At 71.5% G+C, this 54,945-nt stretch carries 55 protein-coding genes and 2 pseudogenes (2 of these 57 only partly in view); 32 read left to right on the top strand and 25 right to left on the bottom strand.

Annotated elements, in window-relative coordinates; genetic code table 11:
- On the top strand, positions 1–1,049 hold the 3' portion of the coding sequence (locus ACFYV1_RS30335) for an aminotransferase class I/II-fold pyridoxal phosphate-dependent enzyme (protein ID WP_389398811.1). Its footprint begins 283 nt before the window's first position; 1,049 of the gene's 1,332 nt are visible here — the last part of the coding sequence; its start codon lies off the left edge, out of view; it ends in the stop codon at positions 1,047–1,049.
- Between the two features lie 13 nt (positions 1,050–1,062).
- On the opposite strand, the gene ACFYV1_RS30330 is transcribed toward ACFYV1_RS30335, so the two are convergent.
- Positions 1,063–2,091, bottom strand: coding sequence for a DMT family transporter (locus ACFYV1_RS30330; protein ID WP_389398810.1), 1,029 nt, complete (start codon positions 2,089–2,091; stop codon positions 1,063–1,065).
- A 74-nt stretch (positions 2,092–2,165) separates the two neighbouring features.
- Between ACFYV1_RS30330 and ACFYV1_RS30325 the strand changes: the two genes are divergently transcribed.
- Complete coding sequence (locus ACFYV1_RS30325) at positions 2,166–3,068, top strand: LysR family transcriptional regulator (protein WP_389398809.1); 903 nt, start codon at positions 2,166–2,168, stop codon at positions 3,066–3,068.
- Here the strand turns inward: ACFYV1_RS30325 and ACFYV1_RS30320 are convergent.
- Positions 3,057–3,524 (bottom strand): pyridoxamine 5'-phosphate oxidase family protein, encoded by a 468-nt coding sequence (locus ACFYV1_RS30320; RefSeq protein WP_389398808.1) that lies wholly within the window; start codon positions 3,522–3,524, stop codon positions 3,057–3,059. The genes ACFYV1_RS30325 and ACFYV1_RS30320 overlap by 12 nt on opposite strands.
- Before the next feature lie 176 nt (positions 3,525–3,700).
- On the opposite strand from ACFYV1_RS30320, the gene ACFYV1_RS30315 reads away from it, so the two are divergent.
- The gene (locus ACFYV1_RS30315) at positions 3,701–4,351 is read left to right on the top strand and encodes a cysteine hydrolase (protein WP_389398807.1); all 651 of its coding nucleotides are present in this window, start codon (positions 3,701–3,703) and stop codon (positions 4,349–4,351) included.
- Here ACFYV1_RS30315 and ACFYV1_RS30310 read toward each other — a convergent pair.
- The 5 genes and pseudogenes from ACFYV1_RS30310 to ACFYV1_RS30290 all read right to left on the bottom strand — a co-directional run.
- A complete protein-coding gene (locus ACFYV1_RS30310) occupies positions 4,338–4,823 on the bottom strand; it encodes a Rieske (2Fe-2S) protein (protein WP_389398806.1) in 486 nt (161 codons plus the stop codon). The two genes, ACFYV1_RS30315 and ACFYV1_RS30310, sit on opposite strands and share 14 nt — an antisense overlap.
- A 93-nt stretch (positions 4,824–4,916) precedes the next feature.
- The gene (locus ACFYV1_RS30305; protein WP_389398805.1) at positions 4,917–5,915 is read right to left on the bottom strand and encodes a hypothetical protein; all 999 of its coding nucleotides are present in this window, start codon (positions 5,913–5,915) and stop codon (positions 4,917–4,919) included.
- Positions 5,912–7,186: an MFS transporter gene (locus ACFYV1_RS30300; RefSeq protein ID WP_389398804.1), complete on the bottom strand. Its 1,275-nt coding sequence runs from the start codon at positions 7,184–7,186 to the stop codon at positions 5,912–5,914. The genes ACFYV1_RS30305 and ACFYV1_RS30300 overlap by 4 nt, the downstream gene beginning before the upstream one ends.
- Before the next feature lie 147 nt (positions 7,187–7,333).
- A complete protein-coding gene (locus ACFYV1_RS30295) occupies positions 7,334–8,569 on the bottom strand; it encodes a discoidin domain-containing protein (protein ID WP_389398835.1) in 1,236 nt (411 codons plus the stop codon).
- Positions 8,570–8,626: 57 nt separating this feature from the next.
- Positions 8,627–9,457: pseudogene (locus tag ACFYV1_RS30290) on the bottom strand (chitosanase); the annotation flags it as partial.
- Positions 9,458–9,746: 289 nt separating this feature from the next.
- On the opposite strand from ACFYV1_RS30290, the gene ACFYV1_RS30285 reads away from it, so the two are divergent.
- From ACFYV1_RS30285 to ACFYV1_RS30255, 7 genes are all read left to right on the top strand, one after another.
- The gene (locus tag ACFYV1_RS30285; RefSeq protein WP_389398803.1) at positions 9,747–10,601 is read left to right on the top strand and encodes a HipA family kinase; all 855 of its coding nucleotides are present in this window, start codon (positions 9,747–9,749) and stop codon (positions 10,599–10,601) included.
- Entirely contained in the window at positions 10,598–10,981 is a 384-nt protein-coding gene (locus tag ACFYV1_RS30280) for a DUF3037 domain-containing protein (RefSeq protein ID WP_389398802.1), read from the top strand. Before ACFYV1_RS30285 ends, ACFYV1_RS30280 begins: the two co-directional genes overlap by 4 nt.
- A 175-nt stretch (positions 10,982–11,156) precedes the next feature.
- On the top strand, positions 11,157–11,918 hold the full coding sequence (gene fabG, locus ACFYV1_RS30275; RefSeq protein WP_389398801.1) for a 3-oxoacyl-ACP reductase FabG: 762 nt from the start codon (positions 11,157–11,159) through the stop codon (positions 11,916–11,918).
- A gap of 17 nt (positions 11,919–11,935) precedes the next feature.
- Positions 11,936–12,718: an SDR family oxidoreductase gene (locus tag ACFYV1_RS30270; protein ID WP_389398800.1), complete on the top strand. Its 783-nt coding sequence runs from the start codon at positions 11,936–11,938 to the stop codon at positions 12,716–12,718.
- A gap of 127 nt (positions 12,719–12,845) precedes the next feature.
- The gene (locus tag ACFYV1_RS30265) at positions 12,846–14,420 is read left to right on the top strand and encodes an ABC transporter substrate-binding protein (RefSeq protein ID WP_389398799.1); all 1,575 of its coding nucleotides are present in this window, start codon (positions 12,846–12,848) and stop codon (positions 14,418–14,420) included.
- A 225-nt stretch (positions 14,421–14,645) separates the two neighbouring features.
- Positions 14,646–15,329, top strand: a complete 684-nt coding sequence (locus ACFYV1_RS30260; protein WP_389398798.1) for a uracil-DNA glycosylase — start codon at positions 14,646–14,648, stop codon at positions 15,327–15,329.
- 134 nt (positions 15,330–15,463) lie between these two features.
- Complete coding sequence (locus ACFYV1_RS30255; protein WP_389398797.1) at positions 15,464–15,934, top strand: hypothetical protein; 471 nt, start codon at positions 15,464–15,466, stop codon at positions 15,932–15,934.
- A 19-nt stretch (positions 15,935–15,953) separates the two neighbouring features.
- Here the strand turns inward: ACFYV1_RS30255 and ACFYV1_RS30250 are convergent, their stop codons facing one another.
- Positions 15,954–16,466 (bottom strand): DinB family protein, encoded by a 513-nt coding sequence (locus tag ACFYV1_RS30250; protein ID WP_389398796.1) that lies wholly within the window; start codon positions 16,464–16,466, stop codon positions 15,954–15,956.
- Between the two features lie 293 nt (positions 16,467–16,759).
- Here ACFYV1_RS30250 and ACFYV1_RS30245 point away from each other — a divergent pair, with 293 nt between their 5' ends.
- On the top strand, positions 16,760–17,665 hold the full coding sequence (locus ACFYV1_RS30245; RefSeq protein WP_389398795.1) for a Gfo/Idh/MocA family protein: 906 nt from the start codon (positions 16,760–16,762) through the stop codon (positions 17,663–17,665).
- Here the strand turns inward: ACFYV1_RS30245 and lnt are convergent.
- The 6 genes from lnt to ACFYV1_RS30215 all read right to left on the bottom strand — a co-directional run bounded on the left by lnt (position 17,589) and on the right by ACFYV1_RS30215 (position 23,035).
- Positions 17,589–19,211, bottom strand: a complete 1,623-nt coding sequence (gene lnt / locus ACFYV1_RS30240) for an apolipoprotein N-acyltransferase (protein WP_389398794.1) — start codon at positions 19,209–19,211, stop codon at positions 17,589–17,591. The two genes, ACFYV1_RS30245 and lnt, sit on opposite strands and share 77 nt — an antisense overlap.
- A gap of 94 nt (positions 19,212–19,305) precedes the next feature.
- Positions 19,306–19,770 carry a nuclear transport factor 2 family protein gene (locus ACFYV1_RS30235; protein ID WP_389398793.1) on the bottom strand — a complete coding sequence of 155 codons (465 nt, stop codon included), beginning with the start codon at positions 19,768–19,770 and terminating at the stop codon, positions 19,306–19,308.
- Positions 19,771–19,845: 75 nt separating this feature from the next.
- Positions 19,846–21,009, bottom strand: a complete 1,164-nt coding sequence (locus ACFYV1_RS30230; protein ID WP_389398792.1) for a methyltransferase — start codon at positions 21,007–21,009, stop codon at positions 19,846–19,848.
- Between the two features lie 22 nt (positions 21,010–21,031).
- Complete coding sequence (locus ACFYV1_RS30225; protein ID WP_389398791.1) at positions 21,032–21,211, bottom strand: hypothetical protein; 180 nt, start codon at positions 21,209–21,211, stop codon at positions 21,032–21,034.
- Positions 21,212–21,265: 54 nt separating this feature from the next.
- Positions 21,266–22,138: an undecaprenyl-diphosphate phosphatase gene (locus tag ACFYV1_RS30220; protein WP_389398790.1), complete on the bottom strand. Its 873-nt coding sequence runs from the start codon at positions 22,136–22,138 to the stop codon at positions 21,266–21,268.
- A gap of 189 nt (positions 22,139–22,327) precedes the next feature.
- Positions 22,328–23,035: a TVP38/TMEM64 family protein gene (locus ACFYV1_RS30215; RefSeq protein WP_389398789.1), complete on the bottom strand. Its 708-nt coding sequence runs from the start codon at positions 23,033–23,035 to the stop codon at positions 22,328–22,330.
- Positions 23,036–23,084: 49 nt separating this feature from the next.
- Between ACFYV1_RS30215 and ACFYV1_RS30210 the strand changes: the two genes are divergently transcribed.
- The 4 genes from ACFYV1_RS30210 (at position 23,085) to ACFYV1_RS30195 (ending at position 26,261) form a co-directional block, all read left to right on the top strand.
- Positions 23,085–23,783, top strand: coding sequence for a DNA alkylation repair protein (locus ACFYV1_RS30210; protein ID WP_389398788.1), 699 nt, complete (start codon positions 23,085–23,087; stop codon positions 23,781–23,783).
- A gap of 77 nt (positions 23,784–23,860) precedes the next feature.
- Positions 23,861–24,064 carry a hypothetical protein gene (locus ACFYV1_RS30205; protein WP_389398787.1) on the top strand — a complete coding sequence of 68 codons (204 nt, stop codon included), beginning with the start codon at positions 23,861–23,863 and terminating at the stop codon, positions 24,062–24,064.
- Between the two features lie 95 nt (positions 24,065–24,159).
- Positions 24,160–25,329 (top strand): elongation factor Tu, encoded by a 1,170-nt coding sequence (gene tuf, locus ACFYV1_RS30200; RefSeq protein WP_389398786.1) that lies wholly within the window; start codon positions 24,160–24,162, stop codon positions 25,327–25,329.
- Between the two features lie 86 nt (positions 25,330–25,415).
- On the top strand, positions 25,416–26,261 hold the full coding sequence (locus ACFYV1_RS30195; protein WP_389398785.1) for a spermidine synthase: 846 nt from the start codon (positions 25,416–25,418) through the stop codon (positions 26,259–26,261).
- A gap of 601 nt (positions 26,262–26,862) precedes the next feature.
- On the opposite strand, the gene ACFYV1_RS30190 is transcribed toward ACFYV1_RS30195, so the two are convergent.
- The gene (locus ACFYV1_RS30190) at positions 26,863–27,903 is read right to left on the bottom strand and encodes a hypothetical protein (RefSeq protein ID WP_389398784.1); all 1,041 of its coding nucleotides are present in this window, start codon (positions 27,901–27,903) and stop codon (positions 26,863–26,865) included.
- Between the two features lie 93 nt (positions 27,904–27,996).
- Here ACFYV1_RS30190 and ACFYV1_RS30185 point away from each other — a divergent pair, with 93 nt between their 5' ends.
- Both ACFYV1_RS30185 and ACFYV1_RS30180 read left to right on the top strand, forming a co-directional pair.
- A complete protein-coding gene (locus tag ACFYV1_RS30185) occupies positions 27,997–28,449 on the top strand; it encodes a DUF4442 domain-containing protein (RefSeq protein WP_389398783.1) in 453 nt (150 codons plus the stop codon).
- Positions 28,450–28,604: 155 nt separating this feature from the next.
- Complete coding sequence (locus ACFYV1_RS30180; protein ID WP_389398782.1) at positions 28,605–29,258, top strand: DedA family protein; 654 nt, start codon at positions 28,605–28,607, stop codon at positions 29,256–29,258.
- 50 nt (positions 29,259–29,308) lie between these two features.
- On the opposite strand, the gene ACFYV1_RS30175 is transcribed toward ACFYV1_RS30180, so the two are convergent.
- Positions 29,309–29,839 carry a gamma carbonic anhydrase family protein gene (locus ACFYV1_RS30175; RefSeq protein WP_389398781.1) on the bottom strand — a complete coding sequence of 177 codons (531 nt, stop codon included), beginning with the start codon at positions 29,837–29,839 and terminating at the stop codon, positions 29,309–29,311.
- A 187-nt stretch (positions 29,840–30,026) separates the two neighbouring features.
- Between ACFYV1_RS30175 and ACFYV1_RS30170 the strand changes: the two genes are divergently transcribed.
- Positions 30,027–31,271, top strand: coding sequence for a cytochrome P450 (locus ACFYV1_RS30170; protein ID WP_389398780.1), 1,245 nt, complete (start codon positions 30,027–30,029; stop codon positions 31,269–31,271).
- Positions 31,272–31,386: 115 nt separating this feature from the next.
- Positions 31,387–32,196 carry an acyltransferase gene (locus ACFYV1_RS30165; RefSeq protein ID WP_389398779.1) on the top strand — a complete coding sequence of 270 codons (810 nt, stop codon included), beginning with the start codon at positions 31,387–31,389 and terminating at the stop codon, positions 32,194–32,196.
- On the opposite strand, the pseudogene ACFYV1_RS30160 reads toward ACFYV1_RS30165, so the two are convergent.
- Positions 32,197–33,063, bottom strand: a pseudogene (locus tag ACFYV1_RS30160) (EamA family transporter). It lies immediately after the preceding gene.
- A 109-nt stretch (positions 33,064–33,172) separates the two neighbouring features.
- Between ACFYV1_RS30160 and ACFYV1_RS30155 the strand changes: the two are divergent.
- Positions 33,173–33,745: a helix-turn-helix domain-containing protein gene (locus tag ACFYV1_RS30155; RefSeq protein WP_389398778.1), complete on the top strand. Its 573-nt coding sequence runs from the start codon at positions 33,173–33,175 to the stop codon at positions 33,743–33,745.
- 44 nt (positions 33,746–33,789) lie between these two features.
- A complete protein-coding gene (locus ACFYV1_RS30150; protein WP_389398777.1) occupies positions 33,790–34,344 on the top strand; it encodes a YbaK/EbsC family protein in 555 nt (184 codons plus the stop codon).
- A gap of 57 nt (positions 34,345–34,401) precedes the next feature.
- Here the strand turns inward: ACFYV1_RS30150 and ACFYV1_RS30145 are convergent, their stop codons facing one another.
- Complete coding sequence (locus ACFYV1_RS30145) at positions 34,402–34,809, bottom strand: CoA-binding protein (protein WP_389398776.1); 408 nt, start codon at positions 34,807–34,809, stop codon at positions 34,402–34,404.
- Positions 34,810–34,885: 76 nt separating this feature from the next.
- Between ACFYV1_RS30145 and ACFYV1_RS30140 the strand changes: the two genes are divergently transcribed.
- From ACFYV1_RS30140 to ACFYV1_RS30130, 3 genes are read left to right on the top strand one after another with little or no spacing between them, the layout of a single operon-like run.
- Complete coding sequence (locus ACFYV1_RS30140) at positions 34,886–35,512, top strand: YigZ family protein (protein ID WP_389398775.1); 627 nt, start codon at positions 34,886–34,888, stop codon at positions 35,510–35,512.
- Positions 35,513–35,554: 42 nt separating this feature from the next.
- Positions 35,555–36,721: an exonuclease SbcCD subunit D gene (locus ACFYV1_RS30135; protein WP_389398774.1), complete on the top strand. Its 1,167-nt coding sequence runs from the start codon at positions 35,555–35,557 to the stop codon at positions 36,719–36,721.
- Complete coding sequence (locus ACFYV1_RS30130) at positions 36,718–39,969, top strand: AAA family ATPase (RefSeq protein ID WP_389398773.1); 3,252 nt, start codon at positions 36,718–36,720, stop codon at positions 39,967–39,969. The genes ACFYV1_RS30135 and ACFYV1_RS30130 overlap by 4 nt, the downstream gene beginning before the upstream one ends.
- Here the strand turns inward: ACFYV1_RS30130 and ACFYV1_RS30125 are convergent.
- Positions 39,959–40,405 carry an Lrp/AsnC family transcriptional regulator gene (locus ACFYV1_RS30125; RefSeq protein ID WP_389398772.1) on the bottom strand — a complete coding sequence of 149 codons (447 nt, stop codon included), beginning with the start codon at positions 40,403–40,405 and terminating at the stop codon, positions 39,959–39,961. The genes ACFYV1_RS30130 and ACFYV1_RS30125 overlap by 11 nt on opposite strands.
- A 100-nt stretch (positions 40,406–40,505) precedes the next feature.
- Here ACFYV1_RS30125 and ACFYV1_RS30120 point away from each other — a divergent pair, with 100 nt between their 5' ends.
- Together ACFYV1_RS30120 and ACFYV1_RS30115 are read left to right on the top strand one after the other, a co-directional pair.
- Positions 40,506–41,000, top strand: coding sequence for a rhodanese-like domain-containing protein (locus ACFYV1_RS30120; RefSeq protein WP_389398834.1), 495 nt, complete (start codon positions 40,506–40,508; stop codon positions 40,998–41,000).
- Positions 41,001–41,173: 173 nt separating this feature from the next.
- On the top strand, positions 41,174–42,085 hold the full coding sequence (locus ACFYV1_RS30115) for a MerR family transcriptional regulator (RefSeq protein WP_389398771.1): 912 nt from the start codon (positions 41,174–41,176) through the stop codon (positions 42,083–42,085).
- A gap of 182 nt (positions 42,086–42,267) precedes the next feature.
- On the opposite strand, the gene ACFYV1_RS30110 is transcribed toward ACFYV1_RS30115, so the two are convergent.
- Positions 42,268–43,953, bottom strand: a complete 1,686-nt coding sequence (locus ACFYV1_RS30110; protein WP_389398770.1) for a DUF885 domain-containing protein — start codon at positions 43,951–43,953, stop codon at positions 42,268–42,270.
- 79 nt (positions 43,954–44,032) lie between these two features.
- Positions 44,033–44,521 carry an Lrp/AsnC family transcriptional regulator gene (locus ACFYV1_RS30105; RefSeq protein WP_389398769.1) on the bottom strand — a complete coding sequence of 163 codons (489 nt, stop codon included), beginning with the start codon at positions 44,519–44,521 and terminating at the stop codon, positions 44,033–44,035.
- A 59-nt stretch (positions 44,522–44,580) separates the two neighbouring features.
- Here ACFYV1_RS30105 and ACFYV1_RS30100 point away from each other — a divergent pair, with 59 nt between their 5' ends.
- The gene (locus ACFYV1_RS30100; protein ID WP_389398768.1) at positions 44,581–45,807 is read left to right on the top strand and encodes a trans-sulfuration enzyme family protein; all 1,227 of its coding nucleotides are present in this window, start codon (positions 44,581–44,583) and stop codon (positions 45,805–45,807) included.
- Here the strand turns inward: ACFYV1_RS30100 and ACFYV1_RS30095 are convergent.
- The 3 genes from ACFYV1_RS30095 to ACFYV1_RS30085 all read right to left on the bottom strand — a co-directional run bounded on the left by ACFYV1_RS30095 (position 45,716) and on the right by ACFYV1_RS30085 (position 49,970).
- Positions 45,716–47,149 carry a GNAT family N-acetyltransferase gene (locus tag ACFYV1_RS30095; protein WP_389398767.1) on the bottom strand — a complete coding sequence of 478 codons (1,434 nt, stop codon included), beginning with the start codon at positions 47,147–47,149 and terminating at the stop codon, positions 45,716–45,718. The genes ACFYV1_RS30100 and ACFYV1_RS30095 overlap by 92 nt on opposite strands.
- Positions 47,150–47,341: 192 nt before the next feature.
- Complete coding sequence (locus ACFYV1_RS30090; RefSeq protein WP_389398766.1) at positions 47,342–48,928, bottom strand: alkaline phosphatase D family protein; 1,587 nt, start codon at positions 48,926–48,928, stop codon at positions 47,342–47,344.
- A 211-nt stretch (positions 48,929–49,139) separates the two neighbouring features.
- Positions 49,140–49,970 carry an alpha/beta fold hydrolase gene (locus tag ACFYV1_RS30085; RefSeq protein ID WP_389398765.1) on the bottom strand — a complete coding sequence of 277 codons (831 nt, stop codon included), beginning with the start codon at positions 49,968–49,970 and terminating at the stop codon, positions 49,140–49,142.
- Positions 49,971–50,143: 173 nt separating this feature from the next.
- On the opposite strand from ACFYV1_RS30085, the gene ACFYV1_RS30080 reads away from it, so the two are divergent.
- Together ACFYV1_RS30080 and ACFYV1_RS30075 are read left to right on the top strand one after the other, a co-directional pair.
- Positions 50,144–51,034: an RNA polymerase sigma-70 factor gene (locus tag ACFYV1_RS30080; RefSeq protein ID WP_389398764.1), complete on the top strand. Its 891-nt coding sequence runs from the start codon at positions 50,144–50,146 to the stop codon at positions 51,032–51,034.
- Positions 51,035–51,286: 252 nt separating this feature from the next.
- Entirely contained in the window at positions 51,287–52,045 is a 759-nt protein-coding gene (locus ACFYV1_RS30075) for a GntR family transcriptional regulator (RefSeq protein ID WP_389398763.1), read from the top strand.
- Positions 52,046–52,160: 115 nt separating this feature from the next.
- Here the strand turns inward: ACFYV1_RS30075 and ACFYV1_RS30070 are convergent, their stop codons facing one another.
- Positions 52,161–53,318, bottom strand: a complete 1,158-nt coding sequence (locus ACFYV1_RS30070) for an ROK family transcriptional regulator (RefSeq protein WP_389398762.1) — start codon at positions 53,316–53,318, stop codon at positions 52,161–52,163.
- Positions 53,319–53,457: 139 nt separating this feature from the next.
- Here ACFYV1_RS30070 and ACFYV1_RS30065 point away from each other — a divergent pair, with 139 nt between their 5' ends.
- The 3 genes from ACFYV1_RS30065 to ACFYV1_RS30055 form a co-directional block, all read left to right on the top strand.
- Positions 53,458–53,907, top strand: a complete 450-nt coding sequence (locus ACFYV1_RS30065) for a hypothetical protein (RefSeq protein WP_389398761.1) — start codon at positions 53,458–53,460, stop codon at positions 53,905–53,907.
- 72 nt (positions 53,908–53,979) lie between these two features.
- Complete coding sequence (locus ACFYV1_RS30060; RefSeq protein WP_389398760.1) at positions 53,980–54,891, top strand: RNA polymerase sigma-70 factor; 912 nt, start codon at positions 53,980–53,982, stop codon at positions 54,889–54,891.
- A gap of 27 nt (positions 54,892–54,918) precedes the next feature.
- A protein-coding gene (locus tag ACFYV1_RS30055) for an SDR family oxidoreductase (protein ID WP_389398759.1) crosses the window boundary here: on the top strand, positions 54,919–54,945 show its start. It continues 762 nt past the right edge of the window; 27 of the gene's 789 nt are visible here — the first part of the coding sequence; the start codon lies at positions 54,919–54,921; its stop codon lies off the right edge, out of view.

The raw sequence follows: 54,945 nt of genomic DNA, 5'->3' as shown, positions 1-54,945 counted from the left end.
GGGATCTCGGCGAAGGCAACCCCGACACCGCACTGCTTCCATCGCTGGGCGACGCGCTCGCCGCCGCCGCCGCGCGGCACGCGCGGGAGCCCGGTCTGTACGGCAGGGCGCCGCTCGACCCCGAGTTCGTGCGCCTCGCGCGTGCCGCGATGGACGCGGACGGGGTTCCCGCAGGGCCGCTCGCCGCCACATCGGGAGCCCTTGACGCCATCGAACGGGTCCTGGTCGCGCACCTGCGGCCGGGGGACGCGGTCGCCGTCGAGGACCCGGGATGGGGGAGTCTGCTCGACCTGGTCTCGGCGCTGGGCCTCAAACCCCTCCCCGTCGCGCTCGACGACGACGGGCCGCTGCACGGCGAGGTGGAGCGTGCGCTGATCGCGGGGGCGCGCGCCGTCGTCGTCACCGACCGGGCGCAGAACCCGACCGGCGCGGCCGTGAGCCGCCGCCGCGCGGATCAACTACGGGCCGTGCTGGGGCGGTTCCCGGGCACTCTGCTCATCGAGGACGACCACGGTCACGCCATCGTCGACCAGCCGCTCCACCCCCTCGCCGGCGTGACCGACAACTGGGCCTTCGTGCGCTCCGTGGCCAAGGCGTACGGGCCGGACCTGCGGGTGGCCGTCCTCACGGGCGACACCGTCACCGTCGACCGCGTCCAGGGGAGGTTCGGGCTGGGGCCGGGCTGGGTCAGCCGGCTGCTGCAGCACACCGTCGCCCATCTGTGGGCGGCCGACGCCGTCGATCCGGGCGCCGTCGCCCGCTCCTACGGCGAGCGGCGTGACGCACTCATCGACGCGCTGGCGCGCAGGGGGGTCGAGGCCCGTGGCCGCAGTGGCATGAACGTGTGGGTGCCGGTGCAGGACGAGACGGGCGCCGTGACACGGCTGCTGCACGCCGGCTGGGCGGTGGCGCCGGGTGCGCGTTTCCGGATGTCCTCGCCACCGGGTGTCAGGCTGACCGTGTCGAACCTGACACCGGACGACATCGGGCCGCTCGCCGAAGCGGTCGCCTCGGCGAGCGGCCCGATGCCGGCCCGCAGTTACGGCTGAGCCCGGGCAGCTCTCACGACCGGGCGTCCACCGCGGGCGCCCGCTTCGGCCGGCTCTGTGTCAGTGCCGCGCCCACCAGGACGATCAGCGCGCCCACCGGTGTGTTCCAGCTGAGGTGCTCGCCGAGGATCGCCACTCCGGCCGCCGTCGCGATGACGGGGACGAAGTACGTGACCATCTGTCCGGTCGTCGGTCCGACCTCGGCGACCAGCCCGTACTGGATGAGGAGCGCCAGCCCGGTGCCGATGACGCCGAGGGTGACCACCGCGAGCAGCGGGACCAGCGGGAACGAGGCGGGCAGCGTGGTGAACATCGGTGTCACGATGGCGAGCTGGACCGTTGCCAGCCCCAACTGGGATCCGATGAGCGAGAGATGCGAGTCGCCGGAACCCGCCAGCGTGCGGCGTACGTAGATCCAGCCGATCGGGTAGCTGAGCGAGGCGAGCAACGCCATGGCCGTGCCGCCGAAGTCCAGTCCGGAGAAGCCCTGCCAGGCGCCGAGGACGGTGAGCACTCCGAGGAATCCGATGCCCAGTCCCGCGACGCGGCGGCGGGTGGGCCGGTCCTCCGACAGGGCGACGAGCGACAGCAGCATCCCCCACAGGGGAGAGGTGGCGTTGCAGATGCCGGCCAGGGTCGACGGGATCGTGAGCTCCGCGTAGGCGAAGAGCGAGAACGGCAGCGCGTTGAGCAGGAAGGCCGCGACCGTGAGATGGCCCCAGGTCCGCAGGCCCCGCGGCAGTCGGTCGCGGCGGACGGCCATGGCGACGGCCAGCACCGCCGTTCCGAAGAAGAGACGTCCGAACGTCACCTGGAACGGTGCGTACGCGCCGGTTCCGACCTTGATGAGAAGGAAGCTGAAGCCCCAGACCCCCGAGAGCACCGCGAAGCGGATGCGCCAGTCGACGGCGCGTCGGCGCGGAGGGGTGACGGGGGCGGCGGCGGGAGTCGTAAGGGCGTCGGTGGTGTTCGGCGGGAGGTCCGAAACGGCGGGGGCGACGGCGGTGGAGGCGTTGTCCGGCCCGGTGGTTGCGGTGCTCATGGGGTCAACGATGACCTGCCCCACCTATTAGGACAAGCGAGAATTTCTCGACTCAATCGCTTAGCATCGCTTACATGTTGAACTTGGAGCGGCTGCGCACGCTGGACGCGCTGGCCAGGCACGGCTCGGTCGGCGCGGCCGCCGACGGCCTGCATGTCACCACGTCGGCCGTCTCCCAGCAGATGGCGAAGCTGGAGCGCGAGGTCGGGCAGCAACTGGTGGCGAAGAACGGAAGGGGCGTACGCCTCACCGACGCCGGCCGGCTCCTCGCCGACCATGCCGCGCGTATCCTCTCCCAGGTCGAGCTCGCGCAGTCCGACATAGAGGCCCGGCGCGGGCAGGCGGTGGGCGAGGTCAGTATCGGGGCGTTCCCGACCGCGGCCCGCGGACTGTATCCGGTCGCACTCTCCTCCCTGCGTCGCGACCATCCTGAACTGCGGGTCCTGTCGAGGGAACTGGAACCGGAGGCTTCCGTCAGAGCGGTCATCCGCGGTGATCTCGACCTCGCCGTGGTGCTCAACTGGAGCAACAGGCGGTTGCCCGTGCCGAGCGGACTCACGCAGGCGCATCTGCTCGACGACATCCCCGATGTCGCCGTACCCGCCGGCCATCACCTCGCGGGCCGCACGGACATCGACCTCGAGGAGCTCGCCGACGACGAGTGGGTGTCCTGGCCGGAGGGTGAGGGATGCCGCGAGTGGCTGGTCTTCACCCTCCGTTCCAAAGGTGTCGAGCCGCGGATCGCGCACCTGGCGGGTGAGTTGCACACGCAGCTCGCCCTGATCGCCGCGGGGCTAGGCGTCTGCATCGCACCGAGGCTCGGGCGGGGGGCGGTGCCGGACGGTGTCGCGATGGTGGCCGTACGGCAGAAGATGCGCCGCCACGTCCACGCGGTGTGGCGCACGGACGCCGACCGCAGGCCGTCCATCAGGGCGGCGGTCGAGGCGCTGCGCGGGGCGGCCGGGTCAGACGCCTGACATCTTGCGGAAGTCCCAGGACGCGACCGCTTCGGGGGTGAGCCGCAGCCAGGCGTGCCGGCCGTCGTGCGGCATCGCGTCCAGGTCGAAGTTCTTGGCGGCGAACAGCGCCTCCGGCACGACGAGTTCGGGACATTCCTCGCCGGTGCGCGGCGCCTCCCCGACGAACACGGCGGTGCCGGAGAGCTCGACGCCCCGCAGCTCCCCGTACTCCTCGCCGTCGTCGACCACCACGGCGATGTGCGGGTCGCGGCGCAGATCCGCCCAGCGCCGGCTGCGGGTGAGGGAGTAGAGCCACAGCGACGTACCGTCCCAGGCGAACCACAGCGCGCTGACGTGCGGGCGACCGTCCGCGGAGACGGTGGCGACCCGGCAGGTCCGCTGCTCGGTCAGGAACGCGTCCAGCTCGCCAGGGGTCATCATGATGCGCCGGCCCCGGCGCTGGGTGGCGGTCATCCGTGTTCCTCCGCAGGTCGGCTGACTGGCCGTCAGTAGAACTCGTCCGGCCAGCATGGAGGCTCTTCCTTCGCCGCGCAATGGGGACTACCGTCGCGCCCCCGCGCCGCGCGTGCCAGGACCTCCCGCCGAGGGGCGGGACACCGAGGCGGGGCGGGACACCGAGGAGGAGCCCCATGCCGTCGTTCCCCCAGCTGATGGAGCAACTCGAGGCGCCCACCACCGCGCTCCTCACCGTCGAATGCCAGCAGGGCGTCGTCGGGAAGGACAGTGCCCTGCCGGAACTCGCCGCGCAGGCCAGCTCCTCCGGCGCGCTCCGCAACGTCGCACGGCTGGTCGCCGCCGCCCACGACGCCGGTGTGCAGGTGCTGCACGCGGTGGCCGAGCGGCGTCCCGACGGCAGAGGGGCCAACCGCAACGCGCGGCTGTTCAGGGCCGCGGAACGGTTGCCCGTGCAGCAGTACACCGGAACGGCCGCGGTACGCGTGGCCCCGCCCATCGAGGTGGCTCCCGAGGACATCGTCGTACGCAGACTGCACGGACTCTCACCGCTGGCCGGCACCGACGTCGATCCGATCCTGCGCAACCTCGGCTGCCGCACCCTGGTCGTCACCGGCGTCTCGGCCAACGTGGCCGTCCCGGGTGCGGTGTTCGACGCGGTGAACCGCGGCTACACCGCGGTCGTCGTGTCCGACGCCATCGCGGGAGTGCCCGCCGAGTACACCCCCGCGATGATCCGCAACACCCTCTCGCTGGTGGCGACGATCGCCACCACCGACGAGGTGGTGTCCTGCTGGAAGGGGCCGCGCCGCGTCACGCGAGCTTGATCGAGTCCCCGTCCACGGTGATCGACGCGGGCGGCAGCGGAGCGGTCGCCGGGCCACCCTTGACACTGCCGTCGGACGCGTCGAACCGGCTGTTGTGGCACGGGCAGTTGATGATGCCGTTCGAGACGTCCTTGACCGCGCAGCCCTGGTGGGTGCACTTGGAGGAGAAGGCCTTGAACTCGCCCGCCACCGGCTGAGTGATCACCACGTCGCCGACGACCTTGCCGCCGCCCGCCGGGATGTCGGTGGTCTTGGCGAGCACCGTACCGCCCGCGCCGCCCGCGCCGCCCGCGCCGCCCGTACCGCCTCCCGACGTGGCGGCGCCCTCGCCGGCCGGTTCGCCGGACCCGGTCTGCGCCGTCTCCTCCGAGCCGCCGCACGCGGTCAGCGCGACGGTGAGACCGGCTCCGCCCACCGCCGCGACGACGGTACGGCGCGCCACGGTCCGCGTGGTCCCCTGCGATGCGGTCATGCTGGCTCCCTCATGTCGTCCGGCCCGGGTACCGGCCGGTTCGTGATGTTGTACGAGACCATGGGCCGTGCCGTTCACGAGTTGAGGAAATTTTCACGCTGCCGGCCGTCCCGCGGCCCGAACCCTGCTGGGCGATGAGCCTCCGCGGACCACGAGTTCCGCCGCGCCCGTGCCGTCGGCCCGTACGGACCAGATGTCGGAGGAGCCCCCGGCGGCTGCCGGGAGGGCGTAGGCGACCGTCGAGTCGTCCAGCCATGCGGCCTGGTCGTCGACGCTGCGCGCCTCGGCCAGCGGGGTGTCGCGCATTGTCGTCAGGTCGAGGACATGCAGCCGCCAGGGGTTCTCGGTCCCTTCACGGACACGCTTCTTGTAGGCGATGCGCGTGCCGTCCGGGGAGAGTGAGGGGCACTCGACGTTCTCGCGGACGGTGCGGGCCGTCCACCTGCTCAGGTCGCCTTCGACCAGATGGGTCCGGCCGCGGGTGGACACGGTCGCGTAGAAACGGTTGTCGTCCCGGCCGAAGGTGATGCCCCAGTAGTTGACGTCGGGCGCGCTGTAGCGCTTGCCGTCGACGGAGAGCTGGACGGTCTCCACGTTCTTGATCAGGTAGCCGGTCCGGGTGTCGAGGATGCCGCTGCGTGTGGAGAACGACGAGCCGGCGTACGAGTCGCCGCTGACGAAGACGGTCCACGAGACCATCCGTCCGGACGGGGAGACCCGCGCCCGGTCCGGGGTTCCGCCGAAGGTGACGGTGCGTTTCGGGCGCAGTGAGCGGTCGAGGACCACGGCCCGGGCCCTCGGCGGGATGCCCGGCTCCGTGGTCAGACAGACCGCGCTGCCACCACTCGCGTAGAAGCGTCTGCACGTCAGACCCGTCGCCCTGCGCCCGCTTCCCGCCTGAGCGGTGATCGTGCCGTCGGCGGTACGGAAGTACAGGCCGGGAGTGTTGTCGAGGGTGACGCCGGAGGACCTGGGCGCGGCGCTCCCGTTCCGGTCGGCGGCACGGACGGTGTACACGACGGCGATCGTCGCCAGCACCGCGGTGGTGACGGTCACGGCTGTGACGCGGGCACGCAGGGACATCGAGGTCATCGGGACTCCGGAAGAGCGGCTGGAACGAGAAGGCGGGCGGCGAACAGGGCGGCGGCCAGAGCGGCGGACGCCGTCACCAGAGCCGCGTGCATGCTCCAGAGCGTCCACACGGCACCGAACGCCACGGAGGCGAGCAGTCGGCCGACCGCCTGCCCGGACTGGAGCAGCGCCAGTCCGCCCGCCCGCTGCTCCTCGGGGATCACCGGACCGCCGAGCGCCATCAGCACACCGTCCGTGGCCGCGTAGAAGGAACCGTGCAGGATCAGCACGGAGACGGTCAGGGGCCAGCCGGTGGCGGGGGAGAAGAGCACGACGTACGCGCCGAGCAGGGCAACGTGCCCCATCAGATAAGGAGTGCGGCGGCCGATCCTGTCGGCGGCCCTGCCGACGGGTACGGCGAGCAGCAGATAGACGCCCGCGCTGCCCAGCGGCAGCAGGGGGAACCAGGCCGCGTCCAGGTCGAGACGCTTCTGCAGGACCAGGTAGAGGAAGCCGTCGCCGACGGACACCGCTCCCAGGAGGGTCGCCGCCCCCAGAACCCGGCGGAAGACCGGAGCCGTCACCAGAGCCAGGGTCGAGCGCAGGGTGGTGGCGCTGCCCGCCCGGACGGGCGCGATGCCGCGGCCGGGGACGAACGCGAACAGCAGCACGACGCCGAGCAGGCCGAAACAGAAACTGACGACGAACACCGCGTCGTACGCGTCCGCCGTCGCCCAGAGCAGGGCGAACGCCAGGAGAGGGCCGAGCAGGGCGCCCGTCGTGTCCATCGCGCGGTGCACGCCGAAGGCGCGGCCGAGGTCCCGCTCCTCGCAGCTGACCGAGATCAGAGCGTCGCGCGGTGCCGTACGGACACCTTTGCCCACGCGGTCGGCGGCGAGTGCCGCCGTCAGCGCCGGGGTGGAACTGCCGGCGAGCAGCAGACCCAGCTTGCAGACCGTGGACAGGGCGTATCCGGAACCGGCGACGAGCCTGTGACGCCGCCAGCGGTCCGCGGCGTGCCCGCCGGCGAGCCGCACGAACGCGGTGACGCCGTTGTAGAGCCCGTCGAAAAAGCCGAACTGGAGCGGGCTGAGGCCGAGGCCGAGGACGAGGTAGAGGGGGAGGACGGCGGTGACCATCTCGGAGGAGATGTCGGTGACCAGACTGACCGCGCCGAGCGCGACGACCGTGGAGGCGACGCGCGTCCGGCCGGTGGCTCGTTCGGAAGTGGCGGGGGCGGGTCCGGGGTCGGGGGTGTGCGATGGGCTGCCCCTGCCGGCGGCGAGATACATGGAGGCTCCTGGGACGCGCCCGCCGGTGTGGCCGGTGTGGCTGGTCGGGCCGGTGTCCCGGCGTGACCGGTGGCGTCGGTGCGGGCCGGAGCCCCGTTGTGTGCGAGGCGGGAGGCGGACACACCGGCGGACGCTGGTGGATGCGGGTCAGCGGCAGGAGTAGGTGGGACTGGTGTCGAGGACGGTTCCGTCCGTCTCGACGAACTGGGACCGGAAGCCGGTGTCGGTGAAGTCGAGCTTCACCACCCCGAACTTGTCCCAGATCCGCTTCTCGCTGTTGGCCTGGACCGTGTCGCCCTCGCCGTAGAGGTCCTTGCCCCCGGCGCCGCCGATGATCTCGACGATGCCGTTCGGGTCTGCCCGGCCGTCACGGGTCTGCGGGGCGAACCGCTCGTAGTGGTGGTCGTGCCCGTTGAGGACCAGCTCCGCGTCGGCGCCTTCGAGGAGGTCCCACACGGGCCTGCTGACCGGGACGTTGCCATGGCTGCCCGAGCTGAACAGAGGCTCGTGCCAGTAGGCGGCCACACATTTCTTGCTGTTGGCGGCGAGGTCGGCCCTGAGCCAGTCCAACTGCTCCCGTTCGTCGAAGCGGTTGGAGTTCAGCGCGACGAAGTGCCAGTTGCCGTGGTCGTACGAGTACCACATCTTGCCCTGGGGGGTGGCGCGGCTCCCGAAGTACTCGCGGTAGGCCTTCTCGTCCCTGTTCTCCCAGTCGTCGTAGGACTCGTGGTTGCCGGGCACCGGGTGGGTCCGGTCCTTGAAGCGGCCCCAGGACTTGTCGTAGTAGTTCCGGAAGTCCTCGATGTGGGCGTCGTCGTACTGGTTGTCGCCCATGGTGATGTAGAACGCCGGGTTGATGGCCATGGCCCGGTCGGCGGTCTGGAAGTGCCGGCAGCCCGCGTCGCCCTTGTCGCACTGGGCGGCGATGTCGCCCGCTCCGACCACGGAGAACGCACCGGCCGGGTCGGGCGGGTCCGTCGGGCCCGGGCCGGAGCCGCCTGTGCCGTACACCTCGACCTCGTACAGCGAGTATCCGTAGTCGGTGCCGCGAGCCGTGCCGTAGACCCTCAGGTGGCGGCCGTTGCCGGTCAGACCGGCCCACTCGTCGGTGCCGCCGTCGCCGGACGTCGTGCCGGCCAGCCGGGTCCAGTTCGAGCCGTCCGCCGAGATCTCGATCCGGTAGCCGGTCGCGTACGCGGCCTCCCAGGTCAGTTTCACCTTGGAGACGGTTGAATCCGCGCCGAGATCGATCCGCAGCCACTGCGGGTCGGAGCCCTCCGCGCTGGCCCAGCGGGTCGAGGCGTTGCCGTCGACCGCCTTGTCCGGGGTCAGGGACGAGTCCTCGTCGGAGGACGAGGAGGCGGGCCTGTCACGCGAGAGCAACCGCTCGTCACCGCCGCCCGGTTCCGAGGGCTCCGGGCCGGGGGCCGGGTCGTCCGCGATGTGGAACTCGTCGCCGTAGACGTGCCAGGTCAGCGGAGTCTCAAGACGGAGATTGCCGTCGTTCAGGAAGACCCGCTGCGCGGTGTCGACGCGGCTGGTGTCCTCGTGCGCCGCCTCCTTCTTCATCTCCTCCACCCGTGCGTCCAGGAACGCGTGCAGGTACTCGGTCTCGTCGCCGCCCTCCGCCGGGGTGTCGGCGTTGCCGCGGGCGTCGGCGCGGATCGACTCGAAGCCCGACTCGCCGTGCATGACGAAGGCGTCGTAGTACGCGAACTGGCCGAGTTCCTGCAGACCGTCGCCCTTGGCCCGGGAGACGGACGGGTCGAAGTAGACCCGGTCGCGCTCGTGTTCCTGTGCCGCCTGGAACTCGGGAGTCCGCGCGGCCTCCACCCATGCGTCGGTGAAGCCGGGGTCGAGACCTTCGTGCGAGTCGCTGCCGTCGACCTCCCGCAGGGCGGGCAGGTATTCGGCGAGCGGGTTGTCCGGCACCTGCCCGGTGTAGTGCTCGACGAGTTCGAGCATGTCGTGGGTGCCGGAGCAGAAGCCGACGATCCCGGCCGTGTAGCCGCGGCCGTCGCCGATGTCCTCGATGTAGTCGTACTGCCCGCGCCAGTCCAGCGACGAGTTCTCGGCGCTGGAGACGAGCCGCATGGCGATCTCCTTCTTCGCCGGATCGTCGAGACCGGCCGGCTCGGCGGCCTGACTGACGCTCAAGGCCACCACGGCAGGGACAGCGGCGAGCACCGTCGCCAGGGCGATCCTGAGTCCTTTGCGCCGGGAGCGGCGGCGGGTCGGGGGTGAGTGCCTTCGGAGAGAGAGCAGGGGCATGTGATTCTCCGCTTTCTCGCCTGGGCCGTGCCATGACGCACCGGGGTCGGGCAGGGGTCGGCAGCGCGAACCAGACGGAAGGTGGGGCCGGAGCCCACTGTTAGGAACCTTTCCTTTCTATTGGCGTCCGGCTGCCGCCCGCAAGGGGCGGGGCAGAAGAAAAGCGGAACGTGGCCGGTGCGGTGGAGCGCCGCCCCGGTCCTCGGCCGTGTACGCCGACCCGCTTGCCAGGTCGCACCGCCCGAGCCGAACTTCGATTGCAAGGCGAGAAGTTGGATAACCTGGCGAAATGCTCACAGAAGTGATCGCAACCCGCTACGTGACGCCCCTGCGTGAGGGCGGTTCGCTCCCGGGGATCGTCGAGGCCGACGATCTCGGCACCTACGTCATGAAGTTCACCGGTGCCGGACAGGGGCGCAAGACACTGGTCGCCGAGGTCATCTGCGGACAGCTCGCGCGGCGGCTCGGGCTGAGGGTGCCCGAGCTCGTCACCATTCAGCTCGATCCGGTCATCGGACTCTCCGAGCCGGATCAGGAGGTGCAGGAACTGCTCAAGGCCAGTGGCGGGCTCAACCTGGGGATGGACTTCCTGCCCGGCTCGCTCGGTTTCGATCCGCTCGCCTACGAGGTCGATGCCGCGGAGGCCGGCAGGGTCGTCTGGTTCGACGCGCTGATCAACAACGTCGACCGTTCATGGCGCAACCCCAACCTTCTGGTGTGGCACGGCGATCTGTGGCTCATCGACCACGGGGCCACGATGATCTGGCACCACAACTGGCCCGGCGCCGCCGCCTCCGCGGCCAAGGCGTACGACGCCTCCGACCATGCGCTCGCCCCCTTCCGCCCGGACATCGCCGCCGCCGCGGCGGAGCTGGCCCCGCAGGTCACAAGGGCGCTGCTCACCGAGATCGTGGCGGAGGTGCCCGACGAGTGGCTCGTCGACGAGCCCGGCTTCGACTCGACCGACGCCCTGCGCCGCTCCTACGTCGAGGCGCTGCTGCCGCGTGCGGCGACGATCCACGAGCGCATCACGCTCGACGCCCCCACGAAGAGCAGGCCGTCCCAGGCGCCCGGCTGGCTGACCGATCACCTGAGCCCCTGGCCGCACCCCACGAAGAAGAGCACGAAGGACGCCGACCAGTGAACGACCGCGACGTTTTCGAGTACGCACTGCTGCGCGTGGTGCCGCGGGTCGAGCGCGGGGAGTTCGTCAACGCGGGCGTCGTCGTGTACTGCCGCGCCAGGACGTTCGTCGCGGCCCGCACCCACCTCGACGAGACGAAGTTGCGGGCGCTCGACCCGCAGGCCGACGTGACCGGTGTACGGGCGGCGCTGCGCGCCGTGGAGGGAGTCTGCCGCGGTGGTGCGGACGCGGGTCAGGCCGCACGGGACGACGCGGGCAGGCGCTTCCGCTGGCTGATCGCGCCCCGGTCCACGGTCGTGCAGCCGGGGCCGGTGCACACGGGTCTCACCCTCGACCCGGAGGCGGAGGTGGAGCGTCTGCTCGACCTGCTGGTGCGATGAGGGGCGCCGAAGCGGCCGATGTGACATGCGCCGTTGATCCCCGGGGCCGTTGACACCGAGTGCCAGGGCTTCTAGCGTCCTGTCTGCCGAAGGTACTAAGCGGTCGCTCAGTGGAGAGCGTCGCGAGCAGTCGCCGGCACAGGGATCGACGGCTTCAAGGGCGAGGAGAATCAGAATGTCCACCACCGAGCAGCGTGTGGCTGTTGTGACCGGAGGCGCGCGCGGCATCGGCGCCGCCACCGCCGTCAGGCTCGCGGCCGAGGGGCGTGCCGTAGCGGTACTCGACCTCGACGAGGCGGCCTGCAAGGACACGGTCGAGAAGATCACCGCGGCCGGCGGCAAGGCGCTCGCGGTGGGCTGCGACGTCTCGGACGCCGCCCAGGTGGAGGCCGCCGTCGCGCGCGTCGCCGCCGAGCTCGGCGCGCCGACGATCCTGGTCAACAACGCCGGTGTGCTCCGCGACAACCTGCTCTTCAAGATGAGCGAGTCCGACTGGGACACCGTGGTGAACGTGCACCTCAAGGGCGCCTTCCTGATGGCCAAGGCGTGCCAGAAGCACATGGTCGACGCCGGCTTCGGCCGGATCGTCTCCCTCTCCTCCTCCTCTGCGCTCGGCAACCGCGGCCAGGCGAACTACGCCGCGGTCAAGGCGGGCCTCCAGGGCTTCACCAAGACCCTCGCCAAGGAGCTCGGCAAGTTCGGCATCACCGCCAACGCCGTCGCCCCCGGCTTCATCGTCACCGAGATGACGGCGCAGACCGCGGCCCGCGTGGGCATGGGCTTCGAGGACTTCCAGGCCGCCGCGGCGACCCAGATCCCCGTCCAGCGCGTCGGCAGGCCCGAGGACGTCGCGAATGCGATCGCCTTCTTCGCGGGCGACGACGCCGGCTTCGTCTCCGGCCAGGTCATGTACGTGGCCGGCGGCCCGCTCAACTGAATCGGGGTTCGAGGAACATGGCAGCAGAACAGGCAGCAGGGGCGGACCAGGTCCAGGACAGCGGCAGGGTCGCGCTGATCACCGGGGCGAGCCGCGGTATCGGGTACGGCATCGCGGAGGCCCTCGTGGCCCGCGGCGACCGGGTGTGCATCACCGGCCGTGGTGAGGAGGCGCTGAAGGAGGCCGTGGAGCGGCTGGGTGCCGACCGGGTCGTCGCGGTGGCGGGCAAGGCCCACGACGAGGCCCACCAGGCCGTCGCCGTGGAGCGCGCCATGGAGGCGTTCGGCCGCGTCGACTACCTGATCAACAACGCCGGCACGAACCCCGTCTTCGGCCCCATGGCCGAACTCGACCTGAACGTGGCGCGCAAGGTCTACGAGACCAACGTGATCTCCGCGCTCGGGTTCGCGCAGCAGACCTGGAAGGCGTGGCAGAAGGACAACGGCGGTGCGATCGTGAACATCGCCTCCATCGCCGGCGTCTCCGCCTCGCCCTTCATCGGGGCGTACGGCATGAGCAAGGCGGCCATGGTCAATCTGACCCTCCAGTTGGCGCACGAGCTCGCGCCGTCCGTGCGGGTCAACGCCATCGCGCCCGCGGTGATCAAGACAAAATTCGCCGAGGCGCTCTATGAGGGCAGGGAGGCCGAGGCGGCCGCCGCCTACCCGCTGGGGCGCCTCGGGGTGCCTTCGGACATCGGCGGCGCGGCCGCGTTCCTGACCTCCGACCAGTCGGACTGGATCACGGGGCAGACGCTCGTCGTGGACGGCGGTATCTTCCTCAATGCGGGCGTCCACTGACGCGCAGCGGACCGCCGTGAGGTGGTTTGTTCCTGAATGATCCAAGTGCCCCGCCGGGCCTTCAGGTTGACCCGGCGGGGCGCTGCGGTATGGTTCGCCGACCCATGGCTGAACGAGGAGCGTGCACGTGTTCTACCGGACCTGTCTGCAGGCCGCTGCAGCCCTAGCGTCCATATCTCTGCTGGCGGGGTGCGGCCTGTTCGCGGACGAGGACGCCGACCGTGAGCAGAAGATCTCCGTCGGCACGACCAGTGAGCCGAGTACGCTGGACCCGGCCGCTGCCTGGGACGGTTCGTGGGAGCTGTACCGGAACGTCTTCCAGACCCTGGTGAGCTTCCCGACGGGGAGCACCGTGCCGCAGTCGGACGCCGCCGAGTGCCGCTTCGCCGACGCCACGAACAAGATCTTCGAGTGCGAGCTCCGCGAGGGGCTCACGTTCACCAACGGCGAGAAGCTCGACGCCGCGGCGGTCAAGCACTCCATCGACCGTATCCGGACCATCAACGTGCAGGGCGGTCCCAACGGACTCCTCGGGTCGCTCGACAAGATCGAGACGACCGGCGACCGCGTCGTCACCTTCCGTCTGAAGACGTCCGACGCCACCTTCCCGTTCATCCTCGCCACCCCGGCCATGTCGATCGTGCCGCCCTCTGAGTACCCGGCCGACAAGCTGCGCGAGGACGGCAAGCTGACCGGCTCGGGGCCGTACTCCCTCGACTCGTACGAGAAGGGTGACCGGGCGGAGCTGACCCGGTTCGCCAAGTACAAGGGCTTCGCGAAGATCAAGAACGACTCCGTCACGATCCGCTACTTCGAGGACTCCGGCGTCATGATGACGGCCCTCAAGAAGCACGAGATCGACGCGATCAACCGTGGTCTCACCGCGGAGCAGGTCGTCGAACTGCAGGAGAAGAAGCCGGAGAACGATCACCTCCAGCTGGTCGAGACCGTCGGCGCGGACATCCGCTACCTCGTCTTCAACCCCGCCGACCCCAATGCCGGCAAGCTGGCCGTGCGCCGCGCCATCGCGCAGGTCGTCGACCGCGACGCGCTCGTGGAGAAGGTCTACAAGGGCACCGCGGAGCCGCTGTACTCGATGGTCCCCAAGGGCATCGCCGGACACACCACCGAGTTCTTCGACCGGTACGGCGAGCCGAACGTGACCAAGGCGGCGGAGATCCTCGAGAAGGCGGACATCACCGAGCCCGTGCCGCTGAGCTTCTGGTACACCACCGACCGTTACGGCTCCGCGACGGCGCCCGAGTTCCAGGAGCTCAAGCGGCAGCTCGAGGCGACCGGACTGTTCGAGGTCACCATCCAGGGCAAGCAGTGGGACGAGTTCCAGAAGGGCTACCAGAACGGCGAGTACCCCGTCTTCGGCCGTGGCTGGTTCCCCGACTTCCCGGACCCGGACAACTTCATCGCCCCGTTCGTCGGCGCGAACAACGTCCTCGGCACCCCGTACGAGGCGCCGGAGATCACCGAGCAGCTGGTGCAGTCGCGTCGCGAGAGCGACCGCGGAGCGGTCACCAAGCAGTTCGAGAAGGCCCAGGAACTCCTCGTCGACGACGTCCGCCTGCTGCCGCTCTGGCAGGGCAAGCTGTACGTGGCGGCCAGCGAGGAGATCGGCGGCGGCGAGCGCGCCCTCGACCCGCAGACCGTCATGCAGGTGTGGGAGCTCTACCGCAAGGCCAGCTGGTAACCGGATCCGCAGGCCGGCCCGGCGCCGGGACAATTCGGCGCCGGGCCGATCCGCGCGTCGGGGCCGATCCATGCGCCGGGGCCGATCCGCGCGTCGCCCGGTCCGGGCGCCCGGACCCGTCGTCCGGCGGGCCGCCCGGCAAGCCGACTGTCAGTGGCCCCCGGTAAGTTCTGAGATCTCGGTTCCCTCGATCTCGGAACCGACCCATCGACGGAGGTTGTTGACGTGACCGACACCGACATGCTGCCCGAGGCCTGGCGCGGCGTCCTCGGCGAAGAGCTCCGCAAGCCCTACTTCAAGGAGCTCACCGAGTTCGTCGAGAAGGAGCGGGCGAACGGTCCGGTGTACCCGCCGAGCGCGGAGGTCTTCGCCGCACTGGAGGCCACGCCGTTCGAGCGGGTGAAGGTGCTCATCCTCGGTCAGGACCCGTACCACGGAGAGGGACAGGGCCACGGCCTCTGCTTCTCCGTGCGGCCGGGCGTCAAGACCCCGCCCTCCCTGCGCAACATCTACAAGGAGATGCAGAGCGAGCTCGGGCACCCGGTCCCGGACAACGGCTATCTGATGCCGTGGGCCCGCCAGGGCGTCCTGCTGCTCAACGCGGTGCTCACCGTCCGGGCGGGCGAGGCCAACTCCCACAAGGGCAAGGGCTGGGAGAAGGTCACGGACGCGGTCATCCGCGCCGTGGCCGACCGGCCGGACCCGGCCGTCTTCGTCCTGTGGGGCAACTACGCACAGAAGAAACTGCCGCTGATCGACGAGGAGCGGCACATCGTGGTGAAGGGCGCGCACCCCTCGCCGCTCTCGGCGAAGCGGTTCTTCGGCTCCCGCCCCTTCACCCAGATCAACGAGGCGGTCGCGGCTCAGGGACACGAGCCGATCGACTGGCGGATCCCCGACCTGGGCTGACGGGCCGACCGATTGGCGCACCTGGCTGACAGGCTCGGGCCGGTGCCCGAGCCTGTGAGGCATCGGCCCACTCTGCGGTTAGCGTCGGTGCCCAGGGAGCAGCGCTCCGCAGCGCGGACGTGGAGGGCACAGTGATGGAGCAGCAGGAGGCGTCCGAGGACGTCGTGATGACCCGGATCGGCCAGGCGATGATGCTGCTGCACGGCGGTGACCGTGAAGAGGCACGCAACCGTTTCGCCCTGCTGTGGTCGGAGATCGGGGAGGACGGCGACGCCCTCCACCGATGCACCCTCGCCCACTGCATGGCGGACGTCCAGGACGACCCGGCGGACGAACTGGCCTGGGACCTGCGTGCCCTCGCGGCGGCCGACGGGCCGGGCGGGCCGCGGCTCGCCCGGCACCAGCAGGACATGGCCGTACGCGCCCTGTATCCCTCACTCCATCTCAACCTCGCCGCGGACTACGCCGGACTGCGCCGGCCACAAGAGGCGCGTGCCCACCTGGACCGGGCGCGCGCCGCGGCGGGCGCGCTCGGGGACGACGGCTACGCAAACGGGGTACGCGCGGCCATCGACCGGCTGGAGCGCAGGCTGCGGACGGGCTGAGGCCCCGGGCGGGGGGCGGTCACTCGCCGGTCACGCCGTCGATGTGCTCCCGCAGCAGGTCCGCGTGGCCGTTGTGGCGTGCGTACTCCTCGAGCATGTGAGTGAGGATCCAGCGCAGGCTGAAGCCATCCGCCTGACGGCTGCGGGAGACGCTCACATCGTCGAGTCCGTGAGCGGCCATGACCCTGCGGGCCTCGGCGACCTCGGTGAGCCAGGTCGCGTGCGCCCGCGCCCAGGTGTCCTCGTCCGTGACGTGGAAGTCCCCGTCCCGGTCCTGCTCGGTGGCGTAGAGGCCAGGCAGGTCCGCGCCCTCCATGACCTCGCGGAACCAGTAGCGCTCGACCCCCGAGAGATGCCGTACGAGGCCCAGCAGCGTCAGCCCGGAGGGCGCCGGCGCCGCCGTGCGCAGCTGCTTGTCGTCGAGACCCGCGCACTTCATCATCAGCGTCTCGCGCTGGTAGTCCAAGAAGCCTTCCAGCATGTCCCGTTCGGCGGCGACGGTGGAGGGCTCGGTGCGTTCATCGGTCGTCATGGCAGTCATCCTGCGCCACGCGTGACGGCGGTGCCACGCGTTGAGTGATTCCCGTCGCGGGGGACGGCGCAGGTCACGAGGTGTGCGCCGGGACCACCGGCACACGGCGTCACCGGCCGGCGCCCGTGGCGGCGCACGTATGCTGCCGGAACAACAGGACGCGCTCGGAGCACCGGCACGCACACGGAGCACCGTTACGCGCACGGCACAGCAGGACGCGCCCGGGGCACCGAGGCGCGCACGGCAACGACCGGCACGGCACCGAGCCGTCCGGGCATGCGAAGGGGATCCCCGTGAAGGTCGGCTGCATCGGTCTCGGCGACATCGCGCAGAAGGCGTACCTGCCGGTGCTCACCACCCTGCCCGGAGTCGAACTCCACCTCCAGACCCGGACACCGGCGACCCTGACCCGTACGGCGCGGACCCACCACATCCCTGCCGGTCGCTGCCATGCCGATCTCGACTCGCTCCTCGCACAGGGGCTGGACGCCGCCTTCGTCCACGCGTCGACGTCCGCGCACGCGGAGATCGTCACCCGGCTCCTCGAGGCAGGCGTCGCCACCTATGTCGACAAGCCGCTCGCCTACGAACTGGGCGACTCCGAGCGGCTGGTGGCGCTCGCGCAGGAGCGCGGCACGAGCCTCGCCGTCGGCTTCAACCGCAGGCTCGCCCCCGGTTACGCGCAGTGCCTCGAGCACCCGCGCGACCTGATCCTGATGCAGAAGAACCGCGTCGGCCTCCCGGAGGACCCCCGCACCCTCGTTCTCGACGACTTCATCCATGTCGTCGACACACTGCGGTTCCTTGCTCCAGGGCCCGTCGAGCACACCGATGTGCGCGCGCGGATCGTCGACGGGCTGATGCACCACGTCGTGCTCCAGCTGTCCGGCGACGGCTTCACCGCCATCGGCACCATGAACCGGATGAGCGGCTCGACGGAGGAGATTCTCGAGGTCTCCGGACAGGACTTCAAGCGCGAGGTCCGCAACCTCGCGGAGATCGTCGACCACAAGGGGCAGCCGAGCGTCCGGCGGCGCGGAGACTGGGTGCCCGTCGCCCGCCAGCGTGGCATCGAGCAGGCCGTGCACACCTTCCTCGACGACGTGCGCGCGGGCAGGTTGATCAGTGCACAGGACGCGCTGAGGACTCACGAGCTGTGCGAGCGGGTGGTCCGGCTGGCCCTGGCACAGGCCGCCTGAGGGCTCGTACGCCGCCGGCGGCGGCCAGCGTCGCGAGCAGGGCGAGCGATCCGTACACCGGCCAGTCGCCGTGACGGACGTAGAGCGTGGTGCCGGTCGCCAGCGGTACGTCGTACACCGCCGCCGTGCTGCTGTCCGTGGGGAGCGGGGCGCCGATCCGGCCGCCGTCCGCCGCGAACACGGCGCTCACCCCGGTGAGCGTGGCGTGGACCATCGGCCTGCCGCTCTCCGCCGCCCGCAGCGCCGCCAGCGACGCGTGCTGCTCGGGCGCCCAACTGCCCTGGAACGACGAGGTCGCCGACTGGGCGAGAAGCACCTGTGCGCCGTCCCGGGTCAGCCGCCTGCTCATGTCGGGGAACGCCGACTCGAAGCACACCAGCGGCCCGACCCGCGCACCGTCGTCGGGCAGTCGCATCACCACCGGGCCCGTCCCGCGCAGCCGGTCCTCGCCCGCGGCCCTGCCCACGGACGTGGCCCAGCCCAGTACGGACCGGGCGGGAACGTACTCCCCGAACGGGACGAGCCGCATCTTGTCGTAACGGTCGCCGGTCGGGCCCTGCGGCCCGACGAGTACCGAGCTCTTGTAGATGCCGGCCGGGCCGGACGCGCCCTCGCTGCGGGCGTCCACGTTGATCAGGACAGGGGCTTTTACATCACGGGACAGCGCAGCGACGCGATCCGCCAGGTCCGGCCGGCCGCCCAGGTCGGCGCCGACACTGCTCTCGCCCCAGACCACCATGTCGATTTCACGGCCCACCAGTTCGCGGGTCAGCCGCTCGCCGAGGTCGAAGCGCCGCTCCACGCTCAGCATGCCCCCCACGACACCTGGCTGGACCACCGCGATCCGCATCCGGCCCGACTCGCGCGGCTGGGGCGCCCACACCCACGCCGACGCGACGGCCGTCGCGCACAGGGCCGCCCAGGCCACCGCCGGCGTACGCGCCGACCGGACCGCGACGAGGAGCACCGCCACCGTGTTCGCGGCGAGCACCAGCAGGCTCACCAGCCACACGCCGCCCACGGAGGCGAGTCGCAGCGCCGGCGACACCTCCCACTGGCTCGCTCCCAGCAGCCCCCAGGGGCCGCCGAGGCCCTCCCAGGAGCGGACCAGTTCCACCATCAGCCAACCCGCGGGGACGACGCCGACGGACGCCGCCGCGCGGACCGCCGACGGCCGGCCGCCGAGCATGTGGCGTACCAGCGCGCCCCACGGCGCCCACAGCAGCCCGAGCAGCGCAGCCAGCACCAGCAGGAAGACATGGAGGCTCGGCAGCAGCCAGTGATGGACGGCGATCATGAATCCGGCGCCGCCGAGCCAGCCCTCGACCGCCGCACGGCGGGCCGTGGGGGCGGTGCGCAGCACAAGCATCCACGGCACCAGGGCCACGTAGGCGAACCACCACAGGGACGGCTCGGGAAAGGCGAGGGCCGGCAGCGCCCCGAACACGAGCGCGGCCGTGCCGCGCGCGCCCCGGGACCGCAGGACCTCGCCCCGCCGCCACCGGTGCGCTGTCCCGCGCACCCGCGTGCCGACCGGAATCCGCATGCAGCGCCTCCTCGTCCGGCCTCGAGGGGCCACGAGCCGTTCACCCCAAGTGTGCGCGAAGACCGGAGCCGGGCAACAGTGCGCCTCGCTCGCCTCAGCCGCCTTCCGGAGCCCCACCCGTGCCCGTGCGCCGCCACTTCTCCTCGATCGTCACGGACCGCAGCCGCCAGCCGTCCGCCGTGCGCGTCAGGTCGAAGCGGTAGCGGCCGCCGGACAGGAAGTCCTCGCCCGACCCCATGCGCATCGGGTTGAAGTAGTCAGCCCGCACCTCGGCGAGGTCGCCCGGATACCCGTCCGTGCCGTCGAAGGACACCCGCCGGTTCACGATGAGGTGCTGGCGCACGGGGAAGAGCCGCATCGCCTCCGCGAGCCACCGGGCGACGTCGGTGGCCGGGCCCTCGATGCCGCCGGAGGCGCGGTAGTCGGCCCGGCCGTCCGGGGTGAACAGTGTTCGGTAGGTGTCCCAGTCGGCGTCGTCGACGGCGGCCGCGTAGGCGGAGACCAGGTCGTCGAGGCGGAGTCTGTCCATCACGGTCGCGAGATCCACGCGCTGCGTCATCGGCTCAGTGTGGGTGAGACGGCCTGCCGGGCCAAGAGCCGTGCACGTCCGTCACCCGCTCGGCGTCGCCCGGCCTCAGCGCCGTACGGCCTTCAGGACCACGAACTTCGGGTCGCTCGCCACCACTTCGCAGTTGCCGAACAGCCGCTTCAGCCGGACGTGGTAGCCGAGGTGACGGTTGCCGACGACCCACAACTCGCCGCCGGGACGCAGGGCACGGCGAGCGTCGGCGAACATCCGCCGCGCCGCCGCGTCCGTCGTCGCACGGTGCGAGTGGAACGGCGGGTTGTTCAGCACCAGGTCGACCGATCCGTCCTCGAGCCCGGACAGCCCGTCACCGACCAGGAACTCGGCCGTTCCAGAGGGCAGGTTCTCGCCGAAGGTGGCCTTCGCGGAGGCCACCGCCGAGTACGACTCGTCGGTGAACGTCACGACCGCGTCCGGGTTGGCCAGCGCCGCCGCCGTACCCACCACGCCGTTGCCGCAGCCGAGGTCGACGACCCGCTCGCGGCCCTCGCGCAGTGGCAGGTGGCGCAGGAGGAAACGGGTGCCGATGTCGAGGCGCTCCGCGCAGAAGATCCCGGCGTGATTGGTCACGGGACGGCCCGCGAGGACGCCTGTGTCGGAGGGCAGGGCGTACCGCAGCGGCCAGGGGCTCACAGTCCGGGGGACAGCCGGATCGGGGGTGCAGAAGATCAGCCGGGCCTTCTTCACGGCCAGCGACGTCCTGGTCGGGCCGAGGATGCGCTCGAACAGCTTCAGCGTGGACGTGTGGATCTCCGTGACCATGCCGGTGCCGACGACGACGGTGTCCTCGTGCACGGCCGGCGCGAGGCGGTGCAGCTGGTCCTCCAGCAGTGCGAGGCTCTTCGGCACCCGCACCAGGAGTACGTCGACGCGCTCCGGCGGGTCCTGCCGGGCGTCGAGCAGCCGTACGGAATCCGGCTCGAGGCCGTTGCGGGCGAGATTGCCCAGGGTCGCCTGCCGGCCGAGGAACGAGTCGGAGATCTGGGTGACCGGTCCCGCGGTGTGCGCCGCGAGCGAGGTGACCAGAGCGCCCCACCGGTCGCCCACGACGGTCACCGCCCCGGACAGGTCGGTGGGCGGCGCGTCGTCGACGCCGTGCAGATGCCGCAGCAGGTACTCGTCCGCGGCGTCCCAGGCACGGAGCGTGTCGCGCGGGTCCTCGGGGAAGCGGGCGAGCTCGTAGGCGCCCCATGACGTGGTCAAACGGTTCATCGTGCGCCCAGGCTAGCCGGTGCTACGCGGCCGGCCGTACGTCCTCGCGCGCCGCGGCAGCCCACTCCACCACCAGTGCCTCGTACTCCGGGCGGCGGTCCTCGGGCAGTGCGCCGTCGGCCCACAGCTCTCGGATCCGGGCGTTCAGCTCGGAGGCGGACATGAAGGTTTCGGTTTCGGACTCGCGGGGAAAGGGGGACATGTTCCCCAGGCTACGGCCTCGGTCGGACGCCCGTCGTCCCCGCGAACCGGCGGCTCAGCCGCCCGACTCACCCGCGTGCGGGCTCAGTACACCGGCTCCGACCAGGATGAACAGCAGAATTCCCAGCAGCACGCGGTAAATCACGAACGGCATGAAGCTCTTCGTAGTGATGAATTTCATGAACCAGGCGATCACCGCGTAGCCCACGCCGAAGGCGATGAAGGTCGCGAAAATCGTCGGCCCCCACGACACATGGCCCTCGCCCGCCTCCGTCAGCTCGAACAAGCCGGAGGCCAGCACGGCCGGGATGGCCAGCAGGAACGAGTAACGGGCCGCCGATTCACGGGTGTAGCCCATCAGCAGACCGCCGCTGATGGTCGCTCCGGAGCGGGAGACACCCGGGATCAGGGCCATCGCCTGGCAGACGCCGTAGACGAGTCCGTCGCGCACGCTCAGGTCCCGCAGCGTCTTGCGCTCCTTGACCACGCGGTGCCTGCCCCCGGCCTCGTCCCGCGCGGCGAGCCGGTCCGCGATGCCGAGGACGATGCCCATGCCGATCAGAGTCGTGGCGATGAGCCGCAGATCACGGAACGGGCCCTCGATCTGGTCCTTGAGCGTGACACCGAGCACACCGATCGGGATGGAGCCGATGATCACCAACCAGCCCATCCGCGCGTCGTGGTCGCCGCGCATCGCCTTGTCGGTGAGCGAGCGGAACCACGCGGACAGGATCCTGGCGATGTCCTTGCGGAAGTAGATCAGGACGGCGGACTCCGTGCCGATCTGGGTGATCGCGGTGAACGCGGCCCCCGGATCGTGCCAGCCGGCGAACGCGGCCGTGAGCCGCAGATGCGCGCTGGAGGAGATGGGAAGGAACTCCGTCAGCCCCTGGACGAGCCCGAGGATGAATGATTCGAACCAAGACATGAAGCTACGCCACCCAAGAGCTGATCACGGTCTGTCAGGCGCGCGCGAAGGCATGACCCGTGAGACACGACTCACGTACGTCATCGGGCCGGCGCCGGGTGGCAGCGTAGCGCCCCAAAATGAAGGGCTTGCGGCAGGGGCCGCCGCCCGGGCCCGTCGGCGGGCGTGGCGAGCCGCCGTGAGTACACGTCAGCCGCCGGTGCCGCGCAGCCGGTGCCGCTTGGTCCAGGCGACCGCGGCGGCGGCCAGACCCGTCACCACGATGAAACCCATCGCGATCAGGAAGGCGGGCGACGTGGGGGAACCGGCCCTGCTGCCGGCGACCACGTACGCCGCGGTGTTGGGGATCGAACCGAGCCCGGTCGCGAGGAGGAAGGGCAGGTAGCCCATACGGGACACGGCGGCGCAGTAGTTGGCCGCCGCGAACGGCACGCCCGGGAACAGCCGGATCGCCAGCATCGAACGGAAGCCGTGCCGGCTGAGCTGACCGTCGGCCGCCTTCAGCCAGCGGCCCCGCAGCAGCGGCCGGAGCGCGTCCTGCCCGAGCAGACGGCCGAGGGTGAAGGCGATCCCGGCGCCCAGCACCGTGCCGGCGATCGCCGCGACGAGTCCGGCCTGTGAGCCGAACAGCGCGCCCGCCGCCAGATTGAGGATCGGCCGCGGCACGAACGCGGCCGTGCACACCCCGTACCCGACCGCGAACAGCGCGACGGCCGCCGCGCCGCTCAGCTGCGGCCAGCCCTGGGAGAGCACTCTCTGCGGTTCGTAGAGCAGCACCGCCACCGCGGCGGAGGCGAGCAGCACCGCCAGGAGGGACAGCCGTGACCAGGGCGAGAACAGGGCCCTGGTGCAGCGGACGGCGAGACCGGATGCCGGCCCGGGGACGAGGTCGAGCATCCGGGGAGACTAACCGACACCGGCATGTGATCGCCGTAATGTGTGCCGCATGACGCACGCCGTACCGCGCAGCGATCTCGCCGACACCGTCGTGGAACGGCTCGTCACCGTGTTTCCGGCCGCCGGTGACGCCGGCAGGGCCGCGCGGGCCGCCGCGTACATGAAGGACGTCGCTCCGTTCCTCGGCATCCCGACGCCCCGGCGCCGGGCGCTGTCCCGAACGGTCCTCGACGGCACACCGGCGCCGGGCGAGGCGGACTGCGCGGCCGTCGCACTGCGCTGCTGGGCGCTGCGGGAACGCGAGTACCACTACTTCGCCACGGACTACCTGCGCCGCCACGTCGGCCGCTGCTCCTCCGGCTTCCTGCCCGTGACGCGCCGGCTGGTGACCACCGTCCCCTGGTGGGACACCGTCGACATGCTCGCCGTGCATGTCGTCGGACCGCTCGTCGCCGCGGATCCGGCCCTGCGGCCCGTCATGGACGAGTGGATCGAGGACGAGGACCTGTGGATCGTCCGCACCGCACTCCTCCACCAACTGCGCCACCGGGGAGCGACGGACGGCGAGAGGCTCTTCCGCTACTGCCTCCGCCGGGCGGACCATCCGGACTTCTTCATCCGCAAGGCGATCGGCTGGGCGCTGCGCGAGTACGCCGGTACCGAACCGGGCGCGGTACGGGACTTCGTCGAAGGGGCGCGGGACCGGCTGTCGCCGCTCTCCGTGCGCGAGGCGCTCAAGCACCTGTGACACGGCAGCGCCGCCGCGCACTGCCCTCCGCCTGAAAACCGTTCGACGCCGTACGGCGTGTGGGCGATCATCGACGCATGTTCCGGTACGCCTTCCTCGCAGCGCGGTCCGCAGTCGCGGACGCGCCGAAGGCTGCCGTCCTTCCCACACCCGATGCTGCAGCAACCGCCGTCACCGCACTCGCCGTTGCCGCAGCCGCCGTCGGCGCCGCCGCGGCTCGCACAGCGGCCGACGCGGTCACGACGGCGGTCGCGGCGCCCCTCGGCGGCGCCCGAAGCTGACTCTTCCCGGATCGTCCGCGGACCCCGCAGGGGGAGGGTCGGCCAGGCCCAGGGGTCCCGACACACTCCGAGTTCCGGGAAGGAACCACCTCGCCATGCCCAAGACGGCATACGTGCGGACCAAGCCGCACCTCAACATCGGCACCATGGGCCACGTCGACCACGGCAAGACCACCCTCACCGCCGCCATCACCAAGGTTCTCAGCGAGCGGGGGGCCGGCACGTTCGTGCCGTTCGACCGCATCGACCGTGCGCCGGAGGAGGCCGCGCGCGGCATCACCATCAACATCGCGCACGTCGAGTACGAGACCGACACCCGTCACTACGCCCATGTCGACATGCCGGGCCACGCCGACTACGTCAAGAACATGGTCACCGGCGCCGCGCAGCTCGACGGGGCGATCCTCGTCGTCTCCGCGCCGGACGGTGTCATGCCGCAGACCGCGGAGCACGTCCTGCTCGCCCGTCAGGTGGGTGTCGACCACATCGTCGTCGCCATCAACAAGGCCGACGCCGGCGACGACGAACTGACCGACCTCGTGGAGCTCGAGACGCGTGAGCTGCTGACCGCCCACGGTTACGGCGGGGACGCGGCGCCGGTGGTGCGCGTGTCCGGGCTGCGGGCGCTCGAGGGCGACCCGCGCTGGACGGCTGCCGTGGAGGCGCTGCTCGACGCCGTCGACACGTACGTGCCGATGCCCGTCAGGTACACCGACGCACCGTTCCTGCTGCCGGTCGAGAACGTCCTCACCATCACCGGGCGCGGAACCGTCGTCACCGGGGCCGTGGAGCGGGGCACCGTGCGGGTCGGCGACCGGGTGGAGGTGCTCGGCGCGGACACCGGGACAGTGGTGACGGGGCTGGAGACCTTCGGCAAGCCGATGGAGTCGGCGGAGGCGGGCGACAACGTGGCGCTGCTGCTGCGCGGCCTCCACCGCGACCAGGTCCGGCGCGGCCATGTGGTCGCGGCGCCGGGCAGCGTGGTGCCCAGCCGGCGTTTCACGGCGCAGGTCCATGTGCTCTCCGCCCGGGAGGGCGGCCGGACGACGCCGGTCTCCACCGGCTACCGGCCGCAGTTCTACATCCGCACCGCTGACGTCGTCGGTGACATCGACCTCGGCGAGGCCGCGGTGGCACGGCCCGGCGACACGGTCTGTGTGACCGTCGAGCTCGGCCGGGACGTGCCGCTGGAGCCGGGGCTCGGCTTCGCGATCCGTGAGGGCGGCCGCACGGTGGGCGCGGGAACGGTGACGACGGTGCTGTGACGCCGCTGCCGTGACGCGGTGCTGTGACGACGACGCCGTGACGGTGGGCGTGCGGTGAGGGCGCGCGGGGCGGGGACAATGGGACGGTGAACGAGCCCATCCCCGTCCTGCGCGCCGTCGACGGCGGCACCGCCAAGCTCATGCCCGACGTGGACCGCGAGCGAGCCTGGCTCCTCACGGTCGACGGCGCACCGCAGTCGTACGTCGACCTCGACGAGCCCACGCACCTCGAGTTCGAGTACGTACGCAGGCTCGGACACGTCGTCGACTGCGCCGCCGAGGACGGGGCGCCGCTGTCCGTGGTGCATCTGGGGGGCGGGGCACTCACACTGCCCCGCTATGTCGCCGCCACCCGGCCCGGATCCCGGCAGGACGTCGTGGAGGCCGACGCCGGGCTCGTCGACCTGGTCGCGGAGCATCTTCCCCTCGCTGACGGCTCCGGCATCGCCGTGCACCGCGCCGACGCGCGGGCCTGGGTGGAGGGCGCGGCCGCCGACTCCGCGGACCTGCTGATCGCGGACGTCTTCGGAGGCGCTCGGATCCCGGCGCGGTTCACGACGGTCGCGTACGCGCGAGCGGTCGAGCGGGTACTTCGCCCGGGCGGTCTCTACGCCGCCAACCTCGCGGACGGCGCGCCGTTCACCTTCCTCCGCTCACAACTGGCCACTTTCGCCGAGGTGTTCGCCGAGCTGGCGCTCGTCGCGGAACCCTCGGTGCTGCGGGGCCGTCGCTTCGGCAACGCGCTTCTGCTGGCTTCGCGGTCGCCGCTGGACACGGGGGCGCTGGCGCGCCGGACCGCGTCGGACGCGTTCCCGGCGCGGGTCGAGGACGGGGCGGCGGTGGCCCGGCTGCGGGGGGACGCCAGGCCGGTGGACGACGCGTCGGCCGTGGCGTCGCCGGTGCCGCCGGAGGGGGCGTTCACCGTGGGGTGACGCGGCGGACCCGGTGACGGTCCGACCGGGTGACGGGTTACGCGGGAGTGACAGCGCCCCGTCAGGCCTGCGCTGCCGTCGCCGTTACCGTCGGCCCGTAGCCCGTGAACGCCGGCGCGATCAGGCCACCGTGGCTCCCAGGTGATGATCGCGGCGTCGTCGGTCAGCTGTGTGTGGTTGCGGCCCGCCCCTCGTACTTGGCGTAATTACGTTACAGGGGTGCGGACTTGAACGAATTCGATCAGAGGTAGGGTGCTGGACGAATGTCTGACCAGCATTCGTTCGATTGCTCAAGTGGATGAAGGAGCGCAGATGCGCACAAGACTTGCAGTGCTCGCACTGACGGGGGCTACGCTCGCGAGCCTCCTGACCGCCGTTGGATCGGCTCAAGCTGCGCCCCTGCGTACTTGGGAGGGGCCGATGTCGAAGTCAGACTGTATGGCGCAGCGATGGAAGGGCAAGTGTGTGTACATCCGGAAGAGTAACCAGTGGGAGAACCCCACTGGTTGGTACATCATGCGGTGACGCTTCCTGCGCCGGAGTAGGTTTCTGAAGGAGGTGGGGCTGCAGTCAGCGGACTGCAGCCCCACTTTGTTGTTGCTCAGGAGGCGCCTGGGGTTCCGGCCAGACGCACCGTGCTGAGGATCTGCTGCATCAGGGCGTCGGGCACCTCGTCGGGTACGCCGGTGTTGGAGTACAGCACCCAGCTGGCGAAGTCACCCTTGGCGTTCTTGAAGCTGAACGCGATCGACTTGCCGTCGGTCTCGCACTTGTTCTCCTTCTTGACGCCCTTGGCCGTGGCGGTGGAGACGCTGCCCTTGAGGCCGGACTTGGTGGTGTAGTCCTTGGCGGCGGCCACCTTCACGGTGCCCTTGGGCTCTGTCTGGGCGAAGGCGGCCCAGACCCAGTTGCCGGCCTCGTTGTACGCGGCCTCCGCCGTGTTCTTGGCACCCTTGCCGCCCTTGGTGCCGGTGCTGGCCAGGCCGTAGTCCTCTTCGCTGCCGTCCTTGTCGGAGTCGAAGAGGCACCACTTGCTCTTCAGATGGGCCGGGGCGGACATGATGACGGCGAGTGAACCGTCGCCCTTCTTCTCGTTCTCGAAGCCCGTGGCCGTGCCGGCGCTCTCGACCTCCCACTCCGCGGGCACGTCGAACTGCGTGCCGTGCTTCGGGTTGGTGACGACCTTCCAGCCGGCGATGGTGGGCTTGGCCTCGCCGCCGCGCGGATTCCCGGTGGGTGCCGGCGCGGGGTCCTCGCCCTCGGACTTTTCCGGTGCGGGCGACTTCGAGGCGCCGGCGCTGCCGCCCTTGTCGGTCGTTCCGCCGTCGTCGGGCAGCACGATGACGCCGGTCACGACCGCGGTCGCGACGACGGCCGTGGCGGCGACGATCGCGATGATCGTCGTCTTCTTCTTCTCGTCACCGGGCGGCTGAGGCGCGCCCGGCATCTGGCCGGGCACGGCGTACTGCGGCGCGGTCGGCTGCTGGTAGGGGTTGGGCTGCTGATGTCCCGGTTGCGGGTACCCCGGCTGCTGGTACCCCTGCTGCTGATACGGATTCGGCTGCTGGTACCCCTGCTGCTGGTACGGGTTCTGGTCCTGCGGGTTCTGCTCGCCCCCGGGCGGCTGCTGTCCTGGCCACATGGCGAGTAACGATAGAGGTGCGGCTCCGGCACTTCTACGTCCGGTCCCCGCAGGGGATGGCCAAGCCGTCCTACTCGCGGGTAACATTCGGTCATGAGCGCAGACCAGATGTCCATCGGCGAGTTGCTCGCCGCCACCGTCCCGATGGTCAGGACTCTCAAGCTGGAGTACCTCGAGACCACGGCCGAGCGAGCGGTCCTCCGCCTCCCGGACGACCCCGAGTACCACAACCACGTCGGCGGGCCGCACGCCGGAGCGATGTTCACCCTCGCCGAGTCCGCGAGCGGTGCCATCGTCCTGGCCGCCTTCGGCGACCAGCTCGGCCGCGCGGTCCCGCTGCCGGTGAAGGCGGAGACCAGCTACAAGAAGCTCGCCAAGGGCGTCCTCACCGCCACCGCGACGCTCGGTCGCCCCGTCGCCGACGTCGTGAAGGAACTCGACGCGGGACAGCGCCCGGAGTTCCCCGTGACGGTCGCCATCCAGCGCGCCGACGGCGCCGTGACCGGCGAGATGCACATCGTCTGGACCCTGCGCCCGAACGACTGAGACGGCGTCCGGCCGGACCGGGCCGCCCCGGCACCCCGAGGTGACGGGGCGGCCCTCGCGCACCGGGGCGCCCGCGCCCGACCAGGTAGGCTGCCCGGCGTGCGTCGTCGGGGCGCGCGGCGGGCGACGGCCCGGTGAGACCAGGAGGACCGGCGTTGCACGTGCAGGAGTGGCTCGAAACCGTCCCGGCGGTCAGCGTCTACATCCTGGTAGGGGTGGTCATCGGGCTCGAGAGCCTCGGCATCCCCCTGCCCGGAGAGATCGTCCTCGTCAGCTCGGCGCTCCTCGCCTCCCAGCACGGTGACATCAACCCGTACGTCCTCGGCGCGTGCGCGACCGCCGGCGCGATCATCGGCGACTCGATCGGTTACGCCATCGGCCGCAGGGGCGGCCGGCCACTGCTCGCCTGGCTCGGCGGAAGGTTCCCCCGGCACTTCGGCGAGGCGCAGATCGCCATGGCCGAGCGGTCGTTCGAGAAGTGGGGCATGTGGGCCGTGTTCTTCGGCCGCTTCGTCGCCCTGCTGAGGATCTTCGCCGGGCCGCTGGCCGGTGTGCTGCGGATGCCGTACTGGAAGTTCCTCATCGCCAACGTCTTCGGCGGCATCCTGTGGGCGGGTGGCACGACGGCCGTCATCTACTCCGTGGGCATCGTCGCGGAGGCCTGGCTCAAGCGCTTCTCCTGGCTGGGGCTCGTCCTCGCGGTGCTGGTCGGCGTCACCTCGATGCTCGTGCTCAAGAGCCGGGCGAAGAAGGCCGCGGCGCAGCACACGGCGACCCCGGCGGCCGAGCCGGTCCCCGTCGCGGACTGACCCCGGCGCCGCTGACCGACCCGGCCGCCGCCCTCGTACACACAGGGAGATCAGTCCTTGTGCGCCTCGCGGTGCTGCGCGGCCAGATCCAGGTACACGGCCGCGTTGAGCTTGATGCCCTCCTGCTCCTCCTGCGTCAGTTCGCGGCGTACCTTCGCGGGCACCCCCGCGACCAGCGAGCCCGGCGGCACCTGCATGCCCTGCGGCACCAGAGCCTGCGCCGCGATCAGCGATCCCGCGCCGATGCGCGCACCGTTGAGGACCGTGGCGCCCATGCCGACGAGGACGTCGTCCTCGACGGTGCAGCCGTGAAGGATCGCGTTGTGGCCGACGGACACCCGTGCGCCGACGGTGACGGGGAAGCCCGGATCGCTGTGGACGGTGCAGTTGTCCTGGATGTTGCTGCCGGCGCCGATCACGATCGGCCCGCAGTCCGCCCGCAGCACCGTCTGGTACCAGACACTCGCCCCCGCGGCGAGCGAGACGTCGCCCATCACCACCGACGTGGGTGCGACGAACGCCTCCGGGTCGATCTCGGGTTCCTTGCCGCCCACGCCCGCAACCAACGCCTGCTCCGTCATCACTGCTCCTCGTCACTCACGGTCCGTCGCGCCTACCCGCACCGTATGCCCCCGCCTCGCACGGAACGAGGCAGGGGCCCCGATGTGCGCCGTGGCCGCGCCGTACTGCGCCCCCTTGTCGCCCGTTCGCCCCTCGGAGGCCGTCAATAGGCTGGCCCGCACTGTCTGTTGCAGACGAGGGAGCGCCATGGCCACCGCACAGCAGATCCCCGACATCCCCGATATCCCCGACATCCTGTCGCCCGAGTTCGCCGCCGACCCCTACTCCGTCTACCGGCTCATGCGCGAGCACCGCCCGCTGATCTGGCACGAACCCACCCGCAGCTACCTCGTCTCCCGCTACGAGGACGTGGAGCGTGCCTTCAAGGACAAGGAGTCGGTGTTCACCACGGAGAACTACGACTGGCAGCTCGAGCCCGTCCACGGAAAGACGATCGTGCAGCTCAGCGGACGCGAGCACGCCGTGCGCAGGGCGCTGGTCGCGCCGGCTTTCCGGGGCAGCGATCTCAGGGACAGGTTCCTGCCCGTCATCGAACGCAACGCCCGCGAACTGATCGACGTCTTCCGGCACAAGGGCGAGGTGGACCTCGTCGACTCCTTCGCCACCCGCTTCCCCGTCAACGTCATCGCCGACATGCTGGGTCTGGACAAGGCGGACCACGACCGCTTCCACGGCTGGTACACCTCCGTCGTCGCCTTCTTCGGCAATCTCGCCCAGGACCCCGACGTCGACGCGGCCGGCAGGCGGACCCGCGTCGAGTTCGCCGAGTACATGATCCCGATCATCCGGGCGCGCCGGGAGAACCCCGGTGACGACCTGCTGTCCACGCTCTGTGCGGCGGAGGTGGACGGCGTGCGGATGAGCGACGAGGACATCAAGGCGTTCTGCAGTCTGCTGCTCGCGGCGGGCGGCGAGACCACCGACAAGGCCATCGCCGGAATCTTCGCCAACCTGCTCGCCGATCCGGAACAGTTGGCGGCCGTGCGGCAGGACCGGAGCCTTGTCGACCGTGCGTTCGCCGAGACGCTGCGCTTCGCACCGCCCGTGCACATGATCATGCGGCAGACGGCGGGGGAGGTCACAGTGAGCGGCGGCACCATCCCGGCGGGCGCCACGGTCACCTGTCTGATCGGAGCGGCGAACCGGGACGCCGAGCGGTACCGCGACCCCGACCGGTTCGACATCTTCCGGGACGACCTCGACGCGACGACCGCCTTCTCCGCGGCCGCCGATCACCTCGCCTTCGCGCTCGGGCGGCACTTCTGCGTGGGCGCCCTGCTGGCCAGGGCCGAGGTGGAGAGCGCAGTCAACCAACTGCTGGACGCCATGCCGGACATGCGCCTCGCCGACGGCTTCGTGCCGAGCGAGCAGGGACTGTTCACCCGCGGCACCACATCGTTGCCCGTGCGGTTCACACCGGTCGGCGGCTGAGCCCGTGCAGCCGCCCGCCGTCCGGCGGGTCCGGCGGGGGCGCGCTCGGCGCCTGGGGGAAACATCACAGCCGGTCGGACCCGTTGTCGCGGCCGCGGCCGTCTACCGTGTGCGGGTGCCGAAGAACGGAAACACGCAGCCCAAGCCCGGCTCCTGGTGGCGCCGCCTGCTGTCGCGCGCCGTGCACCGCGGCTGGCGGCTGGCGCAGCACGCCGGCGCCGTCACGGCCGAGAATCCCGGGCGGCTGCGTTTCCGGCGGATCGGGGCCGGCACACGGCTGGCCTTCCCCCAGGGCACCGTCTTCGGCGAGCCGTGGATCGAACTGGGCGAGCACTGCATCATCGCCGAGCAGGTGACCCTCACGGCCGGGATGATGCCCGGCCTGGATCTCGGCGCCGACACCGTTCTCACCCTGGGCGACGGGGTGGTCCTGGGGCGCGGCAGCCACGTCATCGCCGACACCCGGGTGACCATCGGTTCGGACACGTACTGCGGTCCGTACGTCTACATCACGTCGACGAACCACAGCTACGACGATCCGCACGAACCGGTCGGCAGGCAGTGGCCGCGAACGGATCCGGTGGAGATCGGGCCCGGCTGCTGGCTGGGTACGGGCGCGGTGATCCTGCCCGGCGCCCGGCTGGGGCGCAATGTCGTGGTCGCGGCGGGCGCGGTCGTACGCGGTGAGGTGCCGGACCACTCGGTGGTCGCGGGCGCGCCGGCCCGTGTCGTACGCAGCTGGGACGCGGTGGGCGGCTGGCAGCCGCCACTGCGTACGCCCGCTCCGGTTCCGATCCCCGAGGGCGTCACCCCCGAGCAGCTGCAGGCGCTGGCCGAACTCGAGGAGGACCTGTCGGGGCGGCGTCCGGACGGGCGTCCCGGAGGGCGGCCGCTGGAGGCCGCAGCCGAGCGCGAGGACAGCTGATCAGCCGCTCGCCAGCAGGACCGTGCCCACCAGCGCCAGCCCGGCGCCCGTGGCCTGGACCATGCGCAACCGCTCCTTGAGGAGCAGCATCGCCGCGAAGACCGTCACCACCGGGTACAGGTTCGCGAGCACCGCGGCCACCGTGACCGGCCCGTTCTGTGCGGCGATCGAGTACGTGCCGTTGGCCGCGACGTCGGCGAGTCCGACGAAGGCGAGCGCGGGCAGAGCACGCAGCACGGTCCGCAGGCCACCGTCCTCCGGGAGGGCCCGGGCTCCGCGCTTCACCGACACGTACAGCGCGGCTCCGCCGACGGCGACGTTGGTGACACGCTGCACGAACAGTGCGAGGAACAGTCCGGTGAGAGTGGTGGACGCCTCGGCGATCAGGGCCAGTACGGCACCGAAGCCGAAGGCCGCGACCAGCGTCAGCAGGACCGCCTGACGCTGCACGGGCGCGCCGCGCAGCTCGGGGCCGCCGGCGAGGACGATGCCGCCCACCGCCACGGCGATGCCCGCGAACTGCAGCAGTCCCGGCCGCTCGCCGAGCAGCAGGCCGACGCCGACGGGGACGGCGACGCCGAGCGACCCGAGCGGTTACACCACGCCCATGGGCCCCAGGGCGAGCGCCTTGTAGAAGCAGAGCATCGCCACCGGCCCGACGGCTCCGGCCGCCACGGCGTACCAGAGCCGTGGTCCAGTCTCGGAGAAGCCGTCTGTCGCGACGACGACCGCGCCGAGGACCAGCACGGCCACCGACTGGGAGACGACCACGACGGTGAGGGCGGGCGTGCGTCGCGTGAGCAGTCCGCCGCCGAAGTCGGCCAGTCCCCAGAGCAGGCTGGTGGCCAGGGCGAAGAGTGCGGTCATGCGAGGCCTCGCAGTACAGTGTGCTGGACGATTTGGTGCACCACACGGTAGTATAGTTTATTCGACTCTGTCATCCAAAATATTGGACGACCGGACCATTGGACGGAACGTGTCGGACCTCGACCAGCTCACCCGGTCGCTCGCCCGCAACCTCAAGCACTGGCGTGGAGAGCGGGGCTTCACCCTGGACGCACTCGCCGCACGCTCCGGCGTCAGCCGCGGAATGATCATCCAGATCGAGCAGGCGCGCACCAATCCCAGCGTGGGTACGACGGTCAAACTGGCCGACGCCCTCGGTGTCAGCATCACCACGCTCCTCGACTACGAGCAGGGCCCGCAGGTGCGCCTGGTCCCGCCGGAGCAGGCCGTCCGCATGTGGTCCACGTCCACGGGCAGCTCCACCACCCTCCTCGTCGGAAACGAGCGCGGCGGCCCGCTGGAACTCTGGTCGTGGCGCCTGATGCCCGGCGACGAGAGCGCCTCCGACCCGCACCCGGACGGCACGACGGAACTGCTGCACGTCACCGCGGGGGAGCTGACCCTCGTCGTCGACGGACAGCGGTACCCCGTACCGGCCGGCACGTCGGCCACCTTCGAGGCGAACGTCCCGCACGCCTACCGCAACGACGGCGAGGAGACCGTCGAAGTGATGATGGCGGTCTCCGTCCCGCCCGTACGCTGAGACGTCCGACGACCGCCCCTGGCCACGGTGTTAACGTGCGGCGCATGCGTGCACCCATCGGGAACTTCGACGACGCCGTACCCGCGCCCGACTGCCTCGACCGCCTGGTCGGGCCCGTCGCGGCGGCCGTGCGCGGCTGGCAGGGCGACGTCCCCGCCGAGCAGCTCGTCTACGTCGACACCGACCCGGAGATCGCCGACACCGCGGCCTTCGTCGAGCACCACGGCAGGGAACTGCTCGAGCAGTCCGCCAACTGTGTCGTCGTGGCCGGAAAGCGCGGCGGCGGGACCACCCTCGCCGCATGCCTCGTCCTGTCCCACTCCCGTGTGGACGTCAACGGCACAGTGCGCAGGCAACTCGGCGCGCGCAAGGTCAGTTTCGCGTCGATGGACACCGCGACCGGCGAGAGCGGCATGGAGTACGGCGGCATCACGCCGATCGGTCTGCCCGCCGGCTGGCCGCTGCTGGTGGACTCCGCCGTCGTCGACACGCCATGGGTGCTCGTCGGCAGCGGCCGCAGGCGCGGCAAGCTCATCGTGCCGGGCAAGGCGTTCGCCTCCCTGCCCGGCGCGGTGGTCGTCGAAGGGCTCGGCGTCTGACACCGGCCCGGCGCGGTGGTCGTCGAAGGGCTCGGCGTCTGACACCGGCCCGGCCGCTCAGCCGAGCCGAGGGATCTCGATCGCGGGGCACCGGTCCATGACCATGTCCAGTCCGGCCGCCCGGGTCCGCTCGGCGGCCGCCTCGTCGATCACACCGAGCTGGAACCAGACCGCCTTCGCACCGACGGCCACTGCCTCGTCGGCCACCGGGCCGGCCAGGTCCGAGTTCACGAACACGTCCACGACATCGACCGCGAAGGGGATGTCGGCGAGGCGCGCGTACCCCTGCTCCCCGTGGACGGTCTCGGCCTTGGGGTGCACCGGCACGACGCGCTTCCCGTAGCGCTGGAGCACTTCGGCGACTCCGTACGCCGCGCGCGCCTCGTTGTTGGAGAGGCCGACCACCGCCCAGGTGTCGCCCGTGGAGGTGAGGACCCTGCGGACCGTCTCTGCGTCTGTGTACATGCCGGGAGAACGGGCGGGAGCCCTCCTGGATTCCCCGGTGGGGGCTCCCGCTCCGGGCGGCGCATAGGGTGGCCGGATGCAGGAGCAGTACCGGACGGTTGCCCGCGAGGGCGTCCACGAGACCGAGATCAACCGATCGCGCTTCATCTGCGCGCTCGCCCCCGCCGCGACGGAGGAGGAGGCGCAGGCCTTCGTCGCGCGCATCCGCCGGGAGCATCCGACCGCCACCCACAACTGCTACGCGTACGTCGTCGGCGCCGACGCCGATGTGCAGAAGGCGAGCGACGACGGTGAACCCGGCGGCACCGCCGGCGTCCCCATGATGCAGATGCTGATGCGGCGGGAGGTCCGCTACGTCGCCGCCGTCGTCACCCGGTACTACGGAGGCGTGAAACTCGGCGCGGGCGGACTGATCAGGGCCTACGGGGGAGCGGTCGGAGAAGCACTCGACACGCTCGGCACGGTGACCCGCAGACGGTTCCGGCTCGCCACCGTCACCGTCGACCACCAGCGGGCGGGGAAATTGGAGAACGACCTGCGGGCCACCGGCCGTCAGGTGCGCGAGGTGACGTACACGGACGCGGTGAGGATCGGAATCGGCCTGCCGGACGCCGACGTCGACGCCTTCCGCGCCTGGCTGGCGGACGTCACGGCAGGCACGGCGGCACTCGAGCTCGGTGGCGAGGCGTACGGAGATGCGTGAAGCCGCCCGCATTGTCCGACCCCGTCGATACCCTCACGGATCATGAGACTCCTGCACACGTCGGACTGGCACCTGGGACGGTCGTTCCACCGGGTGAGCATGCTCGACGCCCAAGCCGCGTTCCTGGACCACCTGGTGGCGACCGTACGCGAGCGCGACGTGGACGCGGTGCTGGTCGCGGGAGACGTCTACGACCGGGCGGTGCCGCCGCTCGCCGCCGTGGCGCTGTTCGACGACGCCCTGCACCGGCTCGCCGACGCAGGTGTGCCGACGGTGATGATCTCCGGCAACCACGACTCGGCACGCCGCCTCGGTGTCGGCGCGGGACTCATCGGGCGGGCCGGGATCCATCTGCGCACGGACCCCGCGGGCTGCGGCACCCCCGTACTGCTCGCCGACGAACACGGCCAGGTCGCCTGCTACGGACTGCCGTACCTGGAACCGGCGCTGGTCAGGAACGAGTTCAGGACGGAGAGGACCGCCCACGAGACGGTGCTGGCCGCGGCGATGGAACGGGTGCGCGACGACCTCGCCGCACGCGGTGCGGGCACCCGTTCCGTCGTGCTGGCCCACGCGTTCGTCGTGGGCGGCGAGCCGAGCGACAGCGAACGGGACATCACCGTCGGCGGCGTCAGCGCCGTCCCCTCCGGCGTCTTCGACGGCGTGGACTACGTCGCCCTCGGACATCTGCACGGCTGCCAGACCATCGGTGAACGGGTCCGTTACTCGGGATCCCCGCTGGCGTACTCCTTCTCGGAGACCGACCACCGCAAGACGATGTGGCTGATCGACCTGGACGCGTCCGGGGACGTCCGTGCCGAGCGGATCGACTGCCCGGTACCGCGTCCGCTGGCCCGGCTGCGCGGCCCGATCGAGGACCTGCTCGAGGACCCGGCGCTGGACCTGCACGAGCAGTCGTTCGTGGAGGCGACCCTCACCGACGCCGTGCGGCCGGCCGACCCGATGGCCCGGCTGACCGAACGCTTCCCGCACACGCTGAACCTGGTCTTCGAGCCGGAACGGACGGCGCAGGACACCGACGCCTCGTACGCGGAGCGACTGCGCGGGCGGAGCGACCAGCAGATCGCGGAGGACTTCGTGACCCACGTCAGGGGCGGGAACGGCCCCGGTGACGGCGAGCGGGCAGTGCTGCGGGCCGCCTTCGAGGCCGTGCGGGTGGACGCCGGAGTCCGTGAGGTGGCCGGATGAGGCTGCACACACTGGCCGTCACGGCCTTCGGCCCGTTCGGCGGCACCCAGGAAGTCGACTTCGACGCGCTGGCCAGCTCCGGGATCTTCCTGCTGCACGGGCCGACCGGCGCGGGCAAGACCTCCGTCCTCGACGCGGTCTGCTTCGCGCTGTACGGCGCGGTGCCCGGCGCGCGCCAGAGCCCCGGAGCGTCACTGCGCAGCGACCACGCCCAGGTCGGCACACCGACCGAGGTCCGGCTCGAACTGACCGTCGCCGGGCGGCGGCTGGAGGTCGTCCGCCGGCCCGCACAGCCGCGTCCCAAGGCGCGCGGCAAGGGCTTCGTCACCGAGCGGGCGCAGAGCACCCTTCGGGAGTACGACGCCGGGAGCGGTGAGTGGCAGGCGCTCAGCAAGTCGCACCAGGAGATCGGCGAGGAGATCGCCCAGCTCCTCGGGATGAGCCGGGAGCAGTTCTGCCAGGTCGTGCTGCTGCCCCAGGGCGACTTCGCCCGCTTCCTGCGATCCGACGCCGAGGCACGCGGCAAGCTCCTCGGACGACTCTTCGACACACGACGGTTCGCGGCCGTCGAGGACCGTCTCGCCGAGCTCCGGCGCGCCGCCGAGCAGCAGGTGAGAACCGGGGACGAGCGCATCCTCGCGGTCGCACACCGGATCGAGCAGGCCGCCGGCCCGGCGGCGGCCGAGTGGACCCGCCCCGAGAAGCAGCCCGGCGACCCCGGTCTCGCGTCCGCCGTCCTCCAGTGGGCGGCGGTGGCCCGGTCCGGCGCCCGCGAGCGGCTCGCAATCGCGGAGTACCGGCTGGCCGCCGAGGAGAGCCGGCACGCGGCTTCCCTGCGGGCACTCGACGCCGAACGCGAACTCGACCGGCTCCAGCGGCGTCACGCGGACGCCCAGGCGCGCTCCGAAGCCCTCGAGGCCCGGCGCGCGGAGCAGGAGAACCTGCGAAACCGGCTGGAGCGCGGCCGGAAGGCCGCACTCGTCGAACCCGCCCTGCGCGTCCGTGACGCAGCGGAACGGGAGCACCGTGCGGCGGCCGACGAGCGCGAGCGGACACGCGCCGTGCTGCCCGCCGAACTCGCCGACGCGGGAGCCGACCGGCTCACCGGTGCCGAACGGGCGCTGCGCGAGGAGTCCGGCGGCCTGGACGCCGCCCGCCGCGCCGAGACGCGCGCCGCCGCCATCACCCGTGAACTCGCCGACCTGGACCGGCAGGCACGGGCGGACGACGACATCCTCGGCGAGGCGGCGGACTGGCTGGCCGAATGGGACGCCGTCCGGCGCGACCACCAGGCGCGGATCACCGCCGCGCAGGAGGCGGCGACCCGCGCGGAGCACCTCGCGGGGCGGCTCGAACCCGCCCGCGAACGGCTGCGCGCCGCCCGCGACCGCGACGACCTGGCCGCCCGCGCCGAGCGGGCCGCCCGGCAACTGCGCACCCTGCACGAGCGGACCAACGACGCCAAGGCCGCGTGGCTCGACCTGAAGGAACGGCGTCTGCACGGAATCGCGGCCGAGCTGGCCGCTGCCCTGGTTCCCGGCGAGGCCTGCGCGGTCTGCGGCTCCGCCGAGCACCCGGCGCCCGCGCGGGCCGGCGCCGGGCACGTGGACCGTGCCGCGGAGGACGCGGCATACACGGAACACGCGCGTGCGGAGCAGGCGAGGACGGAGGCTGAGCGGGAACTGGCGGTCCTCCACGAGTCCCGCGCGTCCGCGGCGGCGAGGGCCCGAGGAGTGGTCCCGGCCCCCGCGGACGCGAGCGGGGAGTCCGCCGGCGGCGCGGCAGACGGCGGCGCACGCGGCGCCCTGGTCGGCGCCGACGCCCGGCGGGCAGCCGAGGCCCGAGAGGAGAACTCCGCACCCGCGGCCGCCGTACCCGCGGCCGCCGGCCCCGGTCCCGCCGGCTGGGACGGTGATCGCCACGCGGTGGAGTCGGACGGCGCCGCCGTGCCGGGCCCGAGGCCCGGTGAGGACCCCACGGTCGCCGGACTGCGCGCCGCGGTCGACGAACTGGAACACGAGTACGCCGACGCGCGCCACCTCGCGGCCGGAATCCACAGCGCCCGCGAGGCCCTCGCCCACGCGGAGCGCGAGTACGAGGAGCGGTCCGGGGCCCGGCAGGAGGCCGAGCGGCGCAGCGCCGCCCGCACCTCCCGCAGGGAGGCCCTCGACCAGGAACTCCTCGCGCTGGAGAGCGACGTGCGCAGGGCCCGCGGAGGTGCCCGCAGCGTCGCGGAGCGCGCCGCGCTGCTGGAGCGTCAGGTCGGTCTGCTGGCCGCCGCGGCGGACGCCGTACGCGCCGTCGAGAGCACCGCCCAGCGGCTGAAGGAGGCCGACGACCGCCTCGCCGACGCCGCGTTCCGGGCCGGTTTCCGCACGCCGGAGGAGGCGGCCGCCGCGCTCGTCCCCGAGACCGGGCAACGCGACATCCAGCACCGGATCGACACCTGGCAGGCGGAGGCCGCCGCCGTCGCCGACCGGCTGGCCGAGGACGACGCACGCGCGGCCGCCGCCCGCCCGCCCGCCGCACCGGAGGCGGCGCGTGCCGTCCACGACGCCACCGAACGGGAACTGCGGGACGCCGCCTCCGCGGTGGACGCCGCACACGCCCGCTGCGCCGAACTCGACCGGCTGTCCCGGCAGGCCACGGCGGAGACCACGCGGCTCGGCCCGCTGCGCGAGGAGTACGACAGGGTGGCCGGCCTCGCCGGTCTCACCGCGGGAACGTCCGCCGACAACGAACGCAAGATGCGCCTCGAGTCGTATGTGCTGGCGGCCCGCCTCGAACAGGTCGCGGCGGCCGCCACCGTACGGTTGCGGCGCATGTCCTCAGGCCGGTACACCCTCGTCCACTCCGACGCCCGTACGGGCGGGAAACGGGCCGGCCTCGGCCTGCACGTCGTGGACGCCTGGACCGGAAGCGAACGCGACACGGCGACCCTGTCCGGCGGCGAGACGTTCTTCGCTTCGCTGGCTCTCGCGCTGGGCCTGGCCGACGTGGTGACCGACGAGGCCGGAGGGGTACGGCTCGACACCCTCTTCATCGACGAGGGATTCGGCAGTCTCGACGACCAGACCCTCGACGAGGTGCTGGACGTCCTCGACTCGCTGCGGGAACGGGACCGCAGTGTGGGGATCGTCAGCCATGTCGCCGACCTGCGCCGCCGCATCCCGGCGCAGCTGGAGGTCGTCAAGGACCGCGCCGGCTCCGCGGTGCGGCTGCGGGCCGGAGCGGCGCTCAGCGACTGACCGCACGGCGCGGCAGGGGAGAGGAGTACACGACGCTCGTCGTCACGGAACCGAGGGTGCCGACCTTCCCGGTGACCTCCTCGAGGTGGCTCATCGAGCGCGTCGCGACCTTCAGTACGAAGCAGTCGTCGCCCGTGACGTGGTGGGCCTCGAGAATCTCGGGCGTCGTGTCCAGCAGATCGTGGAACGGTTTGTAGTTGCCGTTCGGATAGCGCAGCCGTACGAAGGCGAGGATCGGCAGACCGAGCCGTTCCTCGTCCACGACGGCCGAGTACCCCTTGATGACACCCACCTCCTCCAGCCGTCGCACCCGCTCCGTGACGGCGCTCGCCGACATGGAGACGGTCCGGGCCAGTTCTGCGAAGCTCGCCCTGCCCTGGGCCTGCAGAGCCTGGATTATGCGCCAGTCCGTGGCGTCCGGTGAATACGCGGTCATGGCCGACAGACAACAGGGGAATCCCCGGCAGATCAAGGGCATTGCCGGGGAATCTCCGTTCCCGGCTGCGGTCACCGACCGTAGATTTCTGGACATGACCATGACGCAGAGCAACACCTCCGCGGCACCGGCCGCCAACGCCGTCCTGCGGGTGCCGCCCGCCTCACCCACCGCCGCGGCCGCGTACTTCGGCGCGAGCCTCGCCTTTCACGCCGACGTGTCCGACGTGTGGGCAGCGCTCTCGGCCGACGGCGAGCCGGGATTCGTCGTCCTCGACTCCCGCTCCACCGAGTCCTGGGACCAGGGCCGCATTCCTGGTGCCGTGCACCTGCCCACCGCGCTGATCGCCGAGCAGGCCGAGCAGCTTCTCGACAAGTCCGTACCGGTCGTCACCTACTGCTGGGGCCCCGGCTGCAACGGCGCCACCCGCGCGGCGCTGACCCTCGCCCAACTGGGCTTCACGGTCAAGGAGATGCTCGGCGGCTTCGAGTACTGGGTCAGGGAGGGCTTCGAGTACGAGACCTGGCAGGGCCGCACCGTCCGGGCGGCCGACCCGCTCACCGCCCCCGTCGACGCCGCCGACTGCGGCTGCTGATGTGCGACAGCCCCTGAGTTCCGGTGGCCCCTGCCGGGGTCCGGAGCCCCTGGCCCGGGGCCTCTCTCTCGGCCGGCGGTGGTGAGGGAACTCAGCAGAACTCCGGAGAACTTACGCAACGTCGTACTGAGGCGCTTGAGTCTGCAGCGGCTGGAGGGTCCAGGATCTCACCCATGGACGACGAACGCCCCGACGTACTCACCATCGGACAGCTCGCGCACCGCACCGGACTTCCCGTGCGGACCCTGCGCTTCTGGTCGGACGAGGGAGCGGTGCCGCCCGTGGCCCGCTCCGCGAGCGGATACCGGCTGTACGACGCCGAGTCCGTGGCCCGCGTCGAGCTGGTCCGCACCCTGCGGGAGCTGGGCCTCGGGCTCGACGACGTGTGCCAGGTGCTGAGCGGTCGGACCACGGTCGCCGAGGTCGCCAACGCGCACGTGGCCGCGCTCGACGCGCAGATCCGCTCGCTCAAGGTGAGCCGGGCCGTCCTGTCCACCGTGGCGACACGTGGCTCCACCGCTGAGGAGACAGCACTGATGAACCGGTTGGCGCGGCTTTCCGCCGCCGAACGCAAGCAGATCATCGACGAGTTCAAGGAGGAGGTGTTCGGCGGTCTCGACGTCGGGCCGCGCCTGCACGACCGCATACACGCCTTCAGCATCGAACTGCCCGACGATCCCACACCCGAGCAGGTCGACGCCTGGATCGAACTGGCCGAACTGGTGCGGGACCCCGGCTTTCGCGCCCGGTTGCGCACATGGATGGAGCTCAACACTCCCGTACCGGGGCAGGGTCGTCCCTCCGGGGCGTCCATCTGGTGGGCCAGGCAAGTCGTGCAGACCGTCGCGGAGGTCAGAATACGCGGGGTCGCTCCCGAGGGACCGGAGGCGGTCGAGGTGCTGTCCGAGCTGTTCGGCGACACCGATCGGACCGCCGTGCTGCGCAGCCTGGAGGCCGGGATCGAGGCAGGGGCGGAGCGCTACCGCAGGCTTGTCGCCCGCGTGCGCGGGCAGGATTCGGCGCCCGACGCGACCGAGGAGCTGGAGTGGCTGGCGCGGGCCCTGCGCGCCGCGGATCAGGCCTGACCGGCCGGCAGGCGGCACCCGTGGAGCGACGGCGGCGTCGAGGCAGCGGGTGTTCCACAGGACGACGGCGTTGACGGGCCCGCCGTTCTGTGCCGTCCCGGATCGCGGCGGGCCCCCGTCTCGGCAGGGTCAGGAGTGAGGTGCGGGGCCGCCGCGGCCCCGCACCCCCAACCCCGGTCACGTCAGAGCCGAGACAGCTCCTCCACCAGGTCGTCCAGCCCCAGCGACCCCTGCGACAGCGCCGCCATGTGCCACGCCTTCGCGTCGAACGCGTCCCCGTGGGCTCGCCGCGCGTTCTCGCGGCCCAGGAGCCACGCACGCTCGCCCAGCTTGTATCCGATGGCCTGGGCGGGCATCGACAGGTAGCGGGTCAGCTCGCTCTCGACGAAGTCGGCCGGCCGGCCGCTGTGCATGCCGAAGAACTCCTGCGCCAGCTCCGGTGTCCACCGCTCGCCCGGGTGGAACGGCGAGTCCGACGGGATCTCCAGCTCCAGGTGCATGCCGATGTCGACGATCACCCGGCAGGCCCGCATCATCTGCGCGTCCAGGTAGCCGAGGCGCCGCTCCGCGTCGTGGAGGAAACCGAGTTCGTCCATCAGGCGCTCCGCGTACAGCGCCCAGCCCTCCGCGTTCGCGCTGACCTGGCCGACCGACGCCTGGTAGCGCGAGAGCTGGTCGGCCACGTGCGCCCACTGGGCCAGCTGCAGGTGGTGGCCGGGGACGCCCTCGTGGTACCAGGTGGACACCAGGTCGTACACGGGGAAGCGGGTCTCTCCCATGGTCGGCAGCCAGGTCCGGCCCGGCCGGGAGAAGTCCTCCGACGGGGCGGTGTAGTACGGCGCGGCCGCGCCTCCGGGCGGGGCGATACGGGACTCCACCCGCCGTACGCGCTCGGCGAGTTCGAAATGCGTGCCGTCGAGGGCCTCGATCGCCTCGTCCATCAGGTTCTGCAGCCAGACCCGTACCTCCTCCTCGCCCTCGATGTGCTCGCCGTGCTCGTCGAGGTGGGCCAGCGCCTCCCAGGGGCCGGCACCCGGAAGGATCTTCTCCGCTTCCTTCTTCATCTCCGTGAGCAGCCGGTGGTACTCGGACCAGCCGTACGCGTACGCCTCGTCGAGGTCGAGGTCGGTGCCGTTGAAGTAGCGGGACCAGCGCGCGTAGCGCTCCCTGCCCACCGTGTCCGGGGCGTCCGCCACCGCGGGCGCGTACACGTCGCGCATCCAGTCACGCAGCTCCGTCACGGACCGGGTCGCCTCACGGGCCGCGACGTCCAGCTCCACCCGCAGCGAGGCGGGACCGTCCGCCGCGAACTCCTGGAACCAGCCGAGCCCGGCGCCGCCGCTCCACTCCGTCAACTGCTCGATGAACGTGGCAGTGGGGCGCGGGCCGCCGTACAGCTTCTTCTCGAGCCCGAGCGCGAGCGATTCGCGGTAGCCCCGCAGCGCCCGCGGGACGGCGCGCAGCCGCTCGGCGATCGCCGACCAGTCCTCCTCGGTCTCCGCCGGGGTGACGGTGAAGATCTCGCGCACCGAATGGGCGGGGGAGTGGATGTTGCTGACCGCGCGCAGGCTCTCGTCGGCGTCGTGGACGGCGAGTTCCGCCGTGAGACGCTCCCGCAGCAACCGTCCGCAGCGCCGCTCGGCATCGGTGTCGGCACCCGGCAGCTTCTCCGCGTCGTCGAGCCTGGCCAAGGTCTCACGGGCGAGTCGGGCGAGTGCGGCCTGGCCGGCGGGCGAGTAGTCGGGCAGGAGCGCCGAACTCTCCCTGATACCCAGGTAGGTCCCGAGGGCCGGGTCGAGTTCGATGAGTGCGTCGACGTAGGAGTCGGCGACCTGACGGGGCAGCGGGCTGCTGGAAGTCTCTGGCATGCGCCCATCCTCGTACGAACCAGGGCCCCACGTCACCACCATCCGGCCCCGGTCGCCTGTCGGCCGGTACCGTCCGCGTTCACCGGTCGGCAGATGCCGCCGGCGGCAGCAGCGGGCCGCATTCCCACTGCTGGAAGATCAACCGCGTTTCCACCCGCGCCACTTCGCGCTGCGAGGTGAACTCGTCGAGCACCAGCCGCTGAAGGTCCGCCATGTCCGTGACCGCGACATGGACGAGGTAGTCGTCGGGGCCCGTGAGATGGAACAGAGCCAGCGACTCCGGGAGGGTCCGGATGCGTTCGACGAACGGGCCGATCAGTTCCCGCCGGTGCGGCCGAACCTGGACCGACAGCAGTGCCTGCAGCCCCCGGCCCAGCCGTGCCGGGTCGAGGGACAGCCGGTGGCCGAGGATGACCCCGGAGCGGCGCAGCCTCGTGACCCGGTCCAGACATGTCGACGGAGCCACGCCGATCTCCGCCGCCAGGTCCCGGTAGGTGGTCCGGGCGTCGTTCTGCAGCAGGCGGAGAATCTGCAGATCGATCGGGTCCAGTGCGACGGAATCGGCCATCTGCCGAACGTAGCACGGAGAAGTATCGCTACCTCCCCGTAACTGTTCACAGTGCGGCCATGGAGAACGCAGCTTCGCCCGCGCCCGTGACCCGGGCCCTGGCCACCGACGCCGTGCACGCCGGACGCGAGGATCTCGTAGAGCTCGGTGTGCACGCCCCGCCGCTCGACCTTTCGACCACCTACCCGTCGCACGACGCGGCCGGTGAGGCCGCACGCATCGACGCGTTCGCCACCACCGGAGCCCAGCCGGACGGGCCGCCCGTCTACGCGCGGCTGGACAACCCCACCACCGCCCGCTTCGAGACGGCGCTCGCCAAGCTCGAGGGCACCGAGAGCGCCGTCGCCTTCGCCAGCGGCATGGCGGCCCTGACCGCCGTATTGCTGGTACGGGCGAGCATGGGTCTGCGCCACGTCGTGGCCGTCCGGCCGTTGTACGGCTGCAGCGACCATCTGCTGAACGCCGGGCTGCTCGGCACGGAGGTCACCTGGACCGACCCCGCCGGGATCGGAGAGGCGCTGCGGCCCGACACCGGCCTGGTGATGGTGGAGACGCCGGCCAATCCGACGCTTGCCGAGGTCGACCTGAGGGCCGTGCGCCACGCCTGCGGCTCGGTGCCGCTGCTGGTCGACAACACTTTCGCCACCCCGGTGCTCCAGCGGCCCGCCGAGGAGGGCGCCCGCCTCGTCCTGCACAGCGCGACCAAGTACCTCGGCGGCCACGGCGACGTCATGGGCGGCATAGTAGCCTGCGACGAGGAGTTCGCCCGGAAGCTGCGCCAGGTGCGCTTCGCGACCGGCGGCGTCCTCCACCCGATGGCCGGATACCTGCTGCTGCGCGGGCTGTCCACGCTGCCGGTACGGGTGCGGGCCGCGTCCGTCACCGCCGCCGACCTCGCCCGCAGGCTCACCACCGACCCGCGCGTCGCCCGGGTCCACTACCCGAGCATCGGCGGGGCGATGGTCTCCTTCGAGGTGTACGGCAACCCGCACGACGTGATCGCCGGTGTACGGCTGATCACGCCGGCGGTCAGCCTCGGCAGCGTCGACACCCTGATCCAGCACCCGGCCTCCATCAGCCATCGCATCGTCGACGCCGACGACCGCCGCTCGGCCGGGGTCAGCGACCGGCTGCTGAGGATGTCCGTCGGGCTCGAGGACGTCGAGGATCTGTGGCGCGATCTGACCGAGGCACTCAGTGCTCGGTCCGACCGGACCGCCCGGTCCGCTCCGCACGCTCGTGACGGGCAGGCGGAGGGACGGGAGCCGCGTCCAGTCGGGCTGTGACCACCAGGGTCCCCTCCTCGATCTGGTAGTCCAGCGGCAGGCCGAGGCCCCGCATGGCGGCCACCATGGCGGTGTTCGACGCCTGGGTGACGGCATAGACGCTGTCGCAGCCGGCCTCGGCCGCCATGCCCGCCAGCCGCTCCAGCATCATCGAGCCGATGCCGCGGCGCTGCCAGGCGTCCTCGACCAGCAGCGCCACCTCGGTCTCCTCGCCGTCCCACAGGAGATGGCCGAGGGCGACCAGCCGTCCGGAGGCCGTCTCCACCGCCAGGGTGCGGCCGAAGCGCGGGCTCAGCAGATGGTTGAGATAGCGGTCCGCGTCCTGGACCGGGCCGTGGTAGCGCAGTGAGAGCGTCCGGTCGGAGCACCGTGCGTGCATGGCGAGCGCCGCGTCGACGTCCTCCTGGTCGGCGCGGCGCACGGTGAGCTCGTTCCCCTCGGGCAGGGTGAGGACGTCCTGGCTGCGCGGGACACGGGGGCCGAGGCGGGCGTCCAGTTCGACGAGGGCCCGGGCGCGGGCGAACTCGGTCGGCGTGAACGGCAGATACGCGCGCTCGACGGTGATCGCGCCGCCGTTGGGGTCGCGCAGCCGCATCACGGTCTCCTCCAGCACCCCTTCGACCGGGGGCATGTCGCCGGTGGGACGTCCCGTCGGTGACACGGCGGGACGGGAGCGGATGGTGCACCGGCCGAGCAGTTGCCGCAGCGCCAGCGGCAGTTCGGCCGCGTCCAGGGCGGTACGGGTGGCGAGTCCCAGAACCCGGGTCGGGGTGTCGACGAGGTCGTGGGCGTCGGCCCGCTCGGTCCAGGTGCCGCTGCCGCCGGCCGCGGCGACCTCATGGGCCAGCTGCTGGGCCTGCAGCGAGGCGGGCGCGCGAAGCAGGAACTCGTCGACCGTGCCCGCGGCCAGCGGGTGCGTCTGCAGGGTGAGAATGTCGACGTCGAGCCCGGCCAGGGTGTTGCAGAGGGCCGCGAGGCTGCCGGGGGTGTCCTCGACGGTGGTGCGCATGCGCCACAGGACGGTCTCGCGGGGCTCGTCGTGTTCGGTGCCGCGGGTGTCGCCCGCGGGCTCGGCCGGGTTCCTCGGCCCCTTCGGCTTCTTCGGCTTCTTCGGCGGAGGGGAATGACTGTGGCGCCGTGCCCACCATGTGTGGAAGGCCGCCGTCGCGGCCAGCGTCACCGCGGAGGCCACGAGCAGGAACGGCCCGTCGGGCGTGTGCCCGATCAGCTTGGCGATGGTGTCGGCGACCGCGACGGCGGTGAACATGGCGGCCAGTTCGACGAGATCCCGCCGCCAGTGGTGCGGGCGGCGGGAGCTCTTCGCGGAAGTCACATCTGTCATGGCTTCACTGTGACCGACCGGTGTTGCGTGATCACGAACGCTTTGTGACTGATGGGTTAAGCGCCGATCTGGAACGCTATCGGATGGTTCTGACCGTTTCTGGCGCGGAGTGTTCGCATCCATGGCGCAAGGCTGACAGACGGCCCCGCCGGGCGACGGTCCCGGCGCCGGTTGTGGCCAAGACCGTTTCCCTCACTGGCCCACGCGACCCGGCTGAAGCGTCCTGCTGAACAGAACCGTTCCACCTTCCGCGCGAAGCCGGACCGTCAACTCGCCGCTGCCGCCGTCGATGTCGACCTCCCCGAAGTACTGAGAGGACTCCATCGGTGACACGTTCGCCCGCTGCGGCGCCTTCACGAAGACCCGGTCGGGCCCGAAAGTGCCGTCCAGCGCGTTCGCCGGGAAGCCGCCGGCCGCCAGCGGGCCCGACACGAACTCCCAGAACGGCGCGAAGTCCTTGAACGCCGCGCGCTCGGGCGCGTAGTGCTGGGCCGAGGTGTAGTGCACATCGGCGGTGAGCCACACGGTGCCGGTGATCCCGCGGTGCTTGATGTGCCGCAGCAGATCGGCGATCTGCAGCTCACGCCCGAGCGGCGCCCCGGGGTCGCCCTGCGCCACGGCCTCGAAGTTCGCCGAACCGTCCGGCACCACCAGCCCGATCGGCATGTCGGAGGCGATCACCTTCCACACCGCCCGCGACCGGATCAGCTCACGCTTGAGCCACGCGAGCTGCTCGGCACCGAGGATGCCCTGGTCGTCGTCCGCCTGCCGGTTCGGGGAGTTCGCGTTGCGGTACGACCGCATGTCGAGGACGAACACGTCCAGCAGCGGACCGTGGTGCACCACCCGGTGGACGCGGCCCTCGCCGCCGGGGCGCGCGGAGAGCGTGCCGACGGGGAAGTACTCGGAGAACGCCCGCATCGAGCGCCGCGCGAGGACGTCCACGTCCTTCTCGGAGTACCGGGCGTCGTCGAGGATCTGACCGGGATACCAGTTGTTGCGCACCTCGTGGTCGTCCCACTGCACGATCGTCGGCACCTGCGCGTTGAACCGGCGGACGTTGTCGTCGAGCAGGTTGTAGCGGAAGTTGCCCCGGTACTCGTCGAGGGTCTCCGCGACCTTCGACTTCTCCTCCGTCATGAGGTTCCGCCACACCCGCCCGTCCGGCAGCGTCACGCTCGGCACCAGTGGGCCGTCCGCGTACACGGTGTCGCCGCTGCACAGGAAGAAGTCCGGGTCCAGGGCGCGCATCTCCTCGTACGCCCGGTAGCCGCCGATGTCCGTATTGATGCCCCAGCCCTGTCCCGCGATGTCGCCCGACCACAGGAAGCGCACCCCCCGGCGGCGGTTCGCGGGTGCGGTGCGGAACGTTCCGTACACCGGCTCGCCGGTACGCCTGTCGTCGTCGGGGTCCGCGAGCGTGACCCGGTAGTGGACCTGTTCACCGGGGGGCAGCCCCCGAAGCGCCGTCGTCCCGGTGAAGTCGGTGCCCGGCCCGAGCAGCGGTCCATCGAGGCGGCGGGCGCCACGGAACGAGCCGGTCGCGGACGTCTCCACGATCATCCGGGCGGGCCGGTCGGAACGCACCCACACCAGCCCGGACGAGGAGGTGACATCGCCTGTCTGCACGCCCCACGCGGCGCGCGGCCGCCCGGACAGGGCGAACGCGGGTGCCGCCGCGACGCCGGCGGCGGGCAGCGCGAGCGCGGCGGAGGCGGCGACCGTGCCGCGCAGGAGGGAACGGCGGGCAGGGGAGGAACTCGGTGCGGTCCGTGACATTTCTGCGCCTCCAGGCGGTTCTGGCCGGTGTGCCGAGCCATGCCTAGCGGCAGGCCGAGACCGCCGGGCGAACCCCGGGTGAACCGGAGGCGGCGGCGACGGCGGCTGTGCCCGCACAAGCCTCGTCGTCGCCGCGCCCACGGCATGCGTCACCACGCGTCCACCCGCGGTACGGACCGGGTGCGGTGGGAGGCGGGGCCACCGGTCGCGGTCAGCGGCTGCCGTCGAGCAGGACGCGGGCGACGAGGGCGGGGTCGTCGCTCATCGGGACGTGGCCGCAGCCCGGAAGGCGGACGAGGCGGGCCAGCGGTATGACGTGCTTGGCGCGCACACCCTGGCGGCGCGGCAGCAGCCAGTCCCGGGAGCCCCAGGCGATCGTGACGGGGACGTCGCGCACGTCGTCCGTGAACAGGGTGCTTCCCCCGGCCGCGAGCGTCTCGTGGAAGCCGGTGGCGCCGCGCAGGGCGAGGGTCTCGGCCGCGGCGGCCTCCGGTGAACGGCGGCCCGGCCGTGCGTAGATGGTGCTCAACAGCGCCGTACGCCCAGCCGTCGAGCGGGACAGCCGCTCGATCAGGGGCAGCGGCATGGACCGGGCCCCCACCCGCATCGTGCGCAGGGTGGTGAAGGCGTAGCGCCGCTCGGCCTCCGACCAGAAGCCGGCCGGGGAGAGGGCCGTCACCGAGCGGACCCGCTTCTCCCGTCCCAACTCCAGGGCGAGCAGCCCTCCGAGGGAGTTGCCGGCGACGTGGGGGCGGTCGATGCCGAGTGCCTCGCAGAAGGAGTCGAGCGCGGTGCACACGGTTCGCAGGTCGTAGGGGACACCGTCCGGCAGTGCGGGGGAGACGCCGAATCCCGGCAGGTCGACGGCGACGACGTCGCGGTTGGCGGCGAGGATGTCCATCACGGGCTCCCAGGCCTGCCAGTGATGGCCGATGCCGTGGAGCAGCAGCAGCGGATCGCCGGAGCCCCTGCGCTCGTACGTGACGGACAGTGTGCGGCTGCCCCGCGGGGTCTCGACGGCGAACGAGATCTCTGCGGCCATGCTGCACGCTCCCTGGACTGCACCGAGTAGACAGACTGTCAGTAATGATTACCGCCCAGTAGCTCACAGTTCAATAGGCCGGGCCCCTTCTGTGTCGCGCCACCGCCGCGATGTGCCGCGCGCCGCACCCGAACCGGCTGGACAGCGGACGCGCCGTCGGCTGGGATTGGGGAGTGGCAACAGACACCGTGACCGACGTCTTCGAAGAACACCGTCCCGTCCTGACCGGCGTCGCCTACCGCATGCTCGGGCGGATCGCCGACGCCGAGGACGTGGTCCAGGAGGCGTGGCTGCGCTGGTCGGCAGAGGAACGCGACGGCGTGCACGAGCCGCGCGGCTACCTCGTACGGATCACGACACGGCTGGCCATCGACCGGCTGCGGCACGTCCGGTCCCGTCGTGAGTCCTATGTGGGCCCCTGGCTGCCCGAGCCCGTCGCCACCCACTTCGGCCAGACACCCGACACCGCCGAACAGGCCGTGCTCGCCGACTCAGTGTCGTTCGCCGTCATGGTCGTCCTCGAGTCGCTCTCGCCGCTGGAACGCGCTGTGTTCGTGCTCCGGGAGGCATTCGGTTTCCCGTACGCGGAGATCGCCGCCACGCTCGAGAAGTCGGAGCCGGCCGTGCGTCAACTTGCCGGGCGGGCGCGCAGGCACGTGGAGGAACGCAGGCACCGCTACGACGTGGACCCGGCGGAGTGCCGCGCCCTGACCGAACGGTTCATGTCCGCTGCCGCGGGCGGCGACTTCGAGGGGCTGCTCTCCCTGCTCGCCCCGGACGTCCGGCTGGTCGGGGACAGCGGCGGCAAGTCCAAGGCGCCCCTGCGCGTCATCGAGAGCGCGGACAAGGTCGGCCGCTTCTTCTTCGCGGTCGCGCGGCAGTCGATTCCGGACGCGGACTTCCGCTTCGTCGAGATCAACGGAGCCCCCGCGCTGCTGGTGCTCTCGGCGGGCAGGCCGGACAGCGTCGTGCAGATCGAGGTGCTGGACGGGCGCATCCAATGCGTCTACATCGTCAGGAACCCCGACAAGCTCGCCGCGCTCGCTCCGCTCGGCGCCGACTGAGTCCTTACGCGCCGCACGTCAGGACCCCGCAGCCGTTTTCGGCCGCGGGGTCTTGTGCTGTGCGAACGGGGTTGAGTACGAAGGTCGCGCGTACGCGCTGCGCATCCGTGCCGCTCCACAGCGTGACTGCCGCGGGATTGGTCTTGACCAAGGGGGAGGCCCGTCTTATCGTCACAGGGGATAGTGCAGGAACCTTTAATAAACAAGGGCGCGGAACAGCCGCCGCTGACACGGCGATTGCGGAGGATCAGGGTGGGGACCACGCAGTTGGAATCAGTGCCGGAGCCCAAGTACTGGCACCTCAAGACCGTGCTTGCCGAGGCGCTCGACACCGACTTCACCGTCGGCGAGATCCTGCCGAACGAACGCGACCTCGCCGCCCGGTTCGGCGTCGCCCGCGCCACCCTCAGGCAGGCGCTCGAACAGCTCGAACTCGAAGGCCGTCTCCAGCGCCGCCGAGGCGTCGGCACGACGGTCGCGCCGCCGCGTGTGGGTGTCGACGTGGCCTCCTCACGCCAGGACTGGCCCGGCACGGGGCACGACGCCTGGCAGGCGGCAGAGTGCACGGTGGCCGTACCGACGGCACCGGTGGCCGCGCTTCTGGACACCGAGAGCGACGAAACGGTGCACACGGTGCGCCGGCTGCGGATGAGCCACGGCCAGCCCGTCGCCGCCGAACTGCTCCATGTGCCGTCCGTCTCCGTGCCCGACCTCCCCGCCATCGAGGCACCGTCCGGTCCCGCGCTCGCTCGCAGCGTCCTGCGCGAGCTGCAGCGTCTCGACCTCGAGGGTCAGGACCGGACCGTCGAGCTGGGCTCCGCGGGCGCAGTCGACGCGAAGGAACTGGACCGCCTGCCCGGCGCTCCCGTCCTCGTCGTCACCACCCGGTACTTCTCCGGGGGCCGCACCGCGGCCGTCTCCGTCGCGACGTACCGCGCCGACACCTGCCGCCTCACCTTCGGTGGCGACGTCGAGATAAGCCACCACGGCCAGGAGCGCCACGCGTCCTGAAGCGTCCCGGCGCAACCGCCTGACGCAACCGCCCGCCGCGACCCTGTGAACCGAAGGACGCGACCGAAGGACGCGACCGACGGAACGAAGCGACCGGCCCGGCCCGCCGTATCACTCAACGGCGGGCCGTCACCGTTCCCTCGACGGCGAAGAGCTGCTCCTCCACGTGATCCAGGGCCAGCCGCAGCGCACCCGTCGCCACGGCCGCCTCACCCAGCAAGGACAGCGCCACCCGAGGCGGACGGAGGCAGTAGCGGGACAACTCGTCGCGCAGCGGGGGCAGTACGCCGTCCAGCCCGGCCGCCCAGCCGCCGATCACCACCAGCTCCGGATCGAGTGCCAGCACCAGCGCCGCCACATCGTGCACCAGGCGCTTGTTGAAACGGTCGACCGCCGCGAGCGCCCCTTCGTCACCGCTCTTGGCGAGGGCGAAGACATCGGCCACCGCCTGCTCGTCCAGTGGATGCAGCGGTTCGCCGGTGGTCGACAGCAGCTTCTCCGGCGTCTCGTCACGGCCCAGCAGGTGCAGCGCACCGATCTCGCCCGCCGCCCCGCCGTAACCGCGGTGCAGCCGCCCGCCGATGAGCGAACCCGCGCCCGGGCTCAGACCCGCCAGTACGAACACGATGTCGTCCGAGTCCGTCGCCGAACCCTTCCAGTGCTCGGCGACCGCGGCGGCGTTCGCGTCGTTCTCCACCAGCACCGGGCACCGGAACGACCTGCGCAGCCGCTCGCCCAGCGGCAGCCCCGTCCAGCCGGGCAGCGCCGTCGACAGCCGTACGGTCCCGTCGGCCTCCACGATCCCCGGTGAGCCGACGCCCACGGCGCGCAGACTGCTCCTGGCCACTCCCGTCCGCCGCAGCAGATCGGCGACGACCGCCCGCACCCGCTCCAGCCGGTCGTCGGCGCCCGCCGTCTCCGACACATCCCGCGATCCCGCCCCGATGATCCGCCCGTCGAGCCCGGACAGCAGCGCGGCCACCCGGTGGGCCCCGATCTCGATGCCCAGCAGGTGCCCGGCCTCCGCGCGGAACCTGAACCGCCGCGCGGGGCGCCCCTGACGGCGCGCCTCGCCCTCCTCCGGCACGCTCTCGACGACGAGGCCCGCCTCGATCAGGCCCTCGACGACACCCTCGACCGTGGGCCGCGACAGACCCGTGATCCGGGTCAGGTCAGTCAGCGTGGAGGAATCGGTGCCGCGCAGGGAATGGAGTACCACTGCGGAGTTGATCCGCCGCAGCAGCGAGGGATCCCCGCCGGTCAGCCGCCCCACGTGTGTCCTCCCGGCTCGTGCCCCTGTCTGGCCGGATCGTACTCTCTCCGGGCCGCGTCGGGTCACGGGCCCGGTGCTGCGGAGCCGCGGGACGGGTGACGGTGTGCCAACTGTCAGTGCGAACGGGTTCAATGAGGACATGACCACGGCACGGCACCTCGCTGCGATCGACCGTCTGCGCGACCGGGCGTTCCCGGCGCAGCGCGAGCGGTCGCGGCTGGGCGACAGCGGGCCCGGGTACCACCTGGCCAGGCTGCCCACGCCGGCGGACGGGGTGGCGGCGACCGATCGCGCGGCCGGCAGCGCGCGCGAGGCGCACCGCGAGGCGTACGAGGCGGAGTGCGAGGCGCTGGTGGTCGCGTTGAGCAGACGATGGGGTGAGGGCCAGTGGTTCGCCCTGTGGTCGGTGTTCATCGGGAGCGTCTGCGGGGAGGAGATCCCCCAGCCGTGGGACGAGTTGAGCCACTGCGTCGAGGACCTGCGGATCTGGCGTGCCGAGGGCCACTGGATAGCCGTCGGTGTCTCACGGTCGGAGGGCGAGGACGAATTCCGTCTGATCGCTGTCGTGACCGAGGTCGACCCGCCCTAGCTGTACTGGTCACGACCCTGCCCGTCGAGCCGCTGTCCCCGCCCAGCGGCTGATCTTCTAGCGTTCGCTCCCATGGACAAGGCGCAGCAGTTCGAAGAGCACCGCCCCCGGCTGTTCTCGTTGGCGTACCGGATGCTCGGTTCGGCTGCGGAGGCGGAGGACGCCGTGCAGGACGCATACCTGCGGTGGCACGGGACCGCGGCCGGGCAGGTGACCGCGCCGGGGCCTTGGCTGGCGAAGGTGCTCACGAATCTGTGCCTGAACCGGCTGACCTCGGCGCAGGCGCGGCGCGTGGACTACGTGGGGCCGTGGCTGCCGGAACCGGTGCGGACCGACGACGGTTCGCTGGGGCCGATGGAGACGGCGGAGCAGCGAGAGGCGGTCTCCCTGGCCGTGCTGGTGCTGATGGAGCGTCTGACACCGCCGGAGCGAGCGGCGGTGGTGCTGCGTGACGCGTTCGGCTACAGCCACCGGGACATCGCGGGTGTGATCGACTGCTCCGAGGCCAACGCCCGGCAGCTGTACAGCAGGGCGAAGCTGCGCCTGGCGGACGGTCGGCGGAAGTTCGTGCCGCCCGCGGCGGCCGGCAACGACCTGCTCGCCCGGTTTCTGGACGCGGCGGCTCAGGGCGCCATGGAGCGGCTGGAATCCCTGCTCGCCGACGACGTGGTCGCCTGGTCGGACGGCGGCGGCAAGGTGGTCGCGGCCAGGCGCCCCGTCGTGGGCCGGGAGAAGGTGCTCCGGTTCCTGTCCGGTGTGCTCGCCCGCTGGTCCGACGGCGTGCAGATGGATATCGCCGAGGCGAACGGCGGCGCGGTGCTGCTCGGCAGGGAGGGCGGCCGGGTGACCTCGGTGGGCGCGCTGGAGTTCGGCGAGGCAGGGGTCACCGGCATCCGGATCATTCGAAACCCGGACAAGCTCGCCTTTCTGACCGAACAGTTGCGGGAGCCGTCACAGAACGGCAGAGTCGCCGGTTCTTCATGAGTGACAGCGAAAGAGAAAGGCTGACTCATGAACAACGACGGGATCATGGTGACC

The sequence above is a fragment of the Streptomyces sp. NPDC003023 genome (assembly GCF_042888225.1).
Taxonomy (GTDB): domain Bacteria; phylum Actinomycetota; class Actinomycetes; order Streptomycetales; family Streptomycetaceae; genus Streptomyces.
This window is presented reverse-complemented; position numbering and strand designations above follow the sequence as displayed.

Coding starts and splice junctions, on each gene's coding strand:
- ACFYV1_RS30330 (WP_389398810.1), bottom strand. CDS start 2,091: ATGAGCACCGCAACCACCGGGCCGGACAACGCCTCCACCGCCGTCGCC.
- ACFYV1_RS30325 (WP_389398809.1), top strand. CDS start 2,166: ATGTTGAACTTGGAGCGGCTGCGCACGCTGGACGCGCTGGCCAGGCAC.
- ACFYV1_RS30320 (WP_389398808.1), bottom strand. CDS start 3,524: ATGACCGCCACCCAGCGCCGGGGCCGGCGCATCATGATGACCCCTGGC.
- ACFYV1_RS30315 (WP_389398807.1), top strand. CDS start 3,701: ATGCCGTCGTTCCCCCAGCTGATGGAGCAACTCGAGGCGCCCACCACC.
- ACFYV1_RS30310 (WP_389398806.1), bottom strand. CDS start 4,823: ATGACCGCATCGCAGGGGACCACGCGGACCGTGGCGCGCCGTACCGTC.
- ACFYV1_RS30305 (WP_389398805.1), bottom strand. CDS start 5,915: ATGACCTCGATGTCCCTGCGTGCCCGCGTCACAGCCGTGACCGTCACC.
- ACFYV1_RS30300 (WP_389398804.1), bottom strand. CDS start 7,186: ATGTATCTCGCCGCCGGCAGGGGCAGCCCATCGCACACCCCCGACCCC.
- ACFYV1_RS30285 (WP_389398803.1), top strand. CDS start 9,747: ATGCTCACAGAAGTGATCGCAACCCGCTACGTGACGCCCCTGCGTGAG.
- fabG (WP_389398801.1), top strand. CDS start 11,157: ATGTCCACCACCGAGCAGCGTGTGGCTGTTGTGACCGGAGGCGCGCGC.
- ACFYV1_RS30270 (WP_389398800.1), top strand. CDS start 11,936: ATGGCAGCAGAACAGGCAGCAGGGGCGGACCAGGTCCAGGACAGCGGC.
- ACFYV1_RS30255 (WP_389398797.1), top strand. CDS start 15,464: ATGGAGCAGCAGGAGGCGTCCGAGGACGTCGTGATGACCCGGATCGGC.
- ACFYV1_RS30250 (WP_389398796.1), bottom strand. CDS start 16,466: ATGACGACCGATGAACGCACCGAGCCCTCCACCGTCGCCGCCGAACGG.
- lnt (WP_389398794.1), bottom strand. CDS start 19,211: ATGCGGATTCCGGTCGGCACGCGGGTGCGCGGGACAGCGCACCGGTGG.
- ACFYV1_RS30235 (WP_389398793.1), bottom strand. CDS start 19,770: ATGACGCAGCGCGTGGATCTCGCGACCGTGATGGACAGACTCCGCCTC.
- ACFYV1_RS30230 (WP_389398792.1), bottom strand. CDS start 21,009: ATGAACCGTTTGACCACGTCATGGGGCGCCTACGAGCTCGCCCGCTTC.
- ACFYV1_RS30225 (WP_389398791.1), bottom strand. CDS start 21,211: ATGTCCCCCTTTCCCCGCGAGTCCGAAACCGAAACCTTCATGTCCGCC.
- ACFYV1_RS30220 (WP_389398790.1), bottom strand. CDS start 22,138: ATGTCTTGGTTCGAATCATTCATCCTCGGGCTCGTCCAGGGGCTGACG.
- ACFYV1_RS30215 (WP_389398789.1), bottom strand. CDS start 23,035: ATGCTCGACCTCGTCCCCGGGCCGGCATCCGGTCTCGCCGTCCGCTGC.
- ACFYV1_RS30210 (WP_389398788.1), top strand. CDS start 23,085: ATGACGCACGCCGTACCGCGCAGCGATCTCGCCGACACCGTCGTGGAA.
- ACFYV1_RS30205 (WP_389398787.1), top strand. CDS start 23,861: ATGTTCCGGTACGCCTTCCTCGCAGCGCGGTCCGCAGTCGCGGACGCG.
- tuf (WP_389398786.1), top strand. CDS start 24,160: ATGCCCAAGACGGCATACGTGCGGACCAAGCCGCACCTCAACATCGGC.
- ACFYV1_RS30190 (WP_389398784.1), bottom strand. CDS start 27,903: ATGTGGCCAGGACAGCAGCCGCCCGGGGGCGAGCAGAACCCGCAGGAC.
- ACFYV1_RS30185 (WP_389398783.1), top strand. CDS start 27,997: ATGAGCGCAGACCAGATGTCCATCGGCGAGTTGCTCGCCGCCACCGTC.
- ACFYV1_RS30175 (WP_389398781.1), bottom strand. CDS start 29,839: ATGACGGAGCAGGCGTTGGTTGCGGGCGTGGGCGGCAAGGAACCCGAG.
- ACFYV1_RS30170 (WP_389398780.1), top strand. CDS start 30,027: ATGGCCACCGCACAGCAGATCCCCGACATCCCCGATATCCCCGACATC.
- ACFYV1_RS30150 (WP_389398777.1), top strand. CDS start 33,790: ATGCGTGCACCCATCGGGAACTTCGACGACGCCGTACCCGCGCCCGAC.
- ACFYV1_RS30145 (WP_389398776.1), bottom strand. CDS start 34,809: ATGTACACAGACGCAGAGACGGTCCGCAGGGTCCTCACCTCCACGGGC.
- ACFYV1_RS30140 (WP_389398775.1), top strand. CDS start 34,886: ATGCAGGAGCAGTACCGGACGGTTGCCCGCGAGGGCGTCCACGAGACC.
- ACFYV1_RS30135 (WP_389398774.1), top strand. CDS start 35,555: ATGAGACTCCTGCACACGTCGGACTGGCACCTGGGACGGTCGTTCCAC.
- ACFYV1_RS30130 (WP_389398773.1), top strand. CDS start 36,718: ATGAGGCTGCACACACTGGCCGTCACGGCCTTCGGCCCGTTCGGCGGC.
- ACFYV1_RS30125 (WP_389398772.1), bottom strand. CDS start 40,405: ATGACCGCGTATTCACCGGACGCCACGGACTGGCGCATAATCCAGGCT.
- ACFYV1_RS30120 (WP_389398834.1), top strand. CDS start 40,506: ATGACGCAGAGCAACACCTCCGCGGCACCGGCCGCCAACGCCGTCCTG.
- ACFYV1_RS30115 (WP_389398771.1), top strand. CDS start 41,174: ATGGACGACGAACGCCCCGACGTACTCACCATCGGACAGCTCGCGCAC.
- ACFYV1_RS30110 (WP_389398770.1), bottom strand. CDS start 43,953: ATGCCAGAGACTTCCAGCAGCCCGCTGCCCCGTCAGGTCGCCGACTCC.
- ACFYV1_RS30105 (WP_389398769.1), bottom strand. CDS start 44,521: ATGGCCGATTCCGTCGCACTGGACCCGATCGATCTGCAGATTCTCCGC.
- ACFYV1_RS30100 (WP_389398768.1), top strand. CDS start 44,581: ATGGAGAACGCAGCTTCGCCCGCGCCCGTGACCCGGGCCCTGGCCACC.
- ACFYV1_RS30095 (WP_389398767.1), bottom strand. CDS start 47,149: ATGACAGATGTGACTTCCGCGAAGAGCTCCCGCCGCCCGCACCACTGG.
- ACFYV1_RS30090 (WP_389398766.1), bottom strand. CDS start 48,928: ATGTCACGGACCGCACCGAGTTCCTCCCCTGCCCGCCGTTCCCTCCTG.
- ACFYV1_RS30085 (WP_389398765.1), bottom strand. CDS start 49,970: ATGGCCGCAGAGATCTCGTTCGCCGTCGAGACCCCGCGGGGCAGCCGC.
- ACFYV1_RS30065 (WP_389398761.1), top strand. CDS start 53,458: ATGACCACGGCACGGCACCTCGCTGCGATCGACCGTCTGCGCGACCGG.
- ACFYV1_RS30060 (WP_389398760.1), top strand. CDS start 53,980: ATGGACAAGGCGCAGCAGTTCGAAGAGCACCGCCCCCGGCTGTTCTCG.